The sequence below is a fragment of the uncultured Sphingomonas sp. genome, assembly GCF_913062585.1.
GTDB lineage: Bacteria > Pseudomonadota > Alphaproteobacteria > Sphingomonadales > Sphingomonadaceae > Sphingomonas.
In genome coordinates, this window is the sequence record NZ_CAJXWX010000026.1 from 1 (window position 1) to 57,671 (window position 57,671).

The window sequence follows — 57,671 nt, forward strand, 5'->3', positions numbered from 1 at the left end:
CACCTACGCCCGGCAATGGCGGCGGAGACGACAATGCACTAACTAACAAGCCGGACCACTCGGTGGGGGCTGTTCAGTCCCGGGAATGCCCGCCTTCTCACAACGCGTTCCTGCGCCCTGTCCGGGAAACGTCCATGCTGATCCGGCCTGATGAATCGCGAAAAATGCGATCTACCGGCGCCAGGTTGAGGTAAATTGGATTTCACTCCGTCTTCCCGATGAAGGCCCGCAAGGACTTTGCGAGCCACAGTGTCACACGGGTGAGGGACGGCTTCGTCATGCATCGACTGGCCTATGTTGGAATAACGTTACTGATCTGCACGGCGGTACCGTTGCTGATTCTGATAAGCGGGCCGGTCTCTTCGCAGACGATCGATGAAAATGGCGCGTCGGGTGTGTGCCTCCGCCTTGGCGGGGTGGGCATCATCGTCAACGGCGCCGCATATTGCCGCCTTCGCGATGGGCGTGCCGTCGACAAGCGACTGCTCGTTCTTGGGCGGCGGCGACGCGCCGTCATGCCCAACCCCGCCAGCGCCTATTGCGAGCGATCGGGCGGCAGGCTGGACGTGGTGGACGAGCCGGGCGGACAGACGGGCTATTGCCATCTGCCGAACGGAGCCGTTATCGAAGAATGGGCACTATATCGTGGCCGCTGAAGTGCATAGCGCGAAACCTCGGTCGACATCGATGTCCCGCGCGATGTTCCCGGCCGATCGCACGACATCGTCAAGGAGTGCGCCGTATCGGCAAGCGGCGGGCACACATTCATTTCTTCACGATCAGCCAGTAAGAGGCACCGCACGATCCCCTCACGCCATCTCGGTGCCCATGTCATCAAACGGATTAGAAGCGGTCTACTTGGCGAATCGGGACAAAATGGTCCGTTTCCTTGCCGCGCGCGGGGCTGGCGATGCCGCCGAAGATCTGGCGAATGATCTTTGGCTGAAGATTTCGACGCTTTCGACCGGCCCGATCGCCAATCCGCTATCCTATCTGTATCGGGCCGCCAACTCGCTGATGATCGATCGGTATCGGGCGCGGCGGCAGTCGGATCGCAGGGAGCAGGACTGGTTCGATCTCAGAGGCGACGGCGAAGCCTCGGACGAGCCGGCAGGCGAAAGGGTGATCGGTGCGCAGCAGGAGATTGCAAAGGTGGCAGCCGTGCTGACGACACTGGGCACCCGTCGGGAAACGGTCTTTCGGCGAGCAAGGATCGACGGCGTCTCGCAGCGACAGATCGCCGAGGAATTGGGCGTCAGCTTGAGCACGGTGGAAGCGGACCTGCGGATCGCCACCCGCGCATTGATCGAACTGAAGGAAGACCTGCGATGAGCATGACGAACGCCGTCGCGACCGAGGACAAGGCATGATGACCGGCAGGAAGGTCGACGAAACCGCATTGGAATGGGCCATCCGCTCGGCCGACCCGTCGTTCGACGACTGGGATGGACTGACCCAATGGCTTGAGGCTGATCCGCTGAACCATGATCGCTATGACGAGGCGACAGCGGCTATGACGCAGGCGACCGACCGCGTCGCTGCCACGCCGGTTCAGGCCGTGCCGGTGGCCGCGAACGACGCTGGGCCGATGCGACGCGATTATTGGCGCTGGGGCGGCGGAGCCGTCGCCGCCATGCTGGCCATGGTCGTCGGGGTGTCGGTCTGGCACGACCGATCGCAGCCCTATGCGGTGGAAACCTCGCCCGGCGAACAGCGGTCGGTTGCCCTTGCCGATGGCAGCCAGATCATCCTGGGCGGCGGTTCGCGCGTGACGCTGGATCGGGCGGATGCGCGCGTGGCGGTCGTGGATCATGGCGAAATGCTGTTCCGGATCAGGCATGATGCGGCGCATCCGTTTCGGGTGACCGCCGGCGACACGAAGATGGTCGACCTGGGGACCGTCTTCGACGTGACGCACGATCCCCAGCGGACGCGCGTCGCCGTGGCAGAGGGGGCGGTGATGGTCGATCCGCAAGGCGCGCGTCTTCGCCTCGATCCGGGCCAGGCGATAGTGGCGGCCGATGGCGAGTTGCGTCGGGAGCGCGCGGAGGATGTCGGCGGCTGGCGCGAAGGTCGCGTGACCTTCGATCATGCCCCGCTGTCCGACGTCGCGCGGGACCTCAGCCGCCAGCTTGGCCACAATATCCGCGTCGACGCGGCCATCGCGGATCGGCCGTTCAGCGGGACGGTCGATATCCGCTCGTTGCATGACGATCCGGCGCTGCTCGGTCGGCTGCTGGCGGTCGATGTCCGGCGGGACGGGAAGGTGTGGGTGCTGGGCGACGATCGTTGAACCCGGGCGCCCGTTCGGCCGCCCTCGGGCTGATGCTCGCCATGATCGCGCCGTCGCCTGCCGCCGCGCAGACGCTGGCGATCGATCTGCCTGCAGGGAGCGTCAGCGCGCAGGTGCTGGCGCTCGGGCGGCTTGCCGGCGTCAGCGTCGTCGTCACCGATCCCCGCTTGTGGTCGAAGCCCGTACCGGCCTTGCGCGGCCGAATGAGCGCGCTCGCCGCGCTCCGTCTGATCGCCGCGCGATCCGGGGGCGAGGTCGAGCCGATCGATGCGGCACTGTTCCGCCTCGTGCCGAAACGGACGGCGGTGCCTCGCGCCCACCCGGCCAAGCCCCAGCTACCCGCACCGGCTGTCCCACCGCCCGAGCCTCCCGCACCCGACATCATCGTGGTGGGCAGCAAACGCGATCTACCGCTCGGTCGCGTCGCGGGTCAGGTCATGCGGGTTTCCGGGCAGGATCTGGAGTTAGGCGGTGCCGGGGGGACCGAACGACTGACGTCGCGACTGTCCACCGTCGCGTCCACCTATCTCGGTGCCGGGCGCAACAAGCTGTTCATACGCGGCATCGCGGATTCCAGCTTCACCGGCCCTACCCAGGCGACGGTCGGCCAGTATTTCGGCGATCTGCGCCTCGGCTATAACGCGCCCGACCCCGATCTGCGCTTGGCCGATCTGATGGCGGTCGAGGTGCTGGCGGGGCCGCAGGGCACGTTATACGGTGCCGGCTCGCTTGGCGGCCTGATCCGGCTGGTCCCCAATCCGGTCGAGCTTGACCACTCCAGCGGATCGGTCGCCATCGGCGCGTCCGCCACCCAGCATGGTGCGCCTGGGTATGATGCACAGGGCGTCCTGAACGTGCCCATCGTGACGGATCGGCTCGGCCTCAGGCTGGTCGCCACGGCGGTCGAGGAGGGCGGCTATATCGACAAGCCGCTGCTCGGACGCCGCAACGTCAACACCACGCGTATCGAGGGCGGCCGCGGCACCGTGCATCTCAAGATCGCCGACGACTGGAGTGCCGAGTTGATCGGGATCGGCCAGCGCATTCGCGGTGACGACAGCCAATATGCGGATCGGGACGCCCGCCCCCTCACACGCAACGCCAGGGTCGTCGAAGGGTTCGGCGCCGATTTCGGTCAGGGGCAGTTCGTACTGAGCGGCAAAGTCGGCAAGGTCCGGCTCCGTTCCTCGACCGGTGTCACGGCGCATGACCTCACCGAACGCTATGACGCGACGATGGTCGGTGACGATCCGACGCTCTTCACGCAGGCGAACCGCACGCGGATGATCGCCAACGAAACGCGCGGGTGGGTCACCAATGCCGATGGATCGGGATGGCTGCTGGGCCTGAGTTTCACCGACAATCGCACGCGGTTGTCGCGGGCCTTCGTGACGCCTGGCGAACGCCAGCAACTCCCCGGGGTGTCGAACGCGGTGCAGGAAATCACAGCTTACGGCGAGGCGAGCATCCGGCCGGTTCGGACCGTTCTGTTGACAGGCGGCTTGCGTGTCAGCCGTTCCGTGCTGACGGGGGCGGCAGAGGACGGCCTTGTGCAGAATACGCCGGAGGCGATCGCGACGCTGGCCTCGCGCCGGGAAGTTTCCGTGCTGCCGTCCGCATCCGCCTTGATCGATGCCGGGCCGAATGCCGCGATGTACCTGCGCTATCAGCAAGGCTTCCGCCCCGGCGGGCTGACGATCTACGACGGTGACGTTCAGCGATTCAATAACGACCATGTCGCAACCATCGAGGCGGGCTATCGTTTCGGCCGTGCGACGCGAGACCCGTTCGCCTTTTCTCTCACCGTGGCCCATACCGACTGGCACGATATCCAGGCCGATTTCCTGGATGGCGGCGGCTTTCCATCGACCGCCAATGTCGGCGATGGCGACATCTGGACGGTCGAGACGACCGCCTCGGCGCGATTGGCCAAAGGATTGCGGATCGACGCCGCAGTCTCCCTGAACAACAGCAGCATCAACGAACGCGCACCGAACGACTTGCCGGTCGTCAGGGCGTCGAGCGGCCCCGACGACGTCGCAGCCCGACTGGGTCCGATCCCCAACATTGCCGACGTCACGGCGCGCGTGGGAATGACCTACGACGCCGCACTGTCCGATCATGCGCGGCTGAAGGTCGATGGCTGGGCACGGTATGTGGGCATGTCGCGGCTCGGCCTCGGCCCCGAACTCGGGGAAGAACAGGGCAACTTCGTCGACAGCGGCATCACCGCTCGCTTGGGGTTGGATCGCTTCGGGATCACCGCTGGCGTCACGAATCTGACCGATGCACGCGGCAACCGCTTCGCGTTGGGAACGCCCTTCTTCACCGGCAAGGGACAGATCACTCCGCTTCGCCCGCGCACCTTCCGCATCGGATTCGACACCGCTTTTTGATCGGCATCTTCACGGTATCTGCCGCTTCGCTCCGTCCTCTTCATGCCTGGCATAGAATGGCGACCATCGAAAACCGGCGATCGAGCCATTCAGTCATCGGCAATATGGAGTGAGGAATATGTCGTTCACGGGCTCCGAAGCCCGAAGCAATGGATAGTCCAGCTCCGCTCGGAGGGAATAGAATATGAAGTTTCAAGCATTTATGATGGTGAGCCTGCTATCGGCAGGCGCTGCGACATTCGCACTGCCCGCCCATGCCCAGCCGAAAGATAACGAAATCGCAAATCCCGCGTCGGAATATTGCGCCTCGATCGGCGGAAAATCCTTCTCTCGCCGGACACCGTCGGGCGAGGTCGGCTATTGCCGGCTTCCGAACGGCAAGGTCGTGGAGGAGTGGAAACTGTTCCGCGAGAGCCAGAAGCGTCCGCCGGTGCCGAAGCGCCGCGATGATATGACCATGGCCAACCCGGCTGCGGTCCATTGCAGCAGGGTCGGCGGCACCAATCTGAACCGCCGGACCCCGCAGGGCGACGTCGCGCTTTGCCGGTTGCGCAACGGCAAGACGGTCGATGCCTGGGCGCTCTACCGCCGCGACGACGGCAAGCGGCCTACCCCGACAAAGCCCGGTATGACCGGTCTCGCCAATCCGGCGTCCGGTTACTGCTTGAAGCTGAAAGGACGTCTCGAAATGCGCGAGGGGCCGGGCGGAACGACAGGGTTCTGCCATCTGCCGAACGGACGCGTCGTAGAGGAATGGCGCCTCTATCGCGAGCAGTCGACCGGTCGCCCCCGCTGATCGCGGATGAATGTGGGCCGCGTGCACAGGCGCGCGGCCCATTGGCAAGCAAGTCATTCGGGCGCAAACGCCGGAGATCGATAGTAGATTGCTGGAATCAAACTGACTTCCCGAAATTTGAAAAAAAGTTTCATTGACCCCAAGGCACTTCGAAAATGGTGCCGTCTTGCAGATGTAGGGGGACGCAGACTGGTGCGGCTCGCTCGAACCAAGATCCATTTTCGAAGGACTAGATTCCATGACCCTGGTTAGCTCGTTCGCGCCCGCTCATCGCGGTGCGTGCCGGTATTCGACTGTGATGATCGCTGGCATGATTGCAGCCGTCGCCGGAACGGCGCCCGCGTCCGCGCAGAAGGCCGAACCCGGCCCCTATGTCGTTGCTCGTGCCGGCGCGCAGGTCGATTCCGACGTCAAGCCCAGCCAGGTTCTGAAGAAGGGTCAGACGGTGTCCAAGACGGCGCCTACGCTGCCCAAGTCCATCGACAACAAGTCCGGCTTCACCGGTGAATTGGGCATGGGTTATGACTTCGGGGGATTCCGCCTGGAAGGCACCGCTGGTTACGACACCGCCAACATCGATGCCAAGGCGTTGAGCGACAAGAATTATATCGGGTCCGGCCAGCTCAAGTCCTTCGATCTGGGCGTGTCCGCCTATGTCGATCTGATCCAGGACGGGCCGTTCAAGCCATTCGTCGGCGGCGGTATCGGTGCGTCGCGCGTCAATTACTCGGTGGATCGTTACGCGCGGAGCGCGAACCCGGGCACGCTGAAACCCTCTGCGGGGATGGAAGGCAAGGATTGGGGCTTCCGCTGGCATCTCGATGCGGGCGCGAGCTATGATGTGGCGCCCAAGACGTCGATCGAACTGCTCGGGCGATATTCTCAGACGTCCGGGATCCAGATGAAGGGCGTGACGATCGATCAGGATATCAGCAGAACGACCCCGAACTACAAGCTGAAGAGCTCTTCGACCTCGATCATGGTCGGCCTTCGTCAGAAATTCTGACCTGAGGTTGATCCGACGAGAAGGCGCCGTCCCTGCATCGGCCGGGACGGCGCCTCTGCGCGGCTATTTTTCAACGGGATGGGCGCGGACCGCTGGATCATGAACATCGGAAGGGATCAGGACGCGGCATTCAGGCTATTCCGATGAGGCAACATGAACCGTCCTCTATGAAGACATATGAAACCCGCCAGCCGATCCATGCGGGGGTCAGTAAGGGGATGGTCAAAATCGTCCGCGAAGCGATGCGACCGTCCCGCCTCGCGTTTTCGGACGGTCTCGTTTTCCCGAAACATTGTGGCGGACATAGAGAAACAGGACTGCGGCGGCTTCCTGACAAAGGCCGTTATGGGATGACGTTCCAGTCTGCTGAACGGCTCTTATAGGTCCGGATCGTATCGAAGGCCGTGCCTCGGAGCGGACCCAATCCACACCGTTCAGAGCCAGCAGGGGCGTTTCCTGAAGCCGCCGCTCGTTCGTCTAAGGAATTCTTGCCTTCGCCTTTTGGCCACGCCGCCGGCTGTCCACTCCTGGCCATGCTATGAGTCCAAGGATCGACCCTTTGCGGCAAAACAAATGTCATACATAATGCCGGTATAAATGGTGACGAGATGCTGCGGCCAGATTCGTCAATCAGGGGGAGAGTCTGGATGAACGAAGCACCGCGCTCCCTGAGTGTGATCATCCTCATTGCGTCGAGCTTGGCGCTGGCAGGGGCCGCACCGGTGGGTGATCCGATAACGGCTGCCGTCGCCCAAGCGGTACACAGCGATCCTGTCTCGGCAGTTTCGATCCTGAGAAACATCAAACTCCCTGACGACACCTCAACCTTCCCAGGGCTATCGCGCAATGCGGATAGCGCCGCAGCGCAGATGATCTGGCATTCTTCCAACCCGGCTATCATCTCCGACACCGATCAAGGCCGGGGTCCTAACGCGATACGCCAAGGGTTTGACAGGCGCGGCGTGGGTGATCGGCGCATAGGCCTGACCGCTGCGGTCGCCGCCACGCCCGCCGCCTATATGTTCGTCTATTTCACTGGCAACACGATCGACGGGGAGAAACTGCGCTTTGCCGTATCCGACGGTAACAATGCCCTGCAATGGAAGACGTTGAACGGCGCGCAGCCGGTCCTTGAGTCTCGAGAGGGTACCCGGGGGCTTCGCGATCCCTTCATCATGCGCTCCGCAGAGGGGGATCGTTTTTTCCTCCTCGCCACAGACCTGTCGACGGGACGCACCGGCTGGGACGGCTCGACCAGTCACGGGAGCCGGTATCTTGAAATCTGGGAGTCGACGGACCTGATCCACTGGGGCAAGCAGCGACACGTCCTCGTCAATCTACCCAATGCCGGCATGACCTGGGCGCCGGAGGCGACCTTTGATCCCTCGATCGGTGCCTATGTCGTCTATTGGACATCCACCTTGTACAAGGATGCCGCGCACAAGATCGAGGATGGCGACGGACCGCAGATTCTGCGCGCCACCACGCGCGACTTTCGGAGTTTTTCCGATCCGGTGCCCTGGTTCAAGGCCGCCGATGTCCCCGGCGCCGTCAAGGCCAAAGGCATGATTGATGCCACGGTCATGAAGGACGGTGACCGATATTATCGGTTTACCAAAGTCAGCGACGCCGAAGGCTGTCCGTCCAGCGACATTCTGGCGCAGGTGTCGCCTGTGCTGCGCGCCAATGGCGCATCCGGCGCCTGGAAGATCATCGATCGCTGCATCGGTCGCCGCAGCGGCACGCCGGAGGTGGAGGGCCCCACCGCATTCCGTGCCAATCCCGGCGATACCAGCGGTTTCCGCTATTTCCTGTGGGTCGATAATTATGGCGGCGTCGGCTATATTCCACTCGCCACCCATTCGCTGCGGGGGAAGATCCACTGGACCTATCCCAGCCAGTTCAACCTGCCCAAATCACCGCGACATGGCACGGTCCTGGCCATCACGGCGGCCGAGCGCGACGCGTTGGAAGCGCATTGGAACCGTGCCGATGCCGACGCAGCGACCATTACCGATGGATGGGTCGTCGCCCCGGTCCTGGCATCGGGTACACGCCTGCCGGTCCCACCGGGTCACAACGCCACATGGCGCGCCGATGGTCGCGCCGTGTCCGATGCTATCCTCACCTCCACCTCTCCGGAGGACCGGATCATACGCCTGGAAGGCACGCTTACGCGCGCAAACGGCACAACATTTACAAAACAGTTCACCGTCCGGCTGCTAGGTATATCCGCGCGCCAACTCGAAGCCTACGCACGGGTGCCGACGACGACACAGGAGGTGAACCAGCCGACCGTCGCACGAAGCGTCCATTTGGGGCTGACGGACGCGCACGGCCGGATGACTGCGCTCAACGACGATTACGGCATCGCGTTCGCACGGGGCGACTATGTCGGGACGGATCGTGTCGCGCTTCGGGGCGTCGCGGACCCGTCCCCATTTTACTTTACCGATGGCGGGCTCGGCATCATCGCGGCACGCGTGGACATGGACGGTAATCCGGCTGGGGCCCCTTCCGCCGCAGTCGTGTTCCGTCTCGATCCGCAGTCCGCAGATTTTACCGAACTCGGCACGCTGGATCTGGGTAACGCAGCCGAGGGCATGACCAAGCCACGGGCCGTCTGGGATAGCTTCAGCCATCGCTATATCGTGTCATGGGTCGACCATTCCGGCCGGCCGCGCTGGACGACCGTGGCCGATCTCGCGCGCCAGGAGTGGCGAGAGACGCCCTTTTATCCCGAAACGGCGGGACAAAGGCCAAGGATCGCCTCCATCGGCAATGTCGGACATGTCCGCGCGGGTGACGTGACGACGACGGTGAACGACACGCTGCCGATCGACGGTGCTACCGCGGCGGTCCTGACCGCGCGCTACAGTCCGATCGTCAACACCACGGCAACCATCGCCCCCCAAAACATCGGCGTGGGGCATATCCGTGCCCTTGATGCCGCGCGCGTGACGTTGGGATATTCGGATGGCTCCACCGCCACACGAGCCGTTGATTGGGACGCTGGCGATCTCGCACGACTGACCCGACCCGGCCGCTATCTGGTCCACGGCACTGTGCGCCAGCGACGCTATCCGGCCATCTTTGCGTATAACAGGGCGGATCCCGACATTTATCGGTGGGAGCATGAAGGCAAGGTCCGCTATCTGTTCGTGGCCACCGATGACACGAACAACGACAATGTCGGTTCGATACATCTGCCGCTTCGCATTGCGGACAATATCGCAGATCTTGCCGACGACCGGGGCGGCCGCGCGCGTGAGGTGGAGTTGCTCAATCGCCGGACACGCCACGATCGAACGGCCGAGGGTCGTGTGATCGCAGGCTGTTACTGGGCCCCGGAAATCCACGAAATCGGCGGGAAGCTGTCGATCCTCTTCGCGCCTTGCTTCAATGCAAAGGACGATCAATCGAGCGAGGGGGGAACATGGTCGACCGTCCAGTCGCACATCATCCAGCTGCGCGACGGCGGCGATCCGGCCAATCCGGCCGACTGGTCCAAACCAGCTGCCGTCCTGAAAGCCGACGGCACGGCGCTCGGCCGGGCGGAAATGCCCGCCAACATCAGTCTCGACATGAGCTATTTCGAGGTGGCTGGTCAGGGCTATTATGCCTGGTCACAACGCTATCTCCCGACATCCGGCCCCCTGGGCGACCCGCTGACATGGATCGCCAAGGTCGACCCCACCAAGCCAACACGGCTTGCCAGCGCGCCATCCCCGATTATCGCCCCGCAAACCTCGGTCGAAGAGAACCTGGCCGAGGGGGCGTTTGCCCTTGTCCATGGCGGCCGGGTAACGCTCGTCTATTCCAGTTCCGGCGTCAGTCCAACCTACGTCGTCAACGGCATCTCCGCGCCGCTGGATGCTGATCTCACCCGGATCGATTCATGGCGCAAATGGTCTGCCCCGCTGCAGAAAAGCATGCCCATGCCCGTTGGCGATGAAGATTATCGTCGTTACGAACAGGGGCCAGGACATGGTGCCTTTACGAGCGATGAAGACGGTAACACGCTCTATGTCTATCATAGTTGGGGCAACGACGTTGGCGGCGATGGACGGGACACGCGGGTACGCCGCATTCACTGGGCCGCCGATGGACGCCCCTTGCTCGAAATGAAACCAGATCAGGAAGTCGCACCGACCAACCGTCGGGTCACCATAGCAGTGACCGTTCATTAGTCCCCGCTATACCTGGTCTCAGGTAAGGTTTCCCCGGGTTTGAAGACCCACTTCCGATCGTTCCTCCGCCATTCAGCGACAATCAAGATCGGACGATGGTTCAACTGGCTCGATGCGCGGGCAACGCTCGCCCACTGGACGGCCTCAGGCTGCGGATTGAGTCATCCATTCGAGATAGTGCGCGATCTCGTCCGCCGCGACTGAGCGCGGCGGACCAGCGCGCCTGCCCCTCGCCGACATATGCCACCACCCCGATCCGGGGTTGCTTGCGACGGAGTTCTCGACGGTGGCTCGATCGCGAAGACAATGAAGACAGAAAGCGCTTGCGTTGCGGTCCCCCCACACGGTGGATGAGAACAGAAGCGTCATTGCCGCGCCAACATCCGCCTTATCAACATGGGCATCCTTGGCGTCTATTGCCCTTTTCCCCGAACCCGCCGCGTAAGGAGCAGGAGCAAGCCGGCCCCCACCACATTCAGACAGGCGAGCGGAAGAAGCGCCAGCGAATAGCTCCCGGTGTGCTCCAGCACGAAGCCATAAATGTTGACCGTCAGCCCCCCGCCGATGAGGTTGGAGGTGGCACCGATCATCGCCAGGCCTGCCGCCACCGTCCGAGGGGAAAGCATCTCATATGACAGCGCCCAAAAAGGCCCCTTGGCGGAATAAGCACCGACCAGGATGGCGCTCAGCAGGATGAGCGTCGGCCAGAGCGCGGGCGTGGCGAAGGTCAGAACGATGCTCGCCGCGATCAGAAGCAGCGGGCCGGCCGAATGCCACCGGCGCTCACCGGTCTTGTCGGAGCTGCGGCCCCACCAGACCATCAGGACCGATGCCACGCCGAACGGCAGCGCGCTGAGCACGCCGGTCTGGAAATTGGTGAGGCCGCCAAAGGCCTTGATCAGTTGCGGCTGCCAGACGCTGAGCGTGGTGCTGGTCGCGGAGGGGCCGGAATAGATCAAGGCCATCGCCCAGATCGTCGGATTGCGCGCCAGCTGCCAGAATGACGTGTGTTCGACCATACGCTTGCCAGCATTCTCGGTCGCCAGGCGCTGTGCGAGCCAGTGCCGTTGTTCGTCGCTCAGCCACCGCGCATGCTCGGGCCGATCGGACAGGACGAAAAGGCAAGCAATCCCCAGAAGCGTTGCCGGAATACCTTCCAGGATGAAGATCCAGTGCCAGCCGCGCAGGCCGAGGAAGCCGTCCATCGACAGCAGGGCACCCGAGATCGGCGCGCCGATGAAATTGGCCGCCGGAATGGAGACCATGAAGATCGCCACCAGGCGCGCGCGATAGGCGGCCGGAAGCCAATAGCTCAGATAGAGCAGGACGCCGGGAAAGAACCCCGCCTCGGCCGCGCCGAGCAGGAAGCGCATGATATAGAGCGACGTCTCGCCGACCACCATGGACGTGGCCGCCGACAGCAGCCCCCAGGTGATCATGATGCGCGCGATCCACAGCCGCGCGCCGAAACGCTCCATGGCGATGTTGCTGGGCACTTCGGCCAGGAAATAGGACACGAAGAACAGGCTGCTGGCAAACCCGAACGCGGCCTTGGACAGGCCGAGATCCTCGTTCATCTGCAGCGACGCCATGCCGATATTGCCGCGATCGATGATCGCGAACAGGTAACAGATCATCAGGAACGGCACGATGCGCCATGTCACCCGGCGCATCGTGCTCTTTTCCATCGGGGTGACGTCGCCGACAGTCATCTTGCTCTCCAGGATTTATGTCCGTCCGGATCGTGCCGGATCTTTTGTCAGGCGGCCTTATGGAAGCCGGGATTGGCCAATGTCGTGGCATCTGGAATGCGCCCTGCCAAGGCGTCGAGGGCCTGGCGCATCGCGGTCGTTCCGACCCGATCCTTCGCTTCCTGGGTGTTCGCGCCGACATGCGGCGTTGCGATCAGGTTCGGCGCCGCGAAGAGCGGATTATCTCGACCGGGCGGTTCGGTGGAAAAGGTGTCGATCCCGGCACCGGCGAGCCTGCCTTCACGCAGCGTGACGGCCAGCGCCGCCTCGTCGATCAGGCCGCCGCGTGCCGTGTTGATGAGGATGGCGCCCGGCCGCATCTTCGCCAGTTCGGCGGTCCCGATCAGGTTGCGTGTTTCCGAGGTCAGCGGGCAATGCAGGCTGATGACGTCGCTATCGGCCAGCAGCGTCGAGAGATCGGCTACCCGCGATGCACCGGCCACGGCCAGATCGGACGGGGCATAGGGGTCGAACACGCCGATCCGCATGCCGAGCGCCCCGGCCATGCCGGCGAGCAGGCGGGCGATCGTCCCGAATCCGACAAGGCCCAGCGACCGGCCGGCCAGTTCGATTCCCGATATGCTGGCCTTATCCCAATGCCCCTCATGCATCCGGCGATCGAGAAAGGATAGGCCGCGCGCCGCAGCGAACATCAGTGCAAAGGCATGTTCGGCCACCGACTGCGCGTTCGCGCCGGCCGTATAGGAAACCGGGACGCCACAGGCCGATGCGGCCGCGACATCGATCGAGTCGACGCCCACACCATGTTTGGCGATCAGGCGAAGTGCCGGCGCGCCGGCCCGAATGGCCGCCTCGGTGATGGCACCCTGTCGAATGATGACCGCGCCGGGCTGCTCACGCTGCATGACGGCCGCCAGATCCGACTCGTCGGGATAAGGCGGCAGGGTGATCAGCCGGGCGCTTTCGACCTCGGCCATCTCGGTGGCCGCGACGGAAAGGCCGGAGCCGATGAAGAGGATCGTACGGCCGTCATGCATCGTGGATCTCGCATCCGGACGCGACGAGCGCCTGTTCGACCCAGCGACGGTCATTCTGGCCCAGGGCGATCCGCTCGAGCTGCGCCGTCTCGGCCGCGTGCTTCTTGGACGCGGCAGCATGAACCGCCTCGACATCGTCGAACGGCACGACGATCAGGCCATCCTCATCCCCCAGCACCAAGTCGCCCGGCATGACGACCATGCCGGCAATGGCGATCGGGAAGTTCACTTCGCCCGGACCGTCCTTGTACGGCCCGCGATGCGAGACGCCCAGGGCGTAGATCGGAAAATCGCCCTCTCGGATGGCGACCACGTCGCGGATCGCCCCGTTGATGACGATGCCCGCCAGGCCGCGTTGCGCCGCATGTGCCACCATCAACTCGCCGATGATGGCATTGGTCAGGTCGCCGCCCGCATCGACGACGACGACGTCGCCGGGCTGGGCACGATCCAGGGCGGCATGGACCATGAGGTTGTCGCCCGGCCGCGCCTTCACCGTGACGGCGGGGCCGGCAAGAACGCCGCCCTTGTGAAACGGTCGCAGCGCCGCGCCGCCTGCGGCCATGCGGCCCATCGAGTCGCTGACATTCGCAACCGGCAGGGCGCGAAACTTCTCGATGACGTCCTTTGCCACTACGCGCTGTCGCACGGCGATTCTGTTGCCGACGGCCATGACACCCCTCTCCGATCATACGCTTCGCAATTGGCCCGCTTCTGGACGGAATGGCGTTTTGGAAAAACGTTCACCCGAGGCGGATATCGTGATTTGCGTTGTATGATGGCCATCATATTCCGTCAAGCGCAACGCTGTTCCGTTTTTTCTTGCAGATCGTTCGAATCCTGCATACATCGTCGGCAACGGCAAAAATGGCCAGCGCGCCTGAAACAGGCGCAATAACAAGGAGGGGACGCGTGAAAACAGCACCGCTGACCGTGCGGATTCGAGCCGTCAGGCTCTTTTTGATCGGCACAAGCCTGGCATCGATGACGGCTGGCGCCCTGGCGCAGCAGGCTCCGGTCCCGCCCCCGGGGGCGACACAACCCGACGCGCAGGTCGTGGCCGATCCCGCCGCAACCACCGCCTCATCGACCGAGCAGGCGACCGCCGATGCCGCCTCGCCGGTCAGCGACGCCGAGGTCATCGTCACGGGCTCCCGGATCGGGCGGACCGGCTTCACGGCACCGACGCCCGTCACGGCCCTGAGCGAGCAGCAACTGGTCCAGGCATCGCCATCGACGGTGGCCGAGTCGCTCCGCACCCTCCCCGCCCTCGTCAACACATCGGGACCGCAGCGCAATTCGGGCACGGTCAATGGCGGGCAGAGCTTCCTCGACCTCCGCTCGCTCGGCCCGACCCGGACGCTGACATTGGTCGACGGACGGCGGTTCGTCACCAGTGCGCTGACCGGCAGCGTCGACGTCAACCTGATCCCCGCCGCGCTGATCCAGCGGGTCGAGGTGGTGACCGGTGGCGCGTCCGCCGCCTATGGATCGGACGCGGTCGCCGGTGTCGTCAACTTCATCCTCGACACCAGCTATTCGGGCGCGAAGCTGGACGGCTATTATGGCTTCTCGCAGCGGGGCGATAATCGCGAAGTCAAATTGCAGGGCGCCCTCGGCACCGACTTTGCGGGCGGGCGCGGCCATGTCGTGGTCGCTGGCGAATATTTCGACAATGACGGTGCGCTGCCCGGCAAGCGCGGCTGGTCTAGCCGGGGCAGCAACCTCATCGTCGGCCCGGCGGGCGGGCCCAGGCAGATCTCCCGGAGCAACGTGCTCACGGTCGGGACGGTCGGCGGCATGTTCCTGACCGGCACGGGCGGGACCGCTGCCGCGAACGCGCAGTTTGCCGGCACCCAGTTCCTGCCCGACGGGTCCACCGCACCGTACAGCTTCGGCTCCTATCGCTCGGGCGGCCAGCAGATCGGCGGAGATGGGATCAACACCGAACTGATCCAGCAGCTCGTCCGTCCGCTCCAGCGGCAGAATGTCTTCGGCCGCGTCGAATATGAGATCGCGGACAGCACCAAGATCTTCGTCGAGGGGCTCTACGGTCGTAGCACCACAGATTACATCAACGCCTATAACCGGCACCAGTTCGGCAACCCGCTGACCATCCGTGCGGACAATGCCTTTCTTCCTGCGGCGATTCGGGCCCAGGCGGCGCTTACCGGCGTGACCGGTTTCACCTTCCTGCGCCACTCGAACGAGCGCGGCTTCGTCCATACCGAGAACGACGCCCGCACCCAGCGCTACGTCGTTGGGGCGAAGGGCGTCCTGAGCAGCTGGAAATGGGACGCCTATTATCAATATGGCTATTCCAAGCAGCAGACGGACATTCTGAATGTCGAGAACGTCCCACGCTTCACCGCCGCGATCGACGCGGTGGTCAGCCCGACCACGGGTCAGATCGTGTGCCGTTCCACGCTGACCAACCCCGGCAATGGCTGCGTACCCTTCAATCCGTTCGGCGCGAACCGCGCGTCCGAAGCCGCCCTGGATTATGTACTGGGCACCAGCAGTTCGACCTCCCGCCTGCGCCAGCATGTCGTCGCCGGCAATCTTTCGGGCAAGCTCCTCGATGGCTGGGCGGGGCCCATCTCGCTCGCGGTTGGCGGCGAATGGCGCCGCGAACGCGCAGAGGTGACGGCGGATCCGTTCTCGGTCGCCGGGGCGTATCTGTTCGGCAATCCGCAACCCTGGTCGGGCGGTTACACCGTCAAGGAAGCCTATGTCGAAACGGTCGTGCCGCTCCTCGCCAATTCGCCGCTGGGCAAGGACCTCGAGCTGAACGCCGCGGGCCGCGTCACCGACTATAGCACCAGCGGGTCGATCTGGTCCTGGAAGGCGGGGCTGAGCTACACCCCGTTCGACGGGCTGCGGCTGCGCGGAACCCGTTCACGCGATATCCGCGCACCCAATGTCTCCGAACTGTTCAATGCCGGACGCATGCAGACCGCATCGCCGACCGATCCCTTCCGCGGCGGTGCGATCGCACAGGGCATTCCTATCACCCTGGGCGGCAATCCCAATCTGAAGCCGGAGACGGCCCAGACGCTGACGGTCGGTATCGTCGTCGAACCGACGCAAATCCCCCGCCTCTCCTTCTCGGTCGACTATTACAATATCCGGATCAAGGACGCGATCCAGACCGTCACGCCGCAGCAGTTGCTGGACCAGTGTTTCGCCGGCAACCAGCTCGCCTGCACCCAGACGATCCGCGATGCCAATGGCGTGCTGACGCGCGTGCTCGGCATCCCGATCAACCTGGCGCTCCAACAGGCGCGCGGTGTCGATATGGAGCTGGCCTATCGGTTCGATCTGGGCTCGCTGATTGGCGACAATTCGCGCCTGTCACTGCGCGGTCTGGTCGCCTATCTCGACAAGCTGGAAAGCACCGTGCCGGGCTCGGCACCAATTAATCGCGCGGGTGAGGTCGGGCTCAGCCCAACCCCGCATTGGGCCGGCAACGCCTCGGCCAATCTGTCGAGCGACTTCTTCTCCTTCTTCCTCCAAGGCCGCCTGATCGGCGGCGGCAAGTACGACGTCACCAAGACCGCGGCGGATCTCGATCTGCAGAACATCAAGCCGCAATTCTACCTGGATGGCCAGATCAGCATGAAGCTGCCGCCTGCGAACGGGAAGCTCGAACTCTACGTCGATGTCCGTAACATCCTGGATCATGATCCGCCCTTCGCGCCGGGCGCCGGCAATATCGCCATCGCGACCAATGCCGCGCTTTATGATCTGGTGGGTCGCAATTTCCGCTTTGGTTTGAGGGTAAGGCTGTGAAGAAGATCGCTATCACCATCGCATGTGCCGTCGCAGGTATCGGGGGTGCGGCCATCCAGGCCGCCCCACAGCACCGCGAACTGCCCAAGCCCGTCCGTAACTATGCCGAACTGATCCGCGAGACGGGGCTGAGCACGCCTGCGGCGATCGCCTATGGCCGGATGGCAGTCGATGTCGGCGGCAAGGATTGGCCCACCACCGTCTCCTTCCGCTGCCATGCGACCGGCGGGCATGTGGTCTCCGGCCTGAAGGCCCCACCCGCGACGAAAGTGATCGACAATCTCTATTATGTCGGTGATGCCGACGTCTCGGCCTGGGCGCTCGACACGCCGGATGGCATCATCCTGATCGACAGCCTGACCACCGCGAAGGACGCGCAGCAATATGTGATCGACGGGTTGCGCTCGGTCGGTCTCGACCCCGCCCGCATCCGCTATATCCTGGTCAGCCACGAGCATGGCGACCATTATGGCGGCGCGCCGTTGATCCAGCAGCTGTCGGGCGCACGGGTTGGGATGAGCGAGCCCGCCTGGACGGGGCTGGAGCGCATGACCAGTGCGTCACCGCTCGCCGCCTCGCCGCGCCCGAAGCGCGATCTGGTGCTGAAGGACGGCGATACGGTGACACTGGGTGGCGTCAGCGTGACCGCGATCGCGACACCGGGCCATACGCCCGGCACCCTGTCCTTCATCCTGCCCGTCAAGGAAGCCGGCCAGACGCATATGGCAGCCTATTGGGGCGGCAATGGTTTCCCGGCGAAGCTGGAGGATCGCCGCACCTTCCTCACCGCGATCGATCACTTTGCCGAGGCGACGGCCCGTGCGAAGGTGGATGTGGAACTGTCCTCGCACGGGGATACCGACGACCTGATCGCGCGCCTGGCGCGTCGCCGTGCGGGCGCGAAGACCAACCCGTTCCTGATCGGACAGGAAAGCTATCTCCGTTTCGAGGAGGTCTACCGACTGTGCAGCCGGGCGCGCATGGCGCAGGTCGCGGACACGCAAGGGTGAGCCCGCAGCTGTCACGCCGCGCCGTGGTCGGCAGCACGGGCCTGGCCCTCCTCGGCGCCTGTGCCGCGCCGCGCCGTCTGACATCCCCCTTCTCGGTCGGCGAAGGTCCGCCTGCCTTGCGGGTGCCGCGCGGTGCCTGTGACAGCCACATCCATATCATCGACCCGCGCTTCCCCGCCGTACCGGGATGGAAGGGCGAGCCGGTCAACGACGCCAGCGTCGCGGCCTATCGACGCTTCCAGGCGCGGATCGGGACGGAGCGCGTGGTCGTCGTCACGCCGTCCACTTACGGCGCCGACAATCGCGCGACGCTGGACGCGCTCGACCGGTTCGGCGCCAGCGCGCGCGGCGTGATCGTGATCGACAGCGACGCCCCGCCCCCCGATCTGTCGAGCCTGACCACGCGCGGCGTTCGCGGGATACGGGTCAACTTTGTCTCCCCCCAGCCCTGGGGCAAGACCGATGCCCGGCGCCTGGCGGACACCGCACGTATCGCCGCAGATTTGGGCTGGCACATCCAAATCTATGCGCGCGGGCCGCAGATCGCGGAAATGGAGACTGTTCTAGCCGCGCTGCCGGTGCCGCTGATGATCGACCATCTCGGTGCCGTGGCGCCCGCCGACAGCACCGGACCGGGCCATGCCGCGACCCTTCGCCTGCTCGAAAACGGCCGCACCTGGCTCAAGCTGTCCGGTGCCTATATTTCAAGCGTGTCCGGATCGGACTATCGCGACCTCGATGCCATCGCGCAAAGCTATGTCCGGGCCTCTCCCGAACGGCTGGTATGGGGCAGCGACTGGCCGCACCGCGGGCAGACTGGCCGCTTGCCGGACGACGCCGTCCTGTTCGACCTTCTTGGCCGCTGGGCGCCCGACACCGCAACGCGAGACCGGATCCTCGTCGACACGCCGAGGCGCTTCTACGCTTTCGACTGATTAAAGGCCTCGAGCGTCGAAAGATCGGCGCCCAGCGTCCGGCTGATCCGGATCGCGGCATCCATGATGCTCCCCTCGATCCGCTTCGCCGCGTCATAGGTGAGGCGCGACGACGGGCCCGTGATGCTCAGCGCGCCCATCAGCCGGTCGCCCTGCCCCAGGATCGGCAGCGACACCGAGGCGGTATGCGGATTGGTGGCGCCCGCCGTATAGAGTGGGATCGCCGGAATCGAGGGACGCTCCTCGGGCCAGTTGCGGAAGAGCTTCAGGATCTGTGCGGACGACGCATTGTCCAGCGGTCGATAGGAGCCGGGTGCGATGTCGAGACGCAGCGCCTGCGGCGAATTGGCCCGGAACTGACAGAAACGCTGCCCTTCCTGCTCGATATAGAAGGCCGCGGTCTCGAGCGTCTGCTCGGCCAGCGTCTGCAGCATCGGTACGATCACCGCGTCCAGCCCCTGGGAGGCGCTATAGATGCTGTGTAGCCGGTAGATTTCGCTGCCGAGCTTGTACTTGTTGTCCACGCGAATGACGAGATTGGCCTGGGCAAGCGAGGCCAGTTGCCGCAAAATCGTACTTTTGATGAGTCCCGTACGCGCCGCGATCTCGGCTAGCGACAGCGCATCGTCCCCGTGACGAAAGCAGGTCAGGATCGTCAGGGCTCGTTGAGCCGAACTGGAGCCACCTTCCGGAGTCTGCATCTCTGTTTTCATCGCCCTGCTTTGCCGAACCAATCGCTAGGGCGCAACGTAAGTCGAGGCTAGAGGCACGTCCTTTGACCCGTTCGCCATCCTACACATCTCGAGCGGCGGCCGTTGGGACAGCATTCGGCCCATCTCTCGTCGTGACATGAAGGCACCATATGGCCGCCGCTTTGCAGAAGCCTATGCCGACCATATTGTCGCAAGAGGCATAGCGCCGGCCGATATTGGCGACGGCGAGGTCGACCGAAAAGCCGATGGGCGAAGCGCGGGCGATATTCGGCATTTTCGCGCAGCGTTCGTGCCGGCTGGTTGAGCGGGCGCGCCGCCCCGTCCATCGTCGATCGCCGGGCACGGCGAAAGCGTTGCGCTCGTCGGTGTTGAAATGGGGTTTGGCGACATCGAAGACGCCCGCCACCAGCTTCATGCCACCCGGCAACGCCCCGCAGACGCCGCCCACCTACCGTGTTCGGATCGCGGGCCGTGCCTCGTTACGATTGGCGGCATCGACCCGGGCGATTCCCCTTTCCTCCAGCCCATGCGTATAGCTGGCATATGGCGCGACGCGGTCGGTGATCGTCATCCAGAACAATATCGTAATCCCAGTCGACCATATGCTTCACGACCTGCAACAGGGGCCGACCGGTCCAAGCCCTAAAGAACACAGGGCATGAACCCGCCGACTTCTCGACGGAGGTCAACAGGCGTCCAAGATGACGCCAGCAAGAAAGATCGTGACGGCGCGAACGATCCGACGCTGCAATTCGTCATCGACCGGTGGGGAAGACAAGCCAAGCGCGGCGTCCCGGAGAACATCGGCAACGACCATCGAAACAAGCATCATCGCGGCGTCTTCCGGATCGTCTATGGTCATGCGCCCCACGGACGCATAGGCGGCAAGCTGATCAGCTAGTGGCCTGATCCCATAGGTTTTGACCGTCTCGATATAGATGCGGGCGACGTCGGGGAATTGCGCGCCTTCGCTCATCACCAGCCGATAGGAGGTTATCCCTTCGTCGGAAAAAGCGAGATGGCAGAAGGCGGTCAGATACCCCGTCAGCCACTCCCTGGGTGGCGCATCGGGGGCGGGCGGTCCTGCGGCGGCCGCCAATTCGCCGACGACTGAGCGGATCACCGCGAACAGCAGCGCCTCCTTGGATGCCACATGGCGATAGATCGTCTTCTTCGAGATCATCGCAGCCGCCGCGATCCGCCCGACATTGGCCTTGGCAAAACCATGTCGGCCGAATTCGACCCGTGCGCTCTCCAGGAGACGGGCCGGAAGAGGGTCGGTAGAAAAGGCTTCATCCATCATCGTCGAATACGCCGGTTTCGATAAAAACGAACCATGGAAACCAATGGGTTTCCATGCGGCCTTTCCTCCCCTATATTGTGGGGCAGAAGCAAATGGATGGTTCATCGACGTCATCGCCCCGGTGCCACCGCCCGGTCGATCGTCGGTATCGCCATCACGATCTGGAGGCACCGACCATGGCCACCATTCCGCAGCCCAAGGGCTATCCCCTGATCGGCAACATCGCCGCGCTTGATCCCAAGGCGCCGGTGCAAAGCCTGATGCGTCTTGCGTGCGAACATGGTCCGCTGTTCCGCATCGAGATGTTCGGACGTGGCCTGGTGATCGTGGGCAGCCAGGCCCTGACCGAGGAATTGTGCGACGAGACGCGCTTCAAAAAGGCGCTGCACCGCCCCTTGCAGGAGGCGCGCTATGTCGGCGGCGACGGCCTGTTCACCGCGCATGACGAGGAGCCGAACTGGGGCAAGGCGCACCGCCTGCTGATGCCCGCCTTCGGTCCGCTCGGCCTGCGTTCGATGTTCGACCGCATGTACGACATCGCGGAACAGATGATGGTGCGGTGGGAGCGGTTCGGCGATGGCGCCACCATCGATGTGGCCGACAATATGACGCGGCTGACGCTCGACACGATCGCGCTGTGCGCCTTCGATTATCGGTTCAACAGCTTCTATCAGGACGCGATGCATCCCTTCGTCGCGGCGATGGTGGGCGCGTTGGAGGAATCGGGGCGGCGGTCGCGGCTGCCGCCGGGCGCGGGCAAGCTGATGCTGCTGCGCAACCGCCGGTTCGAGGCCGACATCAAGATCCTGCGCGACGTCTCCGACCGGCTGATCGCGGAGCGCCATGGCGATCCGCGTCTGGGCGAACGCGGCGACCTGCTCGACCGGATGCTGACGGCGCGCGATCCCGAGACGGGCGAGATACTGAGCCGCGAGAATATCGGCTATCAGATGATCACCTTCCTGGTCGCGGGGCATGAGACGACCAGCGGGCTGCTCAGCTTCGCCACCTGGCTACTGCTCACCCATCCCGAAGCGCTCGCCAAGGCGCAGGCGCATGTCGACGACGTGCTCGGCGGCAACGTGCCGACGATCGACGATATCGGGCGGCTGACCTATGTCGAACAGGTGCTGCAGGAAACGCTGCGGCTCTGGCCGACAGCGCCGGCCTTCGGTGTCCACCCGCGCGAGGCGACGACGATCGGCGGACGCTATGCCGTCACCCCGGACGACACGCTGCTGATCCTGACGCCGGTCCTTCACCGCGACCCCACGGTCTGGGACGAGCCGGAGGCGTTCCGCCCCGAGCGGTTCGCGCCCGAGGCCGCTGCCAAGCTGCCGCCCCACGCCTGGAAGCCATTCGGCAACGGCCAACGCGCCTGCATCGGGCGCGGCTTTGCCATGCAGGAGGCGATCCTGGTCATGGCACTCATGCTCCAGCGTTTCGACATCAGCCTGGCCGATCGCGACTATAGGCTGGTGGTGAGCGAGACGCTGACGCTGAAGCCTGCCAACCTCCACATCCATGCGCGTCGGCGGGATGGGCCGATCGCGCGGCCGCGCAGTAAGGCGCAAGACGCGCCGACACGCCCGCTCGCCGCACCGTCCGCCCCGAGCATCGGCGACAACGGCCCCCTTCTCGTCCTTTACGGCAGCAAAACCGGCACCAGCGAAGCCTTCGCCCAGCGGATCGGCATGGATGCCGCGGCGCAGGGCTATGCCGCGACCGTCGCGCCGCTGGACGATTACGCCTCCGGGCTGCCCGACGGCGTGCCCCTGATCGTCGCCACCGCTTCTTACGAAGGACGCCCGCCCGACAATGCGGCGCGTTTCGTCACCTGGGTAGAGAGCCTGCTCGACCATGCGCTGGACGGACGACGCTATGCGGTGTTCGGCTGCGGCAATCGCCAATGGGCCCGCACCTGGCAGGCGATCCCCAAGCGGGTCGATGCCGCACTGGCCAAAGCGGGCGCGCAGGCCTTCCATCCGCGCGGCGAAGGCGATGCCGCCGGCGATTTGTTCGGCGCTTTCGAGCATTGGTACGCCGGTTTCTGGCCGTCGCTGGCCGCATCCGAAGGGCGAGAGCCGGCCGTTCAGGCGCAGCCCCGGATCGACGTGGAGGTGCGGCGCGGGACGCGCGAGCGCCTGCTGAAGCTCGACGAGCTGCAACGCGGCACGGTCCTTGCCAATCGCGAGCTGGTCGACATGCACCGCCCCGGTGCCCGCTCGAAACGGCATATCGAGATCGCCTTGCCCAAGGGCATGACCTATCGCGCTGGCGACTATCTGGCGGTGTTGCCGAGCAATCCGCCCGAAACGGTGCGGCGCGCCCTTGCCCGCTTCGGCCTGGAGCCCGATGCGGAGGTGATCGTCCACGGCGCACCCGGTTTGCCCTCTGTCCTGCCCGTCGACCGGCCGGTCAGCGCCGAGACTTTGTTCGGCGACTATCTGGAGTTGCAGCAGCCAGCCACGCGCGGACAGATCGTCGCACTCGCCACGAGCATCTCCTGCCCACCGGAGCGCAAGGACGCCGAGCGGCTGGCGCAGGAGCATGTCTATGCCGGCGAGATACTGGCACGGCGGGTGACGCTGCTCGACCTGCTGGAGCGCTTCGCATCGGCCGATATGGCACTGGGCGTCTTCATCGCCGCCCTCCCCCCGATGCGCGCCCGCCAATATTCGATCGCCTCGTCACCGCTCGTCGGTCCAAGCCGTTGCGCGCTGACGGTATCGGTGCTGGAGGTTCCCGCGCTGGGAGCCGATCGGTTGCACCAAGGTGTCGCCTCGACCTTCCTCGCGCGGCTGAAGGACGGCGATACGCTCGGCGTGGCGGTCCGGCCGAGTCAGGCGGGGTTTCATCTTCCCGCCGATCCGCTGACGCCCGTCATCATGGTCTGCGCGGGCAGCGGCATCGCGCCGTTTCGCGGCTTTCTTCAGGAACGAGCCGTGCGCAAGGCGGCTGGCGAGCGGCTTGGCCCGGCCCTGCTCTTCTTCGGTGCGCGCGATCCGGATAGCGATTTCCTGTACCGCGACGAATTGGAGGATTGGCAGGATATGGGCGTGGTGAGCCTGCGGATGGCCTTTTCCGCGACGGGTCGGGATGGCATCGTTCGCGTCCAGGATGCCATCCGGCGTGATCGCACGGAGATCGCCGCCCTGTTCCGCGCGGGCGCCCGCATCCTGCTCTGTGGTGATGGCGAACGCATGGCACCGGCCGTCCGCGAAACCTTCATCCGTATTTACGAGGCGGAAACCCATGCCAGTCATGCCGAGGCGCTTGCCTGGGCAGATCGGATCGAGCGGGAGGGCGTGCGTTATGTCGCCGACATATATGCGTGACGTCACGTCCGACGCTTGCCGTCGTGCCGGACGCTCGCAGGCTATGGCGCGGCCGCCCCGACAGAAAGAGAATGGCCTATAGGATCACCCCCTCATCGCCAGGTCCGGACGAGCAGGATCATCAGTCCGCCCAGAATAGTCGCCCCGCTCAGCACGATCATGAAGGCGCCGAAGTCGTGTGGCGTCGCGAATGTCCAGGCAAGAAGCCCGCCGATGAGCGAGGGCAATGTGTTGGCCAGATTGAACAGTCCCAGATCCCGCCCCCTATGGCGGGGATCGGGCAGAAGCTGGAAGCTCAGCCCGGCATGAAGAGCCACGAATATCGACGACCCGGCCGTATAGACCAGGAAGGCCGCTGCGGCCGATAGGCGGTCGGGCGCTGCGGCCATGGCGAGCAGCCCCGAGGCGGCGACCAGGGCCGCCAGCAACAGCACATCCTTGCGACGCTCCCGGCGATCGGCCAGGCGCCCGAGGAACAGCGCGATCGGCAACGGCACGATGAAAGCGACCGTGAAGACCTGCCCGACCCAGCGCGGCAGATCGGCCTGCTCCGATGGCGGTACGATCGTTTCGAAATAATAGAGGAGATGGATCTGGGTCACGACGGCCGCGACCTGGATGAGCAGGCGCGACAGCCCGGCAATCCAGAAATCGCGTCGCGGCGGGTTTGTCGGCGCGACGGGGGGACTGTCGACCCGTTCGACGGCCCTCGCCCGGACCAGCAAAAGCGGCAGGGTGCAGACGAGGATCGCCACGACCAGCAGCGCCAGCCGCCCGCCCTCGCCCAGCCGCGCCTCGCCCACCAGCCAAGCCGACAGGGCCGAGGCTGCGGGATTGCCCAGCGCGATCAGGCCGCCCAACATTCCGCGCTTCGTATCGGGGATTTCCTCGGCCATCATCGCCATCAGCGGCGCGAGCAGCGCGTTGACCGCGAATTGGAAGCCGAGGATCGCCAGGACCAGCACCGTGCCGGTTTCGGCCAGGCCTATGGCGGCATAGCTGGCGGCGAGCCCCGCCAACCCGACCGCCATCCACACACGACGGTCCTGGCCCGCCCGCCGCGATCGGTCGCTCAGCCAGCCGAACAGGATGTTGGCGATACTCGCGACGACCGCGCCCATCAGCGCGATCAGCGACAGGAACTCGACCCGCCCGGCCGCGCCGATCGCCTCGACCTTCATCGGCACGAGCAGGGTCAGCAGCGGCAGATAGGCGATGACCCCGCCGATATTGGCCAGCGCATAGAGGCCCAGGGGCGGAGAAGGACGCGGCGGGACGGGATCGGCGGGCGGGGACATGACCCCATCTGCCCCCGATCGCGTCATCGGGCAACGACCCTCAAGGCTTCATCGTCTGCGCCTGGACCTGGGCGGTGCTGACCATCGTGCGGTCGGCGGCGTCATGCGCCACCGCGACCCGGTAAGCACCGCCCCTGATCCGCCAGCCGGGCAGGCCGATGTCGTAATCGGCCAGGATACGCGGCTCGGCGGTCAGGGTGATGCGCCGCGTCTCGCCGGGCTTCAGGTGGACGCGCTGGAACGCGGCCAGGCGCATCGGATCGCCGCTGCCGTCGCGCGCGACATAGATTTGCGGGACGTCGGCGCCCTCACGCGCGCCGGTATTGACGATGTCGACGGTGACGCTGATCGTCCGCCCGCCCGTGACGACCGGGTTGCGATAGGCAAAACTGGTATAGCTGAGGCCGTGGCCGAAGGGGAAAAGCGGCTTGAATCCCTTCTTCTCATACCAGCGATACCCGACATCGGCCCCCTCGACATAATCGACCGGGAAGCTTTGCAACGCCCTGTCCGCCGCAACCGCCGGATTGGCCGCCGCCGCCGCTTCGGCTTCGCTGAGTTTGTCGAGCCCCACCGGGCGCGGACGTGGCGGTTGCGAGGCGTCGGCCGGGAAGGTGATGGGTAGGCGGCCGGAGGGATCGACCTGGCCGGTCAGGATCGCGGCCAGCGCCTCGCCCCCGCGCTGGCCGGGATACCAGGCCTGGACGACCGCCGGGACCTTCGCGATCCAGGGCATCAGCACCGGGCCGCCGGTTTCCATGACGGCCACCGTCCTGGGCTGCACGGCGGCGATGGCGGCGATCAGCGCATCCTGCTGGTTGGGCAGGCGCAGATCGGGCACATCGTCGGCTTCGGTCGTCCATTGCGTGGCGAAGAAGATCGCCATGTCCGCCTTCTTCGCCGCCGCCAGCGTGGCATTCAGGTTGCGGCCATCCTGCCACTCGATCGCTACCCCCGGCAGGGCCTTGCGTAGCGCGTCGAGCGGCGACGAGGCATGATAGGTGATCCGCGCGAACGAAGCCGATCCGCCATAGGCCAGCGGTATCTCGACCGGCGCACCACCGACCGACCGCACCTGCGACGATCCGCCGCCCGACAACACCCCGACATCGGCATTGCCGCCGATCACCACGATCCGCTTGGCGGTCCGGGCGATGGGCAGCAGGTTGCCGTCATTCTTCAACAGCACGATCCCCGCTTCCGCCGCACGCTGCGCCACCTCGGCATGGGCGGCATAATCGGGCGTCACCGCCTTGGCCGGCACGGGCGTGTCATAGGCGCCGGTTTCGATCAGCCCGGTCAGATAGCGCGCGACCATGTCGTTCAACCGCGCCTCGGGCACCTGCCCCTTGGCCACCGCCTCCGCCAGCGGCGCGCCGAAATAGATCTCCTTGTCCAGTTCCTGGCCCGACTCCTGGTCCAGCCCGGCATTGGCGGCCTTCACGGTCGAATGGACCGCGCCCCAGTCGCTCATGACCCAGCCGGGATAGGACCAGTCGCGCTTCAGCACGTCGGTCAGCAGATGGCGGTTCTCGCACGCCCAGTCACCGTTGATCTTGTTATAGGCGCACATGACCGAGCCGGGATGCCCCTTCTCGATCGCGATCTGAAAGGCGAGCAGGTCGCTCATGCGAAGCGCCGCCTCGCCGATCCGGGCGTCCAGGATGTTGCGCCCTGTTTCCTGCGCATTGAGCACATAATGTTTGATCGTCGAGACGAGCCGGTTCGACTGCACGCCTGCGATGTGCGCGCCGCCCATCGTGCCCGCGAGAAGCGGGTCCTCGCCCAGATATTCGAAATTGCGGCCGTTCCAGGGATCGCGGGTCAGATTGACCCCGCCCGCCAGCAGCACGTTGAACCTTTTGTCGCGCGCCTCGGCCCCGATCATGGCGCCGCCCGCCCGGGCGATCGCCGGATCGAAGCTCGCCGCGGTGGCAAGCCCCGAAGGCAGGGCGGTGGCGACATCGCCCACGCGCTGTTCCACCTGGTTGGCAACGCCCAGCGAGGCATCGCTTTCGCGCACGAGCGGCACGCCCAGCCGGGGAATGCCGTCGATATGCCCGGCCGAGGGGATCAGTTCATTGGTCGTCTTGCCCGCCGCCATCGACGGAAACAGGCCGTGCACCAGCGCAATCTTCTCCTCGCGGGTCATCTGCGCCACGATCCGGTCGGCCCGTGCGCGGGCGGCCGAGGACGTAATCGTCCCCTTATCCGTCTGCGCCCGAAGCGGTGCCGTCATCCCGGTCACGACCAGCGCGATCATCGCCAGGCCATAGCCAACCTTCGCCTTCGTCATCATCACCCTCTCGAAGTCTTACGCTTTTGCCTCTTGTGTTGCATGATTGCCGACCTGTCCAGAGAACGTTCACAATCATGGCATTTCAACGCCTAGCGTCTCTTGACACCCTCCCGCCTTTGCGCGAGTGAACGTTCCCAAGAGCGCGGACCACCGCGCCTGTTCATGAAGGGGAGGATTTCATGCGAAGCGTTCGTGCTCGCCTGCTTTCGAATTTTGCCATCGGTGTTTCCGCCGTCGCCCTGACGCTGCCTGCCGCCGCGCGCGCGCAGGATGCCGCCGCCACGATGGGCAATCCCGGCCCGGCCCAGACCGATCCGCAGGCGCCGACCACCGGTCCCGCCGATCCCGCGCAGGGCGAAGGCGACATCGTCGTCACCGGCATCCGCGCCAGCTTGCGCCAGTCGATCGACATCAAGCGCAATGCGCAGGGCGTGGTCGACGCGATCAGCGCCGAGGAAATGGGGAAATTCCCCGACACCAACCTGGCGGAGTCGCTCCAGCGCATCACCGGCGTGTCGATCGACCGCTCGAACGGCGAAGGCCAGTTCGTCACGGTGCGCGGCTTCGGCCCCGAATATAATCTCGTCACGCTGAACGGCCGGCAGATGCCGACCGCCGCGATCGGCGACGGCAACAGCGCGCCGGGCTCGCGCTCGTTCGACTTCGCCAATCTCGCCTCCGAAGGCGTCGCCGCGCTCGAGGTCTACAAGTCCGGTCGTGCGACCGTGCCGTCGGGCGGCATCGGCTCGACCATCAACATCCGCACGCCCCGCCCGCTGGACAAGCCGGGCCTGCGGGGCTCGCTCTCGGCGCGCGGCGTCGTCGACACCTCGCAGAACGGCGGCAAGGACATCACGCCCGAAGTGTCGGGCATCTTCTCCGACACCTTCGCCGACGACCGGATCGGCGTGTTGCTGACGGGCGCCTATCAGCGTCGCAATTTCAGCCAGAACCAGGCCAATGTCGGGTGGCGCGACGGCTATCTGGGGGCGGAGAATAACTGGGGTTCGTTGGCGCAAGCAGGCGATCCGCGCTATGCCAACATCACCAACCGGCCCGGCCCGAGCGACGTGTATCAGGTGCCGCAAAACGCCAGCTACAACATCGTCAACGGCCGCCGCGAACGCATCAACGGCCAGGCCGTGCTGCAATTCCGCCCGAGCGACAACCTGACCGCGACGGTCGACTATACCTATTCGCAGAATACCGTCGACATTCGCGACAACAATGTCGGCATCTGGTACAACCATAACGATACGTCGAGCGCCTGGACCAACGGCCCGGTCGCCGGTCCCGTTTTCTATACCGAGCGCTTCACCGCCGCCGAGGGCAAGGACCTGGCCTATTCGGTGTCCGATACGTCGGTGCGCAGCATCAACCGGTCACTGGGCGGCAACCTGACCTGGAAGGGTCCGGGCGGCGTCACCATGTCGCTCGACGCGCATCATTCGACCGCCGAGTCCCGCCCCGACAACCCCTATGGCAACAGCAATTCGGTCGGCACCGCGATCTTTGGCGTGCAGAGCCAGACGATCAATTTCGACAACAAGCTGCCCGTAATCTCGTTCGCGATGCAGCCGGGCATTGATCCGCTCAACGCCGCCAACATCGTCCCCACCGGCAGTGCATTCCGCAATTCCTATTTCCGGGACGAGATCAACCAGGTGCAGCTGCGCGGGCATTACGACCATGAGCATGGCTTCATGGACAGCCTGGACTGGGGTTTCGACTATACCGACAACAAGGTCCGCTCGGCCTATAGCGTGCTCCAAAACGACACCTGGGGCGGCACCGGCGGCGACAGCGCGGCCCAGCGCGCGGCGGCCGCCGCCCTGATCCCCGACGACCTGTTCAAGCTGATCAGCGTGCCCGACAAATTCTCCGGGATCGGCGGCGCGGACAATGCGGCGATCGTGAAGTCCTTCTATGGCTTCAACCTGCCGAACATGGTCTCGCTGCTCGACAAGGCTTACGGCATCTGCGGCGGCAACGGCCAGTGCCTGGTTCCGTACACCACGGACTCGCGCATCCGCGAAAAGACCGTCTCGCCCTATTTCCAGTTCAACGGCAAGATGGACCTGTTCGCGCGTCCCGCCCATCTGATCGCCGGGCTTCGCTTCGAGAATACCGACGTCTCGGCCTCGGCCCTGGTGCCGACCCCGGTCGGCGCGCGGCAGAATTCGCAGAACGAGTTCAACATCCTGTTCTCGGGCAGCGGCTTCACGACCTTCAAGGGCAGCTACCAGAACTGGTTGCCGTCGGTCGACTTCGACTTCCAGCCGCTGGAAAACGTCAAGCTGCGCGCGTCGTACAGCCACACCATCACCCGCGCCGATTATGGCAGTCTGCAGGGCGGTCGCAACCTGTCGCAGCTGTTCCGCATCGGCGGCGGCACCGGCAGTGTCGGCAATCCGAACCTGATCCCCTACAAGTCGAAGAATATCGACCTGTCGGCGGAGTGGTATTACAAGTCCGACAGCTATATCTCGGTGGGCTTCTTCCACAAGGACGTGTCGAACTTCATCGGCCAGACCCAGGTCAATTCGACCGTTCCGGGCGTGACGTCTCCGGTCACCAGCTTCAACGGCGTGACGCAGTATGGCCCGCGCTATCAGGCGGCGATCAACGCGCTGGGGACGAACGCGACCTTCGCGCAGGTCCGCGACTATATCGCCGCCAACTTCCCCGGCGGCGTGGTCAACGGCACGATCGTGGCACAGCCCAATGATCCGGCGGTCAACTTCGTCATCACGACGCCGTTCAACAGCAGCCAGACGGCCAGCGTCGACGGATTCGAGTTCGCGATCCAGCATAATTTCTGGGACACCGGCTTCGGCACCATCCTGAACTACACGATCGTCAACGGGAACCGGAACTACGACAACCGCCTGCCCGCCACCGTGTCGCAATTCGCGATCACCGGCCTGTCGGACAGCGCCAATGCCGTGTTGTTCTACGACAAGTTCGGTATCCAGGCGCGTGCGGCCTATAACTGGCGCAAGGGGTATCTGGCTGGGGCGGGCATCAACCCGGTCTATGTCAACACCTATGGCCAGCTGGACGCGAGTGCGAGCTATGCGGTGACAAAGAGCGTGGCGGTCTTTGCCGAGGGTATCAACATCTTGGGCGAGAACCGCAGCGGGCACCTGCGTTCGGATCGCAACGTCAACTTCATCACCAAGCAGGATGCGCGCTACGCGGCGGGCGTGCGCTTCACCTTCTGATGCGCGTGCGCTGACGATCATGGGAAAAACCGGCTCTCCTTGCGGGAAAGCTGGCTTTTCCCGCCGATCGTCGGCAATTTGCGATCCAGAATGACGACCGGGATCAGGACAGCGGTGGATCAGGCTATCACCCGGCCCATGACCCGGATCGTGGTCGTAGGCGGCGGCACCGCAGGCTGGCTGTCGGCCTGCCGCATCGCCGCCGCGACCGCCGGATCGGTCGCGGTGACTCTGGTCGAATCCCCCGACGTGCCCAGCATCGGCGTGGGCGAAGGCACATGGCCTACGATCCGGCGCACGCTGGAGCGGATCGGCATCGGCGAAACCGAGCTGCTGCGGGCCTGTGACGGTTCGTTCAAGCAGGGGACGCGCTTCGACGGCTGGGCGACGGGCGCGGCGGACGATCGCTATTACCACCCCTTCGTGCCGCCCATCGACAGCGATCCCGCCGACCTGCCCGGCGATCGCCCCTTTGCCTTCGCCGCCTGCGCCCAGCCCCATGTCTGCGCCGAGGACCTCGCCCCACGCCAACCGGCCATGCCCGATTATGCGGGCGCGCTGAACTATGCCTATCATCTCGACGCGGCTAGGCTCGCCGCGCTGCTGACCCGCCATGCCACCACCCATTTGGGCGTGCATCATGTCCGCGATCATGTCGTCTCGGTCGAACGGGCCGGGAATGGCGACATCGCGGCGGTCGCCACCCGCCAGTCGGGACGTATCGCGGGCGACCTGTTCCTCGACTGTAGCGGCCATCGCGGCTTGCTGATCGGCGAGACGCTGGGGGTGGAGTCGGTCGACATGTCCCCAATCCTGTTCAACGACCGAGCGCTGGCGGTGCAGGTGCCGGTCGCGCCGGACAGCCCCATCGCGTCGCAGACGGTGGCGACCGCCCATGCCGCCGGGTGGCTCTGGGACATCGGGCTGCCGACACGGCGCGGGATCGGCTGCGTCTATGCCTCCGCCTTCATGAGCGACGACGAGGCGGAGGACGTGCTTGCGCGATATTGCCGCCGGATCGCGTCCGACCTCCCGTCGCCGCGCCGCCTGACCTTCCGCTCGGCCTATCGTACCGCACCCTGGACGGCCAACTGCCTCGCCATCGGTCAGTCGGCGGGGTTCATGGAGCCGCTGGAGGCATCGGCTATCGTCATGATCGAGCTGTCGCTCGACGCGCTGCTCGACGATTTTCCGGTGGACCCGGCCCTGATGTCGATCCAGGCCCGACGCTTCAACATGCTGGCGCGCTATCGCTGGGAGCGGATCGTCGACTTCCTGAAGCTCCATTATGTGCTCAGCCGTCGCGAGGAGCCCTATTGGCGCGCACACCGCGATCCCGCCACCATGTCCGACCGGCTGGCCGAGGCGCTGGCGCTGTGGCGGCACCGCGCGCCGTCCGCATTCGACCTGCCGATGCAGGACGAGCTGTTTCCGGCGGCCAGCTATCGCTACATCCTCTGGGGCATGGGTTTCCCCGCCCCCCTCCCCTCGCCCGTCCGCCGCGCCGCGCGTCCCGACCTGGCCGGCCAGCTTCGCCAGGTCGAACAGCGGGGCCGCGCCCTGGCCGCGAGCCTGCCGACCAATCGCGCCTATCTCGATGCGCTGCGCGCCGAGCAGGCTTCTCCCGCCGAAAGAACCGCCTGATGCCCCGCCACGAAGCCCTGAGCGCCGACGATCACCGCGACCTGCGCATCCTGGAGTCGCGCGACGCCGCGCTCGGCGATGCCCGCATGGCCTGCATCACCGTCCCCGCCGAGTTCCGCGCGGTGCAGGCCGAATATCCCATTCTGTTCCGCCTCAACGAAACCCGCGACCGGTTCAGCGCCCTTGCGATGTTCGGGTTCGAGAATGGCGAAAATCTCTATCTGGCGGACGGCCGCTGGGACGCGCGCTATCGTCCGCTGGCGATCGACATCCAGCCCTTCCTGATCGGCGGCAGCCCGGAGGATGACGGCCCCAAACAGGTCCATGTCGATCTCGACTCTCCCCGCATCGCCACCGGGGCGCAGGGCGTTCGGATATTCGACAAGCATGGCCGCCCGACGCCGTATCTCGAGCGTGTGATCCAGCAGGTCGGCGAACTCGACCATGGCTTTCGCGAAGCGGGCGCCTTCTTCGCCGCGCTCCAGCGATACGAACTGCTGGAGCCGTTCACGCTGGACGTGACGCTCGACGACGGCTCGTCCAACCGGCTGATCGGGTATCACATCATCGCCGAGGAGCGGCTGGCCGCGCTGGGCGGCGCGGTGCTCGCCGAACTGCAGGCGGCGGGCTATCTGGAGCCGATCTATATGGCGATCGCCTCGCTTGGCCAGATCAGCGGACTGATCGCGCGGCGCAACCGGCGGGGCGCGCATGGCTGACGCCGATCCCGGGCGACTGACCGCCCTTCCCCCGGTGCCCGAAGTGACGGTCGCCGATGCCGCCGAGCTGGATCACATCCTGCGCGAGGCCGATCGCCCCTTCGTCGTGCGCGGCCTGACCGCCGACTGGCCGCTGGTCCAGGCGGGGCGGCGCTCAGGCGAAGCGGCGCGGACCTATCTGCTCGACCATCGCCGCGACCGGCCCTTCACCGTCTCGGTCGGCGTGCCGGGCAGCGGCGGGCGGCTCTTTTACGACGACGCCATGGCGATGAACTTCCGCATGATGGAGGCGGGGCTTCCCGAGATCTTCGCGCGGATCGCCCAGTTCGCGGGGCAGCCCGAGGCGCCGTCCATCTATCTCGCCTCGATCGACATGCACCAATATTTCGACGGGCTGCACGCGGCGAACCATGTCGATCTGGGCGAGCGTGATCTGCTGGCCAGCATCTGGATCGGCACCCGCACCCGGATCGCCGCGCATAACGACGTGCCGCACAATCTGGCGATCTGCGCGGTCGGCCGCCGCCGCTTCACGCTGTTCCCGCGCGAGCAGTTCCGCAACCTCTATCTCGGCCCCGTCGACAACACGCCCGCCGGTCGTGCGGTCAGCATGGTCGATTTCCACGCCCCCGATCTCGACCGCCATCCCCGCTTCGCCGAAGCCCTGGCAAGCGCGCAGGTCGCCGATCTGGCGGCGGGCGACGCGGTCTTCATCCCCGCGCTCTGGTGGCATCATGTCGAGGGGACCGAGGATTTCAACGTGCTGGTCAATTACTGGTGGCGCGACGCGCCCCGCTGGATGGGCCAGCCGCAAGAGGCGCTGAACCACGCGATGATGACGATCCGCGACCTGCCCGCCGACCAGAAGGCGCATTGGCGCGCGATGTTCGACCATTATGTCTTCGCCAATGACGACAGCGTGACCGCGCACATTCCCGAAGGCGGGCGCGGGATCCTGGACCCGATGACGCCCGACCTGGCAGGCCGCATCCGCGCGTTCCTGTTGCGGACGCTCAGCCGATGAGCACGCCCCGCCGGATCGTCATTGCTGGCGGCGGCACCGCCGGCTGGATGGCCGCCGCCGCCATGGCCCGCACGCTGGGTCGCGCCGTCACCGTGACGCTGGTGGAATCGGACGCGATCGGCACGATCGGCGTCGGCGAGTCGACCATCCCGCCGATCATCACCTTCAACCGGCTGCTCGGCATCAACGAGGCCGAGTTCATGGCCGCGACCCAGGCGACCTTCAAGCTGGGCATCCAGTTCGACGGGTGGAAGGGGCCGGAGGACCGCTATTTCCATTCCTTCGGCCTGACCGGCAAGGATCATTGGGCGGCGGGCTTCCAGCATTTCTGGCTCGACGGCCGCACCCGCGGCCATGACGCGTCCTATGACGAATATTGCCTGGAGCTGGTCGCCGCGCGCGAGGGCAAGTTCGCGCATCTGCCGGACGAGCGGATGAACTATGCCTATCAGCTCGATTCGACGCTCTATGGCCGGTTCCTGCGCCGCATGGCGGAGGGCGACGGCGCGACGCGGATCGAGGGGCGGATCGCCGAGGTCGCGCTGGCCCCCGATAGCGGCGACATCGCCGCCCTGGTGCTGGACGACGGTCGGCGGGTCGAGGGCGACCTGTTCCTCGACTGCACCGGCTTTCGCGCGCTGCTGATCGAGCGTGCGCTGCATGTCGGGTTCGACGACTGGAGCCATTACCTGCCCTGCGACGCCGCCGTCGCGGTGCAGACCGAAAGCGTGCGACCGCCCGTCCCCTACACCCGCGCCATCGCGCATGAGGCCGGGTGGCAGTGGCGCATCCCGCTGCAGCACCGGGCGGGCAACGGCATCGTCTATTGCAGCCGCTATATGGATCACGACACGGCGCGCGAAACGCTGCTCGCCACGGTCGAGGGCAAGGTGCTGACCGAGCCCAACATGCTGCGCTTCCAGACCGGCGCGCGCCGCAAGCAATGGCATCGCAACTGCATCGCGGTCGGCCTGTCGGGCGGCTTCCTGGAACCGCTGGAATCGACCAGCATCCACCTGATCCAGCGCGCCATCCTGCGGCTGATCCGTCTGCTCCCCGGCGGTCCGATCAGCGCGCATGACGTGGCCGAATTCAACGATCAGCAGATGACCGACATGGTCCAGATCCGCGACTTCCTGATCCTGCACTATAAGGTCCATGAACGGCGCGACACGGCCTTTTGGCGGCAATGCGCCGATATGGAGATACCCGACAGCCTGGCGCACAGGATCGCGCTGTTCCGCGAGACGGGGCGCGTCTTCCGCCGCAATGACGAGCTGTTCGCCGAGAATAGCTGGGTACAGGTGATGATGGGCCAGGGCATCATGCCGGAAAGCCATCACCCGATCACAGCGCGACTGTCCGACGAAGAGCTGGACCGGCTGCTGACCACGCTACGCCAGAATGTCGCGACCACGGTGCGCGGCCTGCCGCCCCATGCGGACTATGTCGCGCGCCATTGCGGCACGGCGGCCTGAACCCGCTCATGCCGCCCCGCCGCCGCCAGTCCGTCACCATCCGCCACGTCGCCGCCGATGCAGGTGTCTCGCTCCAGACCGTCAGCCGGGTCATCAACAAGGAACCCAATGTCCGGCCCGAGATGATGGAGCGGGTCCAGGCGTCGATCGCCAAGCTCGGCTATGTCCCCTCGATCGCGGCGCAACGCATGGGGGGATCGCGCTCCTATCTGATCGTCGCCCTCAACGACCGCGAACGCACCATTGCCGGCTGGCGCAACCGCGAAGGCACCGACTGGGTCGACCAGATGATGCTGGGCGGCATGTTGACCTGCGCCGAACATGGTTATCGCCTGATCGTCGAGTTGGTCGACACGCATAGCGACCATATCGAACGCGAATTGCTGGGCGCGATCGCCGCCTTGCAGCCCGACGGCGTGATCCTGACCCCGCCGCATTCCGGCAATCCCCTCATCACCCGGTTGCTGGAGGAACGTGGCATCAGCTTTGCCCGGATCGGCTCGCGGAAACCCGGCAGCGGCTTCGCGGTCTCGATCGACGACGAAGGAGCCGCGCGCCTGGCGACCGACCACCTCGCCGCCCTCGGCCATCGCCGCATCGGCTTCATCGCCGGACCGGACGACTATGAGCTTAGCGGCTTGCGGGTGGAGGGTTGGCGCAAGTCGATGGCCGCCGCCGGTCTGTCCTGCGACGGGCTTTTGGCGCAGGGGGATTTCAGCTTCGCCTCGGGCCGCGATGCTGCGGTCAAGCTCCTCGATGCGCCCCTGGCGCCGACCGCGATCATCGCCAGCAGCGACCAGATGACGCTCGCCACCCTGGAACTGGCCCGTGAACGAGGGCTCGCGGTGCCCGGCGACCTGTCGCTGGTCAGCTTCGACGACACGCCCATCGTGCGGTTCGTCGATCCTCCCCTGACCGCCGTGGTCCAACCCATCGCCAAGGTGACGGCCCGCGCCGTGGAACTGATCATCGCCGCGCAACTGGGCCAAGCCGTGCCTGAAGGGCCATTGACCACCTCGGCAGAGCTGGTCGCTCGCCAATCGACCGGCCCGGCACCTCATATCGGGCGCGCCGTTTAAACAAGGACAACGCCCTTCATTAGACATTGCTAATGTATCAGTGTGCAGTGTATGAGCAGTGTCTAATGGAGTGGCGATAATGTCCAAACCGCCGATGGATCTGGCGAGTTTCGAGGCGAAGGCCGGACAGGTTGCCGACACGCTGAAGGCGATCGGCAATGCGCGGCGGCTGATGCTGCTGTGCAAGTTGGTCGAGCATGGCGAGGTGTCGGTCGGCGACCTCGCCCGTGATGTCGGGCTGTCGCAATCGGCCTGTTCGCAGCATCTTGCCAGGATGCGTGACGAGGGCTTGGTCACCTATCGACGCGAGAGCCAGACGCTGTGGTACGCGATCACCGATCACCGCGTCGAAGCGCTGCTTGCCACGCTCTACCAGCTCTATTGCAAGGATTGATGCGATGACGCTTATATTCCTTTCGCCCGCCGACGCGCGCGCGGCGATCGACGCCGGTGCGCGCCTGATCGACATTCGCGGTGCCGACGAACATGCGCGCGAACGCATTCCCGGCGCGGTGAATGTGCCGCTCGATCGCATCGGCGATCTGCCGTGCGATGGTCGTCCGGTCGTCTTCCACTGCAAATCGGGTATGCGCACCGCGGCCAGTACGGCGCAGCTGGGGGCGGCAGCGGGGGATGTGTCCGCCTATATTCTCGGCGGCGGTATCGAGGCATGGCGTCAGGCCGGACATCCCATCGTCGTCGATCGGTCGCAGCCGCTGGACATCATGCGGCAGGTGCAAATGATTGCGGGCGCGCTGGTGCTGACTGGCATATTGTTGGGCCTGTTCGTCGCCCCCGGCTTCCTCGGCCTGTCGGCGTTCGTCGGGGCGGGACTGATGTTCGCCGGCGTGACCGGGTGGTGCGGCATGGCCAATTTGCTGCGCCTGATGCCGTGGAACCGGCGCGCGATGGCGTCATCAATCAGGTCGTAACGTCATGATCGCGGCGCCCCATGCGCCACCAAGGGGTGCCCGCATGTTCGCCGCCGACATCTCTCAAGCAATCGCCTGTTCGCCGACCACCTTCAGCCCATAGCCGTCCAGCGCCACCAGCATATGGTGGCTGTTGGTCAGCAGCACGATGTCCTCCACGCCCAGCGCGTTCAGGATCATCGCCCCGACGCCATAGTCGCGCAGTTCCTCCCGATCGGGCAGGGGCGTGCCGCTGCGCGCATGGATGGCCAGCGTCAGCCCGTCGGGGCGCGGGCGGTCGATCACGACGACGACCCCTGCCCCCTCCGCGGCGATCATGCGCATCGACTTGGCGAGCAGTTGCGCCCTGGCGCCCGTCTCGCCGAAAATATCGGCAAAGGGCGACAGCGAGTGCATCCGCACCAAAGTCGGCCTGTCGGGGTCGATCCGGCCCTTGACCAGCGCAACCTGCTCGCTGCCCGTCGCCTTGTTCCAGAAGGTCATGGCGCGCCACTGGCCGCCCCATTCGCTTTCGAACACCGTCTCCGCGCGCTTCTCGACCAGATGGTCGTGGCGGCGGCGATAGGCAATCAGGTCGCGGATCGTGCCGATCTTGAGGTTGTGGCGCTGCGCGAAGGAGACGAGGTCGTCCATCCGCGCCATCGTCCCATCCTCGTTCATGATCTCACAGATCACGCCCGAAGGGTTCAGCCCGGCGAGGCGCGATACGTCGACCGCCGCCTCGGTATGGCCCGCGCGCACCAGCACGCCGCCTTCGCGCGCGACCAGCGGAAAGACATGCCCCGGCGTCACGATCGAGGCGGCATCATGGTTCGCATCAATCGCCACCGCGATGGTCCGCGCACGGTCGGCGGCCGAGATGCCAGTGGTCACGCCCTCGCGCGCCTCGATCGAGACGGTGAAGGCGGTTTCGTGGCGGGTGCCGTTGGCCTTGGTCATCGGCCCGATACCCAGCTGCTCCACGCGTGCCCGGGTCAGCGCCAGGCAGACCAGCCCGCGCCCGTGTCGCGCCATGAAGTTGATCGCGTCGGGCGTCGCCATCTGCGCCGGGATGACGAGATCGCCCTCATTCTCGCGGTCCTCGTCATCGACCAGGATGAACATCCGGCCGTTGCGCGCCTCGTCGATGATCTCCTCCGGGGTCGAGAGAAAGGCGTGTCCGACGGGCGCCAGTGCACATGTCTGCATGGACCTACTCCTTGGCCAAAATGGGAAGCGAGGGGCGAAGCATCTCGAACATGTCGCTCTGGCGGCCATACCAGCCCGCGCCATGCAGCCGCGAAATCAGCTTCATCGCGGTGATGTCGAAATGCAGCCGCGTGGCATCGGTCACGAAGGCATCGGCGATATGCGCATGGACGATCTCGGCCAGCACCGCGATCTGGTTGGGTCCGGTTTCGACGATATGCCGCGCCTGACATTCGAAGCCGACCGGCGCGCTGGCGATCCGAGCCGCCTTGACCGCCACACCGGGCACCATCTCCAGCCCGACTAGAGCGCCCTCATCGACCTCCGCCGGGTGGTCGATGCTGGTGTGGTTCATGCGCTCCGCATGGGCTTCGTCGACCAGATGGACGATGAATTCGCCGGTACTGCGGATATTGGCGGCGGTGTCCTTCATACCCTTAGCCGGATGCGCGACCAGCCCCAGCACGATCATCGGCGGGTCGTTTCCGATGGCGTTGAAGAAGCTATAGGGCGCGAGGTTGAGCACCCCCTCGGCCGACACGCTGGAGACCCAGGCGATCGGCCGGGGCGTGATGCAGGCCCCTATGATCTTGTACCGGCTGGCGGCATCCAGCGTGCGCATGTCGACCTGCATCGGGGCCGCTCCCGTCAGTAACGGCCGCCGAGCAGCGCACCCGCGTCCGGCACGCGCCGCTCCAGCCCCAGCCGGTCGAGCATCTGGTGCGTCGTGCACACCGCCGCCGATACGACCGGAATGCCGATCGCATCCTCCAGCCGCTGGATGATCGGCAAGGACGGCATCTGCACGCAGGCCGAGGCGACGAAGGCATCCACGCCGGTCCGGTCGACGCGCTTGTAGATCTCCAGCAACCGCTCGGGATCATGCCGCCCGACCTCCAGATTGTCGGGGATTTCCAGCGCGGTGAAGTCGTGGACCGTGATCCCCTCATGCTCGATATAATCGACCACCAGCTGGGTCAGCGGCTTCATATAGGGGCAGATGACCGAGATCTTCTTGGCCCCCATCCGCTTCAGCCCGTCGACCAGCGCGCCCGCGCTCGTCACCACCGGGGCGGCGGCATTGTTCTCGACCGTCCGCGCATGGAGCCGCGCCTCGGACTCGCGATGATAGCCCTTGCCCATGCTCATGATCGCGACGAGGCAGGCATAGCCCAGCACATCGACCCGCGCGTCGGACAGCTCCGTCGCGCAGCGATCGCTGTCGCGGTCCATCGCCTCCAGCTCTTCCTTGACCACCTTCTTCATCCGCATCCGGCTGGAATGGAAGGTGAAGCGCTCCGGCAGAATGCCCTCACGCGCGCGGAGCATGGCGGGGATTTCGGTTTCCATGGTGGTGTTGGACGACGGCACGATCTGGCCGATGCGATAGCTGCGGGCGGTCATGGTGATCCTCTCTGGATGATGTTCGGTATCAGGGCTGGGCGTCGATGCCGGTTTCGGGCTCGGGCGCGGGCGGCGCCGTCTCGATCCGCACCGGCTGTTGCGGCGCCGCGTTCACGCGCAGGTCGAACACGTCGAAACGGTTATAATGGCCGATAATGTCGTGCATCTGCTTGGGCTGGATGCAGCGGGACAGGTCGATCTCGCCGTAGACGATGCCTTCCTCGTCGATCAGCGGCTGGCCGACCACACGGCCATCGGGGCCGAGGATGCCGGAAAAGGCGCTGTTCTTTCGTTCCAGCCGCGCGCGGGCGTCCGGCACCAGCGTCTCCATCGCCGCGACGATCTCCTCCGACACGGTCGAGCAGGAGACGATGGTGAACAGCTTCCCCTCGAAGCAATGTGCCGCAGCGCGGACCTTGATCGCCTCGGCCATGTCGTAATCGGCGGGTGCGACGGGCAGCGCGATATAGCTGGCGATATGGACCAGCTCGCCCTGCGCCAGCAGGCTGAACCGCGCGAGCGTGTTGGTATTCTCGCCACAGGCCAGCCCGCCCAGCGGCCCGATCGCGGTGTCATAGACCTTCAGCGTTGACCCGTCGCCATGCGCCCAGGTCAGCTTCTCCGCCCAGGTCGGCACCAGCTTGCGATGCTTGCCCAGGATCGTGCCGTCGGGGCCGATAAAGACCAGCGTGTTGTAGAGCGTGGCCAGCGACACCGGGCTGCGTTCGTTGACGCCGATGACGACATGCACCCCCGCCTCGCGCGCGGCGGTGCAGACCCGGTCGATCTCCGGCCCCGGCACCAGGATCGAGGCGCGGGCCAGCTTCTCGAACCACGGGCTTCCCGCGATCGGATCGGCGATCCAGCTCCAATAGGGATAGCCGGCGACGAACACCTCCGGGAAGGCGACCAGCTCGGCGCCGTTCGCCGCCGCCTCGCGAATCAGGCTGGCAGCCTTGTCGACGGTGGCAGCGGGATCGAGGAAAACGGGCGCGGCCTGGACCGCGGCGGCCTTGAATCGAGGCAGGTTCAGCATGAGGCGTTCCTTGCATGTGCAAGTTTTTCCTAACCCCGATTGACAGCGCTTGGCAAGATATTTTAAGCCTGAACTAATTTGACGCGACAAGGAGATCGAGCATGTCGACGGAGAGCTATGACGCATTTCGCGAGGATGTCGCGGGCCGTGCCAATGTCAGCGATACGGCCGAACTGGTCGATTTCTACCGCGATCTCGAAGACCAGCACGCAGGCGCATTGTGGACCGTCGCCAACAAGATCGAACCCTGGGAACCCAAGTCCCAGTCGGTGCCGGTCGTCTGGCACTATGACCGCCTGCGCGACCATGTGCTGCGCGCGCTGGAACTGGTCAGCCCGGAAAAGGCCGGGCGCCGCGTCGTCTATCTCGCCAATCCGGGACGGCGCGACGTGTCGGCGGCGGTAGGCTGGCTCTATACCGGCCTGCAGGTGATGGGGCCAGGCGAGGTCGCCTCGGCACACCGCCACTCCGCCTCCGCGCTGCGCTTCATCATGGAGGGATCGGGCGCGTTCACCAATGTCGACGGGCACAAGATGACGCTCGGTCGCAACGACTTCGTTCTGACCCCCAACGGCACCTGGCACGAACATGGCGTAGCGGAGGACGGCTCGGTCTGCATCTGGCAGGACGGACTCGACATCCCGCTGATGAACGCGCTGGAGGCCAATTTCTACGAGGTCCACCCCGATCTCAACCAGGCGGTCGGCTACGCGGTCGACGACTCCACCGCGACCTGGGGCAATGCCGCGCTGCTGCCCGCCGGGGAAAGCTGGTCGAAGCGTTACTCGCCGCTGCTGAAGTACGAGTGGGAGCCGACCTATGAGGCGCTGCTCCGCTATTCTCGCGCGACGGACGGATCGCCCTTCGACGGCATCCACATGAACTATGTGAACCCGTTCAACGGCGGCCCGCCCATGTCGACCATCGGCGCGTCGATGCAGCTTCTCCGTCCCGGCGAACATACCAAGGCGCATCGCGAGGTCGGCAGCTTCGTCTATCAATGCGCCAAGGGCTCGGGCCATTCGATCATCGGCGGCAAGCGCTTCGACTGGAAGGAGCGCGACATCTTCGTCGTGCCGTCCTGGATGTGGCACGAGCATGTCAACGGATCGGCGAGCGAGGACGCCTGCCTGTTTTCCTTCCACGATCTGCCCGCGATGCGCGCGCTCAATCTCTACCGATCGGAAGCCTTTGCCGACAATGGCGGGCACCAGCCGGTCCTGTCCTGACCCCTCCCCTTTCCTGAAAGGATTATCATGCGTCTTGTTACGTATCGCGCCGATGTCGAAGCCGAAGGCCGGCTGGGCGTGCTGGTCGATGGTCTGGTCATCGACGTCGCCAAGCTGGGCGCGCGCGCGGGCGTGCCGCTGCCGTCGCGGATGCTCGACTTCATCGACCTGGGGCCGGTCGCGGTCGCCGAGTTGAAGCTGCTGCTGGACGAGGCCAAGGGCCGCTGGCCGGTCGATGGCGCGCGTCCGCTGGCGGGCGTCAAGCTGCTCGCCCCGATCCCGCGCCCGCGCAAGAATGTGTTCGGCATCGGCCTGAACTATATCGACCATGTCGCGGAGAGCGCCGCCGCGCTCGACACCTCGGCTGATCTGCCGAAGAAGCCGGTCATCTTCTCCAAGCCGCCGACCAGCGTCATCGCGCCGGGCGAGCCGATCGTCCACCGCGCCGACATCACCCAGCAGTTGGACTGGGAGATCGAACTGGGCGCGATCATCGGCACCACGGCGCAGCGCGTCGCGCGTGAGGACGCTCTGCGCCACGTCTTCGGCTACACTACCCTGATCGACATGAGCGCGCGTGATTGTCGCCGCGCGGGTCAGTGGATCTATTCCAAGGGGCAGGACAGCTATTGCCCGATGGGGCCGTGCATCGTGACGGCCGACGAAATCCCCGATCCGCAGACGCTGGACCTGTGGCTGACCGTCAACGGCGTCGAGAAGCAGCGCAACAATACCAGCCACATGCTGTTCAAGGTCGACGAACTGATCGCCGACATCAGCCAGGGCATCACGCTGGAACCCGGCGACATCATCGCGACCGGCACCCCGGAAGGTGTCGGCGCGGGTCGCTCGCCCCAGGAATGGGTGTGGCCGGGTGACGTGATCGAAGGCGAGGTCGTCGGCATCGGCAAGCTGCGGCATTCGGTCGTGGCGGGATAAGGTCCCGATGCTGGAAGGAATAGGAACGGCCCCCGATCGCCAAGATCGGGGGCCGTTCTGCATTGTGGCCAAATATAAAATTCCTCCCCGGCACGGGGAGGGGAACCATGCGCAGCATGGTGGAGGGGGCGTGCGGCACAGGACATCCTGTGTGGAAGCCCCCCCTCCGTCAGGCCTGCGGCCTGCCACCTCCCCGTGCCGGGGAGGATCGTTTACGCCGCCACGCTCAGCGCTTGGGGCCGCATATCGGCGGGCCATTCGACCGAACGCCCCCCCTTCAAGTCCATGCACACCAGCACCACGGTCGCGCGAAAGCGGAGTTCGCCGCCGCATTCGACCTGCACCGAGATTTCGGCCGAGCTGCGCCCGACGCGCTCGGGCTGGACCAGGAAATCGAGCGCCTCGCCCAACCGGCTGGGCGCCGCGAAGTCGGCCTCCAGCCGCACGGTCGGCACACCGAGGCCGCGCTCGCCGTGCATCTCGGCGAAGTCGACGCCGATGCCGTACGCGAAATAATCCTCGATCGCCGCGTTCAGCATCTCGAAATAGCGGGGGTAGAAGACGATCCCCGCGCCATCGACATGCGCGAAGCGGACCTGCTGCGTCGAACGGAATGTCATTCGTTATCCTCTCCTTCGGCCCCCAGCGACTGTTTGAGGATCGCCAGAAGATCATAGAGCTGGGCCATCTGCGCATCCGGCACGCGGTCGAACATTGCCGCGATCCAGCCGTGATGCGCCGTCGCCAACTCGGCGAAATGCGCCCGCCCCTGCGGCGTCAATGCCACGATGTAGCGGCGCCGATCCTCGGGCGCGGGCTGGCTGGAGACATAGCCATCCGACTCCAGCTGCCGGACCAGCGCGGTGACGTTGCCGTTCGACACCAGCAGCGAGCGGGACAGCTCGCCCATGGTGATCCCCTCCTGATGCCGCTCCAGCGCGGCCAGCACGTCGAAGCGCGGCAGGGTGGTGTCGAACTGCTCGATGAAGCGGCGACGCAGCCGCTTCTCGATGGTCATCGAACAGCTCAGCAGGCGCAACAGGACCTTGATGTCCATCCGGCCCGCCAAGGCCCCGTCATGCTTTTCGCGAATGCGGTCCGTCAAAATCAAGGTCTCCATGCGCGTCGTCACGCCGTCTCGGACTGGCGTTGGACGTTGCGCATAAGCTGTGCCTGGCCAAGGGCATAGGCCGAAGGCACCGGCATCTTGTGCCCGGCCGCCGCCGCCGCATGGAGCGTCCAGTTCGGATCGGCCAGATGCGGACGGCCCAGCGCCACCAGATCTGCGCGGCCCGCGGCCAGGATGCCATTGACGTGATCCGCCTCGTAGATGTTGCCGACCGCCATGGTCGGGCAGTCCAGCTCGTTGCGGATACGGTCGGAGAAAGGCGTCTGGAACATCCGGCCATAGACGGGCCGTGCCTGTGGCGCCGTCTCGCCCGCCGACACGTCGATCAGATCGGCCCCCGCCTCACGCAGCGCGGCGGCGATCTCGACGGCTTCGGCCGGGGTCACGCCCGCCGCGCCCGCCCAGTCATTGGCGGAGATGCGGACCGCCAGCGGACGATCCTCGCCCCAGGTCGCGCGGACCGCGCGCACCACCTCCAGCGGGAAGCGCAGCCGGTTCGCCAGGCTGCCGCCATAATCGTCGGTCCGGTCGTTCATCAGCGGCGTGATGAAGGACGACAGCAGGAAACCATGCCCGGCCTGGATCTCGATCATGTCGAACCCGGCGTCGAACGCGCGGGCCGCGGCGGCGACGAAATCCTGACGCACCCGGTCCATATCGGCGCGGGTCATCGCGGAGGGACGCTGGCTTTCGGGAAGATAGGGCTTGTCCGACGCCGCGAGCAGCGGCCAGCCGCCTTCGGGTAGCGGACGGTCCGGCTGAACCGATCCGGGTAGCGTCGCACCGCGCGGCCCCGCATGGCCCAGCTGGATGCACAGCTTGCCCGCCCCTTGCGCATGGGCGAACTCGGTGATCCGCCGCCACGCCGCCGCCTGTTCGTCGTTCCACAGACCGGGACAAGCGGGCGTGATCCGCCCCTCGGGCGACACGGCGGTCATCTCGGTCACGATCAGCCCCGCCCCGCCCATGGCGCGGGCGCCGTAATGGACCAGGTGGAAATCGCCCGGCACCCCGTCCGGCCCGGCGGCATAGGTCAGCACCGGCGACACCACGACGCGGTTGGGCAAAGTCAGCTCGCGCAGGCGATAGGGCGCGAACATCGGCGGCACCGCCTCATTGCCGCCGGAGCGCGCGGCGAACCATTGCTCGATACCGTTCAGCCATTTCGGATCGCGCAGGCGCAGATTCTCATGGCTCACCCGCTGCGACCGGGTGAGGAGCGAATAGGCGAACTGCTTAGGGTCGAAACCCAGATAGCGGTCGAGCGTCTCGAACCATTCGGTCGAGTTCCGCGCCGAATTCTGGATCTTCAGCACCTCGACATGCCGTTCGTTGCGATATTCCGCCAGCGCGGCGGCCATCCCGGCGCGGTCCTGCGCGACATGGGGCCGGCTCATGACCTCGGCCAGCTTGATCGCATCCTCCAGCGCCAGCTTGGTGCCCGACCCGATCGAGAAATGCGCGGTGTGCGCCGCGTCGCCCAGCAGCACGACATTGTCGAACGACCATTCCCCGCACAGGATGCGCCGGAAGTTGATCCAGGCACCCGAGCCGCGAAGATGCGCCGAGTTGGTCAACAGCGGCTCGCCGTTCAGATGCCGCGCGAAGATGCGCTCGCACGCGGCGATCGCATCGGCCTGCTCCATCGTGTCGAAGCCCAGCCCCTTCCAAGTCGCCTCCGAACATTCGACGATGAAGGTCGAGCGCGTCTCGTCGAAGCGGTAAGCGTGCGCCCAGATCCACCCCGCCTCGGTCTTCTCGAAGATGAAGGCGAAGGCGTCGAACAGGCGCGGCGTGCCCAGCCAGATGAACTTGTTGGCGCGCGTGTCGATGTCGACGTCGAACCTGTCCTCATGGGCGGTGCGAATCCGGCTGTTGATGCCGTCCGCCGCGACGATCAGGTCGTAATCGGCCCATTTGGTCAGGTCGGCGTCGAAGTCCGTCTCGAACTGCAACCGCACGCCCAGCGCGCGGGCGCGATCCTGCAGGATATTGAGCAACCGCTTGCGCCCGATGCCGATAAAGCCATGCCCGCCCGAGCGCTCGACATGGTCGCCCACGACCACCTCGATATCGTCCCAATGCGCGAATTCCGACTCGATGGTTGCTGCGCTGACCGGATCGTTGGCGCGCAAATTGGTCAGCGTCTGGTCGGAGAAGACGACGCCCCAGCCGAACGTGTCGCCCGCCTTGTTCCGCTCCACGACCAGCACGTCATGCGACGGGTCGCGCAGCTTCATCGAGATCGCGAAGTAGAGCCCGGCAGGCCCGCCACCCAGACAAACGACACGCATCGGCATCTCCTCTATTTGTTTTAGACCTAAAATATATGGATGCGCCGATCAAGGGGTTTCGCGCGATCAGCCTTCCAGATTGCGATAGACGCGGTCGAGCAGGGTCAGCAGCCGGTCGAAATCGCGGGCGGAAAGTCCCGCAATCACCTGCTGATAGACGGGCGAGGTCGCCTTCCGGGCCTCGGCCAGTTTCGATTCGCCGGTCGCGGTCAGGGCGACCAGGGTGACGCGCGCATCCTCTTCGCTGGCGGTCAGCGTGACCAGATCGGCGGCGGCCATGCGCTGGACGATGCGGGTCATGGTGGACAGCGGAATGACGGCCGCCTCGGCGATGTCACGCACCCCGCGCGGGGCATGTTCGCCCAGGATCATCAGGACGCGCCAATTGGGAATGTCGAGCCCGATGTCGCGCAGCAGTGGCTCGATCGTCGCATTGTAGCGACTCGCCAGCCGGTTGATCAGGAAGAAGGGGTAACGCTCGACCTGGAACGCCGCCGTTCCGGGATCGCCCTGCGTACGATGGTCCAATCCGATAGCTCCCAATTCGCCAGCGCCTTAGCCCCTGCTCCGCCCCCTCGCAACCGACCCAAAAAGAATTTAGTTGCATATGCACGTTTTATTCGGCAGCTTTCGACTAAGAAGAACATGATTGGAGACCGACGATGGCCGAGTCCGCCCTGTCTCGTTTCGCGCAAGCCCTGACCGCCGGATCGATCGAAGTCGTCGATCTGACGCAGGAGTTATCCGAGGACACGCCAGTCCTGATCCTGCCCGAGCCCTTCGGCCAGACCGCACCGTTCAGCCGCCAGGAAATCTCCCGCTATGACGAGCGCGGCGTCGCCTGGGCGTGGAGCAACTTCACCACCGGCGAGCATACCGGCACCCATTTCGACGCGCCGCTCCACTGGGTGACGGGTAAGGACTTGCCCAACAACAGCGTCGACACCATCGACCCCACGCATTTCGTCGGCCCGGCGGTCGTGATCGACGCCTCGGCGGAGGCGGCGGCGGACGCCGACTTCATCCTGACCGCCGATTTTCTCCGCGCCTGGGAAGCCAGTCATGGCCGCATCCCGGCCAGGAGCTGGGTCCTGCTGCGCACCGACTGGTCGAAGCGTCAGGGCGATGCCTATACCAACCGGCGCGAGGATGGCCCGCACACCCCCGGCCCCGACCCAGATGCCGTCCGCTTCCTGGTCGAGGAGCGCGACATCATCGGCTTCGGTGTCGAGACGATCGGCACCGATGCGGGCCAGGCCCATACCATGACCCCGCCCTACCCCGCGCATACGCTGCTGCACGGTGCGGGCCGCTACGGCCTGCAATGCCTCGCAAATCTCGACCGGCTGCCGCCGACCGGCACGGTCATCGTCGCCGCGCCCCTGAAAATCCGTGGCGGCTCGGGCAGTCCGCTGCGCGTCCTTGCTTTCGTCGGGAGCTGATCCATGGCCGAACGGTCCTTCAAGAAGGAAGTCGAAAAGCTCCGCCTGGGTGCGGGCGACGTGTTCGAGGGCGAAGGCATTCTCGCCGTCACCAAGGCGCTGCTCCAGGCCGGGGTTGCCTATGTCGGCGGCTATCAGGGTTCGCCGATCAGCCATTTGATGGACGTCTTCGCCGACGCCGATCCGCTGCTGCGCGAACTGGGCGTGCATTTCGAATCCAACGCCAATGAGGCGGCGGCAGGCGCGATGCTGGCGGCCTCGGTGAACTATCCCCTGCGCGGCGCGGTCGCCTGGAAGTCGGTGGTCGGCACCAATGTCGCCTCCGACGCGCTGTCCAACCTCGCCAGCGGCGGCGTCACCGGCGGCGCGCTCATCATCGTCGGCGAGGATTATGGCGAAGGCTCCTCGATCATGCAGGAGCGGACCCATGCCTTTGCGATGAAGAGCCAGATGTGGCTGCTCGACCCGCGCCCCAATTTGCCGACCATCGTCGGTATGGTCGAAAAGGGCTTCGAACTGTCCGAGGCGTCGAACACGCCCGTGATGATCGAGATGCGGGTGCGCAGCTGCCACATGACCGGCAGCTTCGTCGCCAGCGACAATCGCCGCCCGACCATGACCGTCGGGCAAGCCGCCGCCAATCCGCGCCGCGCGGTCGACCGCATCGTCCTGCCGCCCGCGATCTTCCAGCATGAGATCGAGAAGATCGAACAGCGCTGGCCCGCCGCCCAGAAATTCGTCCGCGAACAGCGGCTGAACGAATGGTTCGGGCCGGAACGCGACGAGATCGGCATCATCGTGCAGGGCGGCCTCTACAACACGCTCAACCGCGCACTGGAGCTGGCCGGTCTCTCCGATACGTTCGGCGCGGCGCGTATCCCGATCTACTGCCTCAACGTCGTCTATCCGCTGATCCCGGAGGAAGTCGTCGCCTTCTGCGCAGGGAAACGCGCGGTGCTGGTGCTGGAGGAAGGGCAACCCGAGTTCATCGAGCATGAACTCAGCACGCTGCTGCGCCGCGCCGATATCCAGACGAAGCTGGTCGGCAAGGACGTGATGCCGCGCGCGGGCGAATATTCGGGGCAGGTGATCGGCGACGGCCTCGCCAAGTTCCTGCGCGACCATGCCCCCGAACGCGCGCCGGAGCCCCGCGCGGTGGTACCCGTCCCCGCCGATGTCGCCGCCACCGTGCCGCAGCGCCCGGCGGGCTTCTGCACCGGCTGTCCCGAACGCCCGATCTTCGCGGCGATGAAGCTGGTCCAGCGCGAACTGGGCGAGATGCACGTCTCCGCCGATATCGGCTGTCACCTCTTCTCGATCCTGCCGCCGTTCAACATCGGCAATACGACGATGGGCTATGGCCTGGGTGCCGCCGCTGCCTCTGCTTTCAAGCCCGAGGGCAAGCGTGCGTTGGCGGTGATGGGCGATGGCGGTTTCTGGCATAACGGCCTGACCTCGGGCATCGGCAATGCCGTCTTCAACCAGGACGAGACCGTTACCGTCATCGTCGACAATGGCTATTCGGCGGCGACCGGCGGGCAGGACATCCTGTCCTCGCGCGCGAAGAACGACACCCGCATCACCAACCACCCGATCGAAAAGGCGGTGCGCGGCATGGGCGTCAAATGGGCGCGCACGCTGACCCGCACCTATGACGTGGCGAAGATGCGCGACCTGATCCGCGAGGCGATGACCAGCCCGGAAAAGGGGCCGAAGGTCATCATCGCCCAGTCGGAATGCATGTTGAACAAGCAGCGCCGCGAAAAGCCGCTGATGGCCAAGGCCGCCAAGGAAGGGCAGCGCGTGGTGCGCGAGCGGTTCGGCGTCGATCCCGACACCTGCACCGGCGACCATGCCTGTATCCGCCTGTCGGGCTGTCCATCGCTCAGCATCCGCGACAATCCCGATCCGCTGCGCCAGCATCCCGTCACGCATATCGACAATAGCTGTGTCGGCTGCGGCAATTGCGGCGAGGTCGCCCATGCCGCCATACTCTGCCCCTCCTTCTGGAAGGCGAGCATCGTCTCCAACCCCGGCCGCTGGGAGACATGGCGTCACCGCATGACCCAGCGCGTCATCGGCTGGCTGCAACAGCGCCATGACCGCCACCTTGCCGCGAGGGCTTTCTGATGGAACGCATTCTTCCCGATCGCGACCGGATCACCATCGCCATCCTGGCGCTGGGCGGCGAAGGCGGCGGCGTGCTGGCCGAATGGGTTCAGCATATCGCGCGTGCCCATGGCTATGTGGCGCAAGGCACCTCGGTCCCCGGTGTCGCACAGCGGACCGGATCGACCGTCTATTATATCGAACTGGTACGCACGCGGCCCAGCGGCGGCAACCGTCCCGACCCTGTGCTGGCGATGATGCCGGTGCCGGGCGATGTCGATATCGTCATCGCGTCCGAACTGATGGAGGCCGGTCGCGCGATCCTGCGCGGCTTCGTCAGCGAGGATCGCACCACGCTGATCGGCTCCACCCACCGCGTCTATGCGATCTCGGAGAAAGCCGCGCTGGGCGACGGCACCGGTGCCAGCGAGCGCATCCTGGCCGCCGCCAAAAGGCGCGCGCGGCGCTTCATCGGCTTCGACATGTCGGCCGCCGCCGCCAAGTCGGGCAGCGTCATCAGCTCGATCATGCTCGGCGCGCTCGCGGGTAGCGAGGCCCTGCCCTTCCCGCGTGAGGCGTTCGAGGACGCGATCCGGCACGGCGGCAAGGCGGTCGAGCCCAATTTGAAGGGCTTCGGCCTGGGCTTCGACTCGGCGCAGGCCGGTGAGGAGGATGCACGGGACAAGCCCGCCGGGCCCCCGGTCCCGACGACGCCTGCCGGACGTACACTTGCTGCGCGCATCGCCAACACCCTGCCCGAAGGCGCACAGGCCACCGCGACCGAGGGCGTGCGCAAGCTGATGGATTATCAGGATGCCGATTATGCCGGCGACTATCTCGACCGACTGGCGGCGTTCGTGCCGCTGGACGGTGCGGACGGCGCGCTGACCGAGACGGCGGCCCGGCATCTGGCGCTCTGGATGGCCTATGAGGACACGATCCGCGTCGCCGACCTGAAGGTCCGTGCGACCCGCAGCGACCGCGTCGCGCGGGAGGTGCGGGCCAAGGACGATCAGCTGCTGACCGTCACCGAATATATGCATCCGCGCCTTCAGGAGGTCTGCGAGACGCTGCCCGCCGGGCTGGGTCGCTTCATCCTGAGGCACGACGGGCTGCGCCGTCGGCTGGAGCCGTTTTTCCAGAGTGGTCGCCATGTGCGGACGACCGGGCTGCGCTGGTTCCTGATGCTGCGGCTGCTGGCCGGGATGCGGGGGGTGCGGCGGCGGACGTTGCGCTATGACGAGGAACAGGCGCGGATTGCGGCCTGGTTGGACCTGGTGCTTCAGGCCGCGCGCACCGACCGGGACGCCGCCATTGCGGTCCTGCGCTGCCAGAATTTGATCAAGGGCTATTCGGACACGTTCGAGCGCGGTCTTGCGCATTTCCAGCTGGTCATGGCGGCCGTGCCCGCCGCGCTCGCCAAGCCGGGGGCGGCAGCGCGGATCGCGGCGCTGCACGACGCCGCGCTGGCCGACGAAAAGGGCGAGGCGCTGGGCTGCGCGCTGGCCGCGACCGGATAAACCCGCGCCCAGCGAACAGGCCCGGCACTGGCTGCATAACGCCGCCGCGCCGCCGGGCCATAGACTGACAGCGTAACATCGACGGATATGAGGAAGACCGCATGGCCATGCTGGATGGAAAGGTCGCGATCGTCACCGGGGGCGGCGCATCGATCGGCGGGGCGATCACCCGCAAGCTGCATGCCGAGGGCGCGAAGGTCGTCATCGCCGCGCGCAACCAGGATCAAGGCGCCAAGCTCGCCGAGGAACTGGGCGAACACGCGCTGTTCGTCGCGACCGACATCACAGACGATGCCGCCATCGCGCATCTGGTCGGGACCGCCATCGCCCGGTTCGGGCAGATCGACATCCTGGTCAACAACGCCTGTTCTTATGGCGATGAGGGCCCCGCCACCGCGCGCGAGACTTGGCTCCAGACGCTGAACGTCAACGCCGTCTCCGCCGCAATCCTGGGTGAAGCGGCCCGCCCGCACCTCGCCAATACGCGCGGCAACATCGTCAATATCGGCTCGATCTCGGGCAAGTTCGCGCATATCGGCCGCTGGGCCTATCCGGTGTCGAAGGCGACGCTGGCGCACCTCACCCGGTCGCAGGCGATGGACTACGCCGCCGACGGTATCCGGGTGAACATGGTGACGCTCGGCCATATCTGGTCGGACCCGATTGGCGGCCTCGCCGGGGGCAACCGTGCCCATGCCGACAAGGTGTCGAGCGACCTCAACCTGCTCGGCCGCGTCGCCGATGCCTCGGAAGTCGCGCAGGTCGTCGCCTTCGTCGCCTCCGACGCCGCCTCCTACATGACCGGCAGCGAGACGGCGGTCGATGGCGGTTACGGGATGCTCGGGCCGGAGCGGCGCGTGCCGCTGATGCCGCTCCTCGCCGCACACGGCTGACCCAGGATGGCGGCCGGAAACCGAGACGCCGATATCGTCATCATCGGCAGCGGGATCAACGCGCTGGTCTGCGGCGCGCGCCTCGCGCTGAAGGGCAAGCGCGTCGCGCTGTTCGAGCGGGAGGCGGTGGCGGGCGGCTGTATCCGCACCGAGGAGCTGACGCTGCCGGGCTTCCGGCACGACACGTTGTCGACCCTCTATCCGCTGTTCGTCACCTCGCCCCATTATGCCGAGCTGGGGCCGGAGCTGGCGCGGCACGGCCTGCGCTTTCGCAACACGGCGACGCCGACCGCCTCGGTAATGGACGATGGTCGCAGCATCATCTTCCGCACCGACCGCGCCGCCAATATCGCGGCGCTCGACGCCTGCGCGCCCGGCGACGGACAGGCCTATGCCCGCGCCATGGCCGAGGTGGAGGACATCGCCCCCCTGGTCTTCGGCCTGCTCGGCGGCGAGCTTTGGTCCTGGCCGACCGCCAGACTGCTGCTCGGCGAGGTTCGCAAGCGCGGCCCCAAGGCACTCGGCCGGATGTTCGGCGGGATGCTGCGCGCGTCGCGCGACTGGCTGCGCAGCGACTTTTCCTCGCCGCTCTCGCAGGCGCTGTTTGCGCCCTGGGTCCTGCATGTCGGCCTGTCGCCGGAGAGCAGCGCGTCGGCGCTGATGAACCGGCTGGTCCTGCTGTCGCTGGAGGCGGCGGGCAGCCCGATGGTCGAGGGCGGCAGCGCGCGCATCGTCGAGGCGTTCACCCGGCTGATCGAGGAAAAGGGCGGCCGCGTTAGTACGAACGCCGACGTCGCCGAGATCATCGTCGAACGCGGCCGCGCGACCGGCATAAGGCTGGGTAGCGGCGAGGTCGTGCGCGCGCGAAAGGCGGTCGTCGCCTCGGTCACGCCTACCCAGCTTTATGAGCGATTGCTCCCCGCCAGCGCCACCCCCGAACGCGCGCGGAGCGAGGCCAAGGCCTATCGCTATGGACGCGGCGAGATGCAGATCCACCTGGCTCTGTCGGAACCCCCGCAATGGCCCGACCTCGCGCTTCGCGACGTGGCGATGCTCCACATCAGCAACGGGCTGGAGGCGGTATCCCGCGCCGTCAATGAGGCGGAACGCGGCCTGCTCCCCGCCGAGGCGAGCATCGTCGTCGCCCAGCCGATCGCCGTCGACCCCAGCCGCGCGCCGGATGGGAAATGGATCTTCTGGATCCAGTTGCAGGAACTGCCCCGCGACAGCGCGGTCAAGGGCGATGCCGCTGGGCTGATACCCACGCCGGAGGACGGCCATTGGACGCCGGAGTTGCGCGAGGCCTATGCCGACCGCATCGTCGACCGGCTCTGCGCGCTGATCCCGAACCTGCGTGCCAGCATCCTCGACCGCCACGTCATCAGCCCAGCCGATCTGGCGGCGCTGAATGTCAACCTGGTCGGCGGCGATCCCTATGGCGGCGACTGTTCGCTCGACCAGTTCATGCTCTGGCGCCCGCGTGCGACGCCGGGGAACCATGAAACGCCGATCAAGAGCCTGTACCAGATCGGCGCCTCGACCCATCCCGGCCCGGGACTTGGCGGCATGTCCGGCTCGATGGTCGCGGACCGTCTTGCCTGAAATTCCTCCCCGGCAAGGGGAGGTGGCAGGCCGAAGGCCTGACGGAGGGGTGTCCCGGCCGGAGAGGGTGGGCTGACCCACCACCCGTGACACCCCTCCACCATGCTGCGCATGGTCCCCCTCCCCTTGCAGGGGAGGAATGGAAAGCGCCCCAAAAAACAGGCCCCCGCCGCATTGGCGGGAGCCCAGTTGGCCAGCGCCCTTTAGCGGCCGATCGGGACGATCGCCTTCAACCAGAATTTGTCGCCCTGCGGCCGGTTCTCGGCATGGAACTCATGCTGCCAGGTACCGATCAGCTGGACCTTGCCCGCCTGATAGCTGGCCGAGGGGCCGACGCCGATCACCTGGCCCTTGAACCCGCGCATCCGGTCGACAAAGGCCTGCGCGGCGGCATTCGACACCTGGTCCTTCGTCGTCTGCTTATAGACATAGCCCGAGGCGCCCAGCTTCCACTTGCCGATCTGCTGGCCCACCGCGAAATCGGCGTGCAGCTCGTTCCCGCTGCGATAGCTGGCGCCCGTGGGGTTGAAGGGGGTGAACACCGCCTGGTTGTTGCGGGTGTTGATGTCGTACATCACCTTCACGTCGAGCGAGAAACCCTTCTTGCCATAATAGGCGATCCCCACGACCGGCTCGAAATTCAGATAGTTGCGGCCGATGCTGGACAGCTTGCGCCGGTCATAGGCACCCAGCGGCAGGTTGATGTCGACGCCCGCGGTGATATGCACGCCGTTCTGGAAATGCCATCCCAACAGGATCGGATCGACGGTGATATCGCCCAGCCCTGTGGTCTCGTCGCCCAGGCCCGCCGCGCCGACCTTCAGCCGCACGACCGGCACGATCGCCTGCATCCCCCAGGTCGCACCCAGAATCTTCACCGGCGTCATATGCACCATCCGCACGATCGCCGCGTCGGAGCGGACGCGGAAATTGGGGAGCAGCCCCGCATCGCCGTCCGGCCCGTTGAAACGATCCGCCTCATAATGCTGGAGATAGCCGAGCAGATAGGTGCCCGGCGGCGGCAGGGCCGCCCCCGAATAGCCCTCCGCGCCGTTCGGATAGACGCCGCCGCCCAGCTCGGACGCCAGCGCCGGCGTCGATACCCCCGTCGCCAGCGCGAGCGCCATCGTGGCGAAAAACTTCCGCATAAAATCCCCCTTTCTTGTTGATGGTCTTCGGCCGGTGGCCGCCCGATCAGGCGGCCATCTCGTGCAACTGCCGGTACGCGCCGCCGTAGAAGAGCAGCGGCGGCGTCGACTCGTCCTCGTGCCGGTGGTCGACCACCTCGGCGACGAACAGGCAATGGTCGCCCGCCGGGAACACGTCCCTCACCCGGCACGCCAGATGCGCCATCGCGCCGCGCACCAAGGGAATGTCCTCATGCCAGTCGAAGTCGATCGGCTGGTCGGTGGGACGCCCTGCGAAGTGGTTCGACAGCGCCATCTGCTGCTGCGACAGGATGTTGAGGCCGTAATGCCCCGCCTCGCGCAGCCGCGCGGCCATCTTGGCCTTGTTGTCGATGCTGATCAGCACCAGCGCGGGGTCAAGCGAGACCGAGGTGAAGGAGTTCGCGGTCATGCCATGCACCCCCTCCCCCGTCGCGCAGGTGACGATCGTGACCCCCGTGGCGAAGCGGCCGAAGGTCCGGCGAAGAGCCATGCGGTCCATGTTATGCGGCCTCCAGGATGAAGCTCTCGGTCAGCTCGGGCGCGGCGATGGTCGGGAAGAAGCGGCTCGGATCGTCGAAGTTATTGGCGAACCAGTGCGCCACGCGCGGCTGGGCCGAGGCGGCGCCGAGCAGCTGGACCATGTGCGGAGGTGGCGGCTGCAACATGCCGTTGGTCCAGCCGACGACGAACTGCGCATAATCCCAGTATCGGTCGAAGGTCGCCTGCATCCAGGCGGCGTCGAACGGCTTGCCCTCGTTCGCCAGGATCGAGTCGAGATAGATGGCCGCACTCTTTGCGGCGTTGTTCGCCCCCTGCCCCGTGATCGGGTCGTTCAGGCAGACCGCATCGCCCAGACCCAGCGCCTTGGCGCCCGATGGCAGGGTCAGCACCGGCTTGCGGACCGTCGGCGGGAAGCGCCCGGTCAGCCAGCCCTGCGCGTCGGTCAGCGTGCAGTCGCGCGACCGATCATATTCGGCGGGCACGAAGCGCTTCAGGGCATCGAGGCTGGTTTCCAGATGTTCGGCCGGGGTCGCGCGCGGGTTCCAGACGTCCATCGGCCCGCCGGGCAGCGACTCGAAAACCATGATCTCGCACGGGCCGCTGAGGGTCAGCGCGGGGAAGACGAAATATTCGCCGACACCGGGGACCAGGTTGAAATTGACCGCGCTATGCTCGGGCCGCGGCGTCATGCCATGGACATAGGTCAGCGCCAGGCTGCGCATCGGCTTGTCGAAGGGCGACTTTTCCGCATCCCGCTCGAACAGCTTGCCGATCTCGCCCTTGCCCGAAGCGACCAGCACCAGATCGCATTCGCGCGCCAGGTCCTCCAGCTCGGCGATGCCCGCGTCGCAGATGCGTAGCTCGCCGCCACGCTTCTCGAACTCCGCCAGCCAGCGCGGCATCTTTACCCGCTGGTCGACCGACTGGGCGGGCGCGTCGAGCCGCGACGCCCAGGACATCTGCGAATTTCCATCCTCGCCGACTAGCGAAAAGCCGAT

The 57,671-nt window shown here is 65.8% G+C and carries 46 protein-coding genes (1 of these 46 running past the window's edge); 26 read left to right on the forward strand and 20 right to left on the reverse strand.

Going from position 1 to position 57,671, the window contains the following annotated elements; all coding sequences use genetic code 11:
• Positions 1-278: 278 nt before the first annotated feature.
• From QZ546_RS14900 to QZ546_RS14930, 7 genes are all read left to right on the forward strand, one after another.
• Entirely contained in the window at positions 279-656 is a 378-nt protein-coding gene (locus tag QZ546_RS14900; protein WP_294239197.1) for a DUF333 domain-containing protein, read from the forward strand.
• Positions 657-828: 172 nt separating this feature from the next.
• Positions 829-1,332, forward strand: a complete 504-nt coding sequence (locus QZ546_RS14905) for an RNA polymerase sigma factor (RefSeq protein ID WP_294239318.1) — start codon at positions 829-831, stop codon at positions 1,330-1,332.
• 34 nt (positions 1,333-1,366) lie between these two features.
• Positions 1,367-2,293 (forward strand): FecR family protein, encoded by a 927-nt coding sequence (locus QZ546_RS14910; RefSeq protein ID WP_294239199.1) that lies wholly within the window; start codon positions 1,367-1,369, stop codon positions 2,291-2,293.
• On the forward strand, positions 2,290-4,689 hold the full coding sequence (locus QZ546_RS14915) for a TonB-dependent receptor (protein WP_294239202.1): 2,400 nt from the start codon (positions 2,290-2,292) through the stop codon (positions 4,687-4,689). The genes QZ546_RS14910 and QZ546_RS14915 overlap by 4 nt, the downstream gene beginning before the upstream one ends.
• Positions 4,690-4,873: 184 nt before the next feature.
• Positions 4,874-5,485 carry a DUF333 domain-containing protein gene (locus QZ546_RS14920; RefSeq protein ID WP_294239205.1) on the forward strand — a complete coding sequence of 204 codons (612 nt, stop codon included), beginning with the start codon at positions 4,874-4,876 and terminating at the stop codon, positions 5,483-5,485.
• Positions 5,486-5,723: 238 nt separating this feature from the next.
• Entirely contained in the window at positions 5,724-6,491 is a 768-nt protein-coding gene (locus QZ546_RS14925; protein WP_294239208.1) for an outer membrane beta-barrel protein, read from the forward strand.
• A 647-nt stretch (positions 6,492-7,138) separates the two neighbouring features.
• Positions 7,139-10,681 (forward strand): family 43 glycosylhydrolase, encoded by a 3,543-nt coding sequence (locus QZ546_RS14930; protein ID WP_294239210.1) that lies wholly within the window; start codon positions 7,139-7,141, stop codon positions 10,679-10,681.
• A gap of 413 nt (positions 10,682-11,094) precedes the next feature.
• Here QZ546_RS14930 and QZ546_RS14935 read toward each other — a convergent pair whose 3' ends face one another.
• The 3 genes from QZ546_RS14935 to QZ546_RS14945 form a co-directional block, all read right to left on the reverse strand.
• On the reverse strand, positions 11,095-12,330 hold the full coding sequence (locus QZ546_RS14935; RefSeq protein ID WP_294239212.1) for an MFS transporter: 1,236 nt from the start codon (positions 12,328-12,330) through the stop codon (positions 11,095-11,097).
• Positions 12,331-12,440: 110 nt separating this feature from the next.
• The gene (locus QZ546_RS14940) at positions 12,441-13,430 is read right to left on the reverse strand and encodes a hydroxyacid dehydrogenase (protein ID WP_294239214.1); all 990 of its coding nucleotides are present in this window, start codon (positions 13,428-13,430) and stop codon (positions 12,441-12,443) included.
• The gene (locus tag QZ546_RS14945) at positions 13,423-14,103 is read right to left on the reverse strand and encodes an RraA family protein (protein ID WP_294239217.1); all 681 of its coding nucleotides are present in this window, start codon (positions 14,101-14,103) and stop codon (positions 13,423-13,425) included. The genes QZ546_RS14940 and QZ546_RS14945 overlap by 8 nt, the downstream gene beginning before the upstream one ends.
• A 311-nt stretch (positions 14,104-14,414) precedes the next feature.
• Here QZ546_RS14945 and QZ546_RS14950 point away from each other — a divergent pair, with 311 nt between their 5' ends.
• From QZ546_RS14950 to QZ546_RS14960, 3 genes are read left to right on the forward strand one after another with little or no spacing between them, the layout of a single operon-like run.
• Positions 14,415-17,222 carry a TonB-dependent receptor gene (locus tag QZ546_RS14950; RefSeq protein ID WP_294239220.1) on the forward strand — a complete coding sequence of 936 codons (2,808 nt, stop codon included), beginning with the start codon at positions 14,415-14,417 and terminating at the stop codon, positions 17,220-17,222.
• Complete coding sequence (locus QZ546_RS14955; protein WP_294239222.1) at positions 17,219-18,232, forward strand: MBL fold metallo-hydrolase; 1,014 nt, start codon at positions 17,219-17,221, stop codon at positions 18,230-18,232. Before QZ546_RS14950 ends, QZ546_RS14955 begins: the two co-directional genes overlap by 4 nt.
• Positions 18,229-19,167, forward strand: a complete 939-nt coding sequence (locus tag QZ546_RS14960; protein WP_294239226.1) for an amidohydrolase — start codon at positions 18,229-18,231, stop codon at positions 19,165-19,167. Before QZ546_RS14955 ends, QZ546_RS14960 begins: the two co-directional genes overlap by 4 nt.
• On the opposite strand, the gene QZ546_RS14965 is transcribed toward QZ546_RS14960, so the two are convergent.
• From QZ546_RS14965 to QZ546_RS14980, 4 genes are all read right to left on the reverse strand, one after another.
• Positions 19,152-19,880 carry a helix-turn-helix domain-containing protein gene (locus QZ546_RS14965; RefSeq protein ID WP_294239228.1) on the reverse strand — a complete coding sequence of 243 codons (729 nt, stop codon included), beginning with the start codon at positions 19,878-19,880 and terminating at the stop codon, positions 19,152-19,154. The genes QZ546_RS14960 and QZ546_RS14965 overlap by 16 nt on opposite strands.
• A gap of 79 nt (positions 19,881-19,959) precedes the next feature.
• Complete coding sequence (locus QZ546_RS14970) at positions 19,960-20,295, reverse strand: hypothetical protein (protein ID WP_294239231.1); 336 nt, start codon at positions 20,293-20,295, stop codon at positions 19,960-19,962.
• Between the two features lie 33 nt (positions 20,296-20,328).
• Positions 20,329-20,451, reverse strand: a complete 123-nt coding sequence (locus QZ546_RS14975; RefSeq protein WP_294239233.1) for a hypothetical protein — start codon at positions 20,449-20,451, stop codon at positions 20,329-20,331.
• A 114-nt stretch (positions 20,452-20,565) separates the two neighbouring features.
• Complete coding sequence (locus QZ546_RS14980; RefSeq protein WP_294239235.1) at positions 20,566-21,297, reverse strand: TetR/AcrR family transcriptional regulator; 732 nt, start codon at positions 21,295-21,297, stop codon at positions 20,566-20,568.
• A gap of 62 nt (positions 21,298-21,359) precedes the next feature.
• Between QZ546_RS14980 and QZ546_RS14985 the strand changes: the two genes are divergently transcribed.
• On the forward strand, positions 21,360-24,521 hold the full coding sequence (locus QZ546_RS14985) for a cytochrome P450 (RefSeq protein ID WP_294239237.1): 3,162 nt from the start codon (positions 21,360-21,362) through the stop codon (positions 24,519-24,521).
• Between the two features lie 92 nt (positions 24,522-24,613).
• Here QZ546_RS14985 and QZ546_RS14990 read toward each other — a convergent pair whose 3' ends face one another.
• Both QZ546_RS14990 and QZ546_RS14995 read right to left on the reverse strand, forming a co-directional pair.
• On the reverse strand, positions 24,614-25,819 hold the full coding sequence (locus QZ546_RS14990) for an MFS transporter (protein ID WP_294239239.1): 1,206 nt from the start codon (positions 25,817-25,819) through the stop codon (positions 24,614-24,616).
• Positions 25,820-25,859: 40 nt separating this feature from the next.
• Positions 25,860-28,058 (reverse strand): beta-glucosidase, encoded by a 2,199-nt coding sequence (locus tag QZ546_RS14995; protein ID WP_294239320.1) that lies wholly within the window; start codon positions 28,056-28,058, stop codon positions 25,860-25,862.
• 239 nt (positions 28,059-28,297) lie between these two features.
• Between QZ546_RS14995 and QZ546_RS15000 the strand changes: the two genes are divergently transcribed.
• The 8 genes from QZ546_RS15000 to QZ546_RS15035 all read left to right on the forward strand — a co-directional run bounded on the left by QZ546_RS15000 (position 28,298) and on the right by QZ546_RS15035 (position 38,218).
• Positions 28,298-31,342, forward strand: coding sequence for a TonB-dependent receptor (locus tag QZ546_RS15000; RefSeq protein WP_294239242.1), 3,045 nt, complete (start codon positions 28,298-28,300; stop codon positions 31,340-31,342).
• Positions 31,343-31,432: 90 nt separating this feature from the next.
• Positions 31,433-32,986, forward strand: coding sequence for a tryptophan halogenase family protein (locus QZ546_RS15005; protein WP_294239245.1), 1,554 nt, complete (start codon positions 31,433-31,435; stop codon positions 32,984-32,986).
• Complete coding sequence (locus QZ546_RS15010) at positions 32,986-33,705, forward strand: SapC family protein (RefSeq protein ID WP_294239248.1); 720 nt, start codon at positions 32,986-32,988, stop codon at positions 33,703-33,705. The genes QZ546_RS15005 and QZ546_RS15010 overlap by 1 nt, the downstream gene beginning before the upstream one ends.
• Positions 33,698-34,729 (forward strand): cupin-like domain-containing protein, encoded by a 1,032-nt coding sequence (locus tag QZ546_RS15015; protein ID WP_294239250.1) that lies wholly within the window; start codon positions 33,698-33,700, stop codon positions 34,727-34,729. The genes QZ546_RS15010 and QZ546_RS15015 overlap by 8 nt, the downstream gene beginning before the upstream one ends.
• Positions 34,726-36,207: a tryptophan halogenase family protein gene (locus tag QZ546_RS15020; protein ID WP_294239253.1), complete on the forward strand. Its 1,482-nt coding sequence runs from the start codon at positions 34,726-34,728 to the stop codon at positions 36,205-36,207. Before QZ546_RS15015 ends, QZ546_RS15020 begins: the two co-directional genes overlap by 4 nt.
• A gap of 8 nt (positions 36,208-36,215) precedes the next feature.
• Positions 36,216-37,286, forward strand: a complete 1,071-nt coding sequence (locus tag QZ546_RS15025) for a LacI family DNA-binding transcriptional regulator (protein WP_294239256.1) — start codon at positions 36,216-36,218, stop codon at positions 37,284-37,286.
• Between the two features lie 79 nt (positions 37,287-37,365).
• Positions 37,366-37,680: a helix-turn-helix transcriptional regulator gene (locus QZ546_RS15030; protein ID WP_294239259.1), complete on the forward strand. Its 315-nt coding sequence runs from the start codon at positions 37,366-37,368 to the stop codon at positions 37,678-37,680.
• Positions 37,681-37,684: 4 nt separating this feature from the next.
• A complete protein-coding gene (locus QZ546_RS15035) occupies positions 37,685-38,218 on the forward strand; it encodes a rhodanese family protein (RefSeq protein ID WP_294239262.1) in 534 nt (177 codons plus the stop codon).
• Positions 38,219-38,281: 63 nt separating this feature from the next.
• Here the strand turns inward: QZ546_RS15035 and ribB are convergent, their stop codons facing one another.
• Genes ribB through QZ546_RS15055 form a run of 4 tightly spaced genes read right to left on the reverse strand, consistent with a single transcriptional unit; the run spans position 38,282 to position 41,846 of the window.
• Complete coding sequence (gene ribB, locus QZ546_RS15040; protein WP_294239264.1) at positions 38,282-39,406, reverse strand: 3,4-dihydroxy-2-butanone-4-phosphate synthase; 1,125 nt, start codon at positions 39,404-39,406, stop codon at positions 38,282-38,284.
• Positions 39,407-39,410: 4 nt separating this feature from the next.
• The gene (locus QZ546_RS15045; RefSeq protein ID WP_294239266.1) at positions 39,411-40,040 is read right to left on the reverse strand and encodes a flavin reductase family protein; all 630 of its coding nucleotides are present in this window, start codon (positions 40,038-40,040) and stop codon (positions 39,411-39,413) included.
• A gap of 14 nt (positions 40,041-40,054) precedes the next feature.
• The gene (locus QZ546_RS15050; RefSeq protein ID WP_294239268.1) at positions 40,055-40,810 is read right to left on the reverse strand and encodes an Asp/Glu racemase; all 756 of its coding nucleotides are present in this window, start codon (positions 40,808-40,810) and stop codon (positions 40,055-40,057) included.
• A gap of 28 nt (positions 40,811-40,838) precedes the next feature.
• Entirely contained in the window at positions 40,839-41,846 is a 1,008-nt protein-coding gene (locus tag QZ546_RS15055) for a carbon-nitrogen hydrolase family protein (RefSeq protein ID WP_294239270.1), read from the reverse strand.
• 101 nt (positions 41,847-41,947) lie between these two features.
• Here QZ546_RS15055 and QZ546_RS15060 point away from each other — a divergent pair, with 101 nt between their 5' ends.
• A complete protein-coding gene (locus QZ546_RS15060; protein ID WP_294239272.1) occupies positions 41,948-43,075 on the forward strand; it encodes a cupin domain-containing protein in 1,128 nt (375 codons plus the stop codon).
• A 27-nt stretch (positions 43,076-43,102) separates the two neighbouring features.
• A complete protein-coding gene (locus QZ546_RS15065; protein WP_294239275.1) occupies positions 43,103-44,014 on the forward strand; it encodes a fumarylacetoacetate hydrolase family protein in 912 nt (303 codons plus the stop codon).
• A gap of 212 nt (positions 44,015-44,226) precedes the next feature.
• Here QZ546_RS15065 and QZ546_RS15070 read toward each other — a convergent pair whose 3' ends face one another.
• The 4 genes from QZ546_RS15070 to QZ546_RS15085 all read right to left on the reverse strand — a co-directional run bounded on the left by QZ546_RS15070 (position 44,227) and on the right by QZ546_RS15085 (position 47,965).
• Positions 44,227-44,634, reverse strand: coding sequence for a thioesterase family protein (locus QZ546_RS15070; RefSeq protein WP_294239278.1), 408 nt, complete (start codon positions 44,632-44,634; stop codon positions 44,227-44,229).
• Entirely contained in the window at positions 44,631-45,134 is a 504-nt protein-coding gene (locus QZ546_RS15075; protein ID WP_294239280.1) for a MarR family winged helix-turn-helix transcriptional regulator, read from the reverse strand. The genes QZ546_RS15070 and QZ546_RS15075 overlap by 4 nt, the downstream gene beginning before the upstream one ends.
• Before the next feature lie 8 nt (positions 45,135-45,142).
• Positions 45,143-47,437, reverse strand: a complete 2,295-nt coding sequence (locus QZ546_RS15080; RefSeq protein WP_294239282.1) for a bifunctional salicylyl-CoA 5-hydroxylase/oxidoreductase — start codon at positions 47,435-47,437, stop codon at positions 45,143-45,145.
• A 66-nt stretch (positions 47,438-47,503) separates the two neighbouring features.
• The gene (locus QZ546_RS15085; RefSeq protein ID WP_294239285.1) at positions 47,504-47,965 is read right to left on the reverse strand and encodes a MarR family transcriptional regulator; all 462 of its coding nucleotides are present in this window, start codon (positions 47,963-47,965) and stop codon (positions 47,504-47,506) included.
• 134 nt (positions 47,966-48,099) lie between these two features.
• Here QZ546_RS15085 and QZ546_RS15090 point away from each other — a divergent pair, with 134 nt between their 5' ends.
• From QZ546_RS15090 to QZ546_RS15110, 5 genes are all read left to right on the forward strand, one after another.
• Entirely contained in the window at positions 48,100-48,879 is a 780-nt protein-coding gene (locus tag QZ546_RS15090) for a cyclase family protein (RefSeq protein WP_294239287.1), read from the forward strand.
• Positions 48,880-48,882: 3 nt separating this feature from the next.
• A complete protein-coding gene (locus tag QZ546_RS15095) occupies positions 48,883-51,009 on the forward strand; it encodes an indolepyruvate ferredoxin oxidoreductase subunit alpha (RefSeq protein WP_294239290.1) in 2,127 nt (708 codons plus the stop codon).
• Positions 51,009-52,508 carry an indolepyruvate oxidoreductase subunit beta family protein gene (locus QZ546_RS15100; protein ID WP_294239293.1) on the forward strand — a complete coding sequence of 500 codons (1,500 nt, stop codon included), beginning with the start codon at positions 51,009-51,011 and terminating at the stop codon, positions 52,506-52,508. The genes QZ546_RS15095 and QZ546_RS15100 overlap by 1 nt, the downstream gene beginning before the upstream one ends.
• Before the next feature lie 101 nt (positions 52,509-52,609).
• Positions 52,610-53,401 (forward strand): SDR family oxidoreductase, encoded by a 792-nt coding sequence (locus QZ546_RS15105; protein ID WP_294239295.1) that lies wholly within the window; start codon positions 52,610-52,612, stop codon positions 53,399-53,401.
• Positions 53,402-53,407: 6 nt separating this feature from the next.
• Complete coding sequence (locus QZ546_RS15110) at positions 53,408-55,003, forward strand: NAD(P)/FAD-dependent oxidoreductase (protein ID WP_294239298.1); 1,596 nt, start codon at positions 53,408-53,410, stop codon at positions 55,001-55,003.
• A gap of 203 nt (positions 55,004-55,206) precedes the next feature.
• Here the strand turns inward: QZ546_RS15110 and QZ546_RS15115 are convergent, their stop codons facing one another.
• The 3 genes in view from QZ546_RS15115 to QZ546_RS15125 are tightly spaced (at most 46 nt apart) and all read right to left on the reverse strand, a layout consistent with a single transcriptional unit that may run on beyond the window.
• Positions 55,207-56,151, reverse strand: coding sequence for a transporter (locus QZ546_RS15115; RefSeq protein ID WP_294239301.1), 945 nt, complete (start codon positions 56,149-56,151; stop codon positions 55,207-55,209).
• A gap of 46 nt (positions 56,152-56,197) precedes the next feature.
• On the reverse strand, positions 56,198-56,671 hold the full coding sequence (locus tag QZ546_RS15120; protein WP_294239304.1) for a flavin reductase family protein: 474 nt from the start codon (positions 56,669-56,671) through the stop codon (positions 56,198-56,200).
• A 1-nt stretch (position 56,672) separates the two neighbouring features.
• Positions 56,673-57,671, reverse strand: the 3' portion of a protein-coding gene (locus QZ546_RS15125; RefSeq protein WP_294239307.1) for a styrene monooxygenase/indole monooxygenase family protein. The gene runs 222 nt beyond the window's last position; 999 of the gene's 1,221 nt are visible here — the last part of the coding sequence; its start codon lies off the right edge, out of view — the gene reads right to left on this strand; it ends in the stop codon at positions 56,673-56,675.

What these genes read in the sequence shown, in the direction of transcription:
- QZ546_RS15075 (WP_294239280.1), bottom strand. Translation starts at nt 45,134, where the DNA reads ATGGAGACCTTGATTTTGACGGACCGCATTCGCGAAAAGCATGACGGG.
- QZ546_RS14910 (WP_294239199.1), top strand. Translation starts at nt 1,367, where the DNA reads ATGATGACCGGCAGGAAGGTCGACGAAACCGCATTGGAATGGGCCATC.
- QZ546_RS14900 (WP_294239197.1), top strand. Translation starts at nt 279, where the DNA reads ATGCATCGACTGGCCTATGTTGGAATAACGTTACTGATCTGCACGGCG.
- QZ546_RS15035 (WP_294239262.1), top strand. Translation starts at nt 37,685, where the DNA reads ATGACGCTTATATTCCTTTCGCCCGCCGACGCGCGCGCGGCGATCGAC.
- QZ546_RS15000 (WP_294239242.1), top strand. Translation starts at nt 28,298, where the DNA reads ATGCGAAGCGTTCGTGCTCGCCTGCTTTCGAATTTTGCCATCGGTGTT.
- QZ546_RS14950 (WP_294239220.1), top strand. Translation starts at nt 14,415, where the DNA reads ATGACGGCTGGCGCCCTGGCGCAGCAGGCTCCGGTCCCGCCCCCGGGG.
- QZ546_RS15005 (WP_294239245.1), top strand. Translation starts at nt 31,433, where the DNA reads ATGACGACCGGGATCAGGACAGCGGTGGATCAGGCTATCACCCGGCCC.
- QZ546_RS15020 (WP_294239253.1), top strand. Translation starts at nt 34,726, where the DNA reads ATGAGCACGCCCCGCCGGATCGTCATTGCTGGCGGCGGCACCGCCGGC.
- QZ546_RS14925 (WP_294239208.1), top strand. Translation starts at nt 5,724, where the DNA reads ATGACCCTGGTTAGCTCGTTCGCGCCCGCTCATCGCGGTGCGTGCCGG.
- QZ546_RS14980 (WP_294239235.1), bottom strand. Translation starts at nt 21,297, where the DNA reads ATGACGTCGATGAACCATCCATTTGCTTCTGCCCCACAATATAGGGGA.
- QZ546_RS15010 (WP_294239248.1), top strand. Translation starts at nt 32,986, where the DNA reads ATGCCCCGCCACGAAGCCCTGAGCGCCGACGATCACCGCGACCTGCGC.
- QZ546_RS14905 (WP_294239318.1), top strand. Translation starts at nt 829, where the DNA reads ATGTCATCAAACGGATTAGAAGCGGTCTACTTGGCGAATCGGGACAAA.
- QZ546_RS15090 (WP_294239287.1), top strand. Translation starts at nt 48,100, where the DNA reads ATGGCCGAGTCCGCCCTGTCTCGTTTCGCGCAAGCCCTGACCGCCGGA.
- QZ546_RS15055 (WP_294239270.1), bottom strand. Translation starts at nt 41,846, where the DNA reads ATGCTGAACCTGCCTCGATTCAAGGCCGCCGCGGTCCAGGCCGCGCCC.
- QZ546_RS15030 (WP_294239259.1), top strand. Translation starts at nt 37,366, where the DNA reads ATGTCCAAACCGCCGATGGATCTGGCGAGTTTCGAGGCGAAGGCCGGA.
- QZ546_RS14945 (WP_294239217.1), bottom strand. Translation starts at nt 14,103, where the DNA reads ATGGCCGTCGGCAACAGAATCGCCGTGCGACAGCGCGTAGTGGCAAAG.
- QZ546_RS14965 (WP_294239228.1), bottom strand. Translation starts at nt 19,880, where the DNA reads ATGAAAACAGAGATGCAGACTCCGGAAGGTGGCTCCAGTTCGGCTCAA.
- QZ546_RS15080 (WP_294239282.1), bottom strand. Translation starts at nt 47,437, where the DNA reads ATGCGTGTCGTTTGTCTGGGTGGCGGGCCTGCCGGGCTCTACTTCGCG.
- ribB (WP_294239264.1), bottom strand. Translation starts at nt 39,406, where the DNA reads ATGCAGACATGTGCACTGGCGCCCGTCGGACACGCCTTTCTCTCGACC.
- QZ546_RS14990 (WP_294239239.1), bottom strand. Translation starts at nt 25,819, where the DNA reads ATGTCCCCGCCCGCCGATCCCGTCCCGCCGCGTCCTTCTCCGCCCCTG.
- QZ546_RS15070 (WP_294239278.1), bottom strand. Translation starts at nt 44,634, where the DNA reads ATGACATTCCGTTCGACGCAGCAGGTCCGCTTCGCGCATGTCGATGGC.
- QZ546_RS15015 (WP_294239250.1), top strand. Translation starts at nt 33,698, where the DNA reads ATGGCTGACGCCGATCCCGGGCGACTGACCGCCCTTCCCCCGGTGCCC.
- QZ546_RS15025 (WP_294239256.1), top strand. Translation starts at nt 36,216, where the DNA reads ATGCCGCCCCGCCGCCGCCAGTCCGTCACCATCCGCCACGTCGCCGCC.
- QZ546_RS15065 (WP_294239275.1), top strand. Translation starts at nt 43,103, where the DNA reads ATGCGTCTTGTTACGTATCGCGCCGATGTCGAAGCCGAAGGCCGGCTG.
- QZ546_RS15120 (WP_294239304.1), bottom strand. Translation starts at nt 56,671, where the DNA reads ATGGACCGCATGGCTCTTCGCCGGACCTTCGGCCGCTTCGCCACGGGG.
- QZ546_RS14970 (WP_294239231.1), bottom strand. Translation starts at nt 20,295, where the DNA reads ATGAAGCTGGTGGCGGGCGTCTTCGATGTCGCCAAACCCCATTTCAAC.
- QZ546_RS14995 (WP_294239320.1), bottom strand. Translation starts at nt 28,058, where the DNA reads ATGACGGCACCGCTTCGGGCGCAGACGGATAAGGGGACGATTACGTCC.
- QZ546_RS14930 (WP_294239210.1), top strand. Translation starts at nt 7,139, where the DNA reads ATGAACGAAGCACCGCGCTCCCTGAGTGTGATCATCCTCATTGCGTCG.
- QZ546_RS15045 (WP_294239266.1), bottom strand. Translation starts at nt 40,040, where the DNA reads ATGCAGGTCGACATGCGCACGCTGGATGCCGCCAGCCGGTACAAGATC.
- QZ546_RS15095 (WP_294239290.1), top strand. Translation starts at nt 48,883, where the DNA reads ATGGCCGAACGGTCCTTCAAGAAGGAAGTCGAAAAGCTCCGCCTGGGT.
- QZ546_RS14920 (WP_294239205.1), top strand. Translation starts at nt 4,874, where the DNA reads ATGAAGTTTCAAGCATTTATGATGGTGAGCCTGCTATCGGCAGGCGCT.
- QZ546_RS15050 (WP_294239268.1), bottom strand. Translation starts at nt 40,810, where the DNA reads ATGACCGCCCGCAGCTATCGCATCGGCCAGATCGTGCCGTCGTCCAAC.
- QZ546_RS15060 (WP_294239272.1), top strand. Translation starts at nt 41,948, where the DNA reads ATGTCGACGGAGAGCTATGACGCATTTCGCGAGGATGTCGCGGGCCGT.
- QZ546_RS14975 (WP_294239233.1), bottom strand. Translation starts at nt 20,451, where the DNA reads ATGACGATCACCGACCGCGTCGCGCCATATGCCAGCTATACGCATGGG.
- QZ546_RS14940 (WP_294239214.1), bottom strand. Translation starts at nt 13,430, where the DNA reads ATGCATGACGGCCGTACGATCCTCTTCATCGGCTCCGGCCTTTCCGTC.
- QZ546_RS14985 (WP_294239237.1), top strand. Translation starts at nt 21,360, where the DNA reads ATGGCCACCATTCCGCAGCCCAAGGGCTATCCCCTGATCGGCAACATC.
- QZ546_RS15100 (WP_294239293.1), top strand. Translation starts at nt 51,009, where the DNA reads ATGGAACGCATTCTTCCCGATCGCGACCGGATCACCATCGCCATCCTG.
- QZ546_RS15115 (WP_294239301.1), bottom strand. Translation starts at nt 56,151, where the DNA reads ATGCGGAAGTTTTTCGCCACGATGGCGCTCGCGCTGGCGACGGGGGTA.
- QZ546_RS15110 (WP_294239298.1), top strand. Translation starts at nt 53,408, where the DNA reads ATGGCGGCCGGAAACCGAGACGCCGATATCGTCATCATCGGCAGCGGG.
- QZ546_RS15105 (WP_294239295.1), top strand. Translation starts at nt 52,610, where the DNA reads ATGGCCATGCTGGATGGAAAGGTCGCGATCGTCACCGGGGGCGGCGCA.